This is a genomic window from Methanosarcina sp. 2.H.T.1A.6 (genome assembly GCF_000979455.1).
Classification (GTDB): Archaea; Halobacteriota; Methanosarcinia; order Methanosarcinales; family Methanosarcinaceae; genus Methanosarcina.
In genome coordinates, this window is record NZ_JJOY01000049.1 from 1 (window position 1) to 57115 (window position 57115).

The 57115-nt window shown below is 44.0% G+C and carries 57 protein-coding genes, 2 tRNA genes and 1 other RNA gene (1 of these 60 cut by a window edge); 38 read left to right on the plus strand and 22 right to left on the minus strand.

Annotation, left to right across the window (positions count from 1 at the left end; all coding sequences use genetic code 11):
• The first annotated feature begins 309 nt into the window (after positions 1–309).
• Positions 310–693, plus strand: coding sequence for a ferritin family protein (locus EO98_RS14825; protein WP_048135681.1), 384 nt, complete (start codon positions 310–312; stop codon positions 691–693).
• A 989-nt stretch (positions 694–1682) separates the two neighbouring features.
• Complete coding sequence (locus EO98_RS14835; protein WP_048141966.1) at positions 1683–2360, plus strand: NAD(P)/FAD-dependent oxidoreductase; 678 nt, start codon at positions 1683–1685, stop codon at positions 2358–2360.
• A 96-nt stretch (positions 2361–2456) separates the two neighbouring features.
• Here the strand turns inward: EO98_RS14835 and EO98_RS18560 are convergent, their stop codons facing one another.
• Entirely contained in the window at positions 2457–2597 is a 141-nt protein-coding gene (locus tag EO98_RS18560) for a hypothetical protein (RefSeq protein WP_156161147.1), read from the minus strand.
• Positions 2598–2933: 336 nt separating this feature from the next.
• On the opposite strand from EO98_RS18560, the gene hdrE reads away from it, so the two are divergent.
• The 6 genes from hdrE to EO98_RS14865 all read left to right on the plus strand — a co-directional run bounded on the left by hdrE (position 2934) and on the right by EO98_RS14865 (position 9005).
• Positions 2934–3716 (plus strand): dihydromethanophenazine:CoB--CoM heterodisulfide reductase subunit HdrE, encoded by a 783-nt coding sequence (gene hdrE, locus EO98_RS14840; RefSeq protein WP_048141969.1) that lies wholly within the window; start codon positions 2934–2936, stop codon positions 3714–3716.
• 2 nt (positions 3717–3718) lie between these two features.
• A complete protein-coding gene (hdrD, locus tag EO98_RS14845) occupies positions 3719–4978 on the plus strand; it encodes a dihydromethanophenazine:CoB--CoM heterodisulfide reductase subunit HdrD (protein WP_048141971.1) in 1260 nt (419 codons plus the stop codon).
• Between the two features lie 98 nt (positions 4979–5076).
• Positions 5077–5712 (plus strand): DUF116 domain-containing protein, encoded by a 636-nt coding sequence (locus EO98_RS14850; RefSeq protein ID WP_048141972.1) that lies wholly within the window; start codon positions 5077–5079, stop codon positions 5710–5712.
• Positions 5705–6340, plus strand: a complete 636-nt coding sequence (locus tag EO98_RS14855) for a DUF116 domain-containing protein (RefSeq protein ID WP_048141974.1) — start codon at positions 5705–5707, stop codon at positions 6338–6340. The genes EO98_RS14850 and EO98_RS14855 overlap by 8 nt, the downstream gene beginning before the upstream one ends.
• A gap of 176 nt (positions 6341–6516) precedes the next feature.
• Positions 6517–7641, plus strand: coding sequence for a geranylgeranyl reductase family protein (locus EO98_RS14860; RefSeq protein WP_048141976.1), 1125 nt, complete (start codon positions 6517–6519; stop codon positions 7639–7641).
• A 194-nt stretch (positions 7642–7835) separates the two neighbouring features.
• Positions 7836–9005: a geranylgeranyl reductase family protein gene (locus tag EO98_RS14865; RefSeq protein WP_048141979.1), complete on the plus strand. Its 1170-nt coding sequence runs from the start codon at positions 7836–7838 to the stop codon at positions 9003–9005.
• A 202-nt stretch (positions 9006–9207) separates the two neighbouring features.
• On the opposite strand, the gene rnpB is transcribed toward EO98_RS14865, so the two are convergent.
• Positions 9208–9568: RNase P RNA component (rnpB, locus tag EO98_RS17580), an RNA gene on the minus strand.
• 392 nt (positions 9569–9960) lie between these two features.
• Between rnpB and EO98_RS14875 the strand changes: the two genes are divergently transcribed.
• From EO98_RS14875 to EO98_RS14890, 4 genes are all read left to right on the plus strand, one after another.
• A complete protein-coding gene (locus EO98_RS14875; protein WP_048141983.1) occupies positions 9961–11100 on the plus strand; it encodes a methanogenesis marker 9 domain-containing protein in 1140 nt (379 codons plus the stop codon).
• On the plus strand, positions 11087–12133 hold the full coding sequence (locus tag EO98_RS14880; protein WP_048141985.1) for a triphosphoribosyl-dephospho-CoA synthase: 1047 nt from the start codon (positions 11087–11089) through the stop codon (positions 12131–12133). Before EO98_RS14875 ends, EO98_RS14880 begins: the two co-directional genes overlap by 14 nt.
• Positions 12130–12759, plus strand: a complete 630-nt coding sequence (locus EO98_RS14885) for a DUF447 domain-containing protein (RefSeq protein ID WP_052734557.1) — start codon at positions 12130–12132, stop codon at positions 12757–12759. Before EO98_RS14880 ends, EO98_RS14885 begins: the two co-directional genes overlap by 4 nt.
• Before the next feature lie 130 nt (positions 12760–12889).
• On the plus strand, positions 12890–13609 hold the full coding sequence (locus EO98_RS14890) for a dihydromethanopterin reductase (acceptor) (RefSeq protein ID WP_048141987.1): 720 nt from the start codon (positions 12890–12892) through the stop codon (positions 13607–13609).
• On the opposite strand, the gene EO98_RS18565 is transcribed toward EO98_RS14890, so the two are convergent.
• The 8 genes from EO98_RS18565 to EO98_RS14925 form a co-directional block, all read right to left on the minus strand.
• Positions 13556–13885: a hypothetical protein gene (locus EO98_RS18565; RefSeq protein WP_156161148.1), complete on the minus strand. Its 330-nt coding sequence runs from the start codon at positions 13883–13885 to the stop codon at positions 13556–13558. The genes EO98_RS14890 and EO98_RS18565 overlap by 54 nt on opposite strands.
• A gap of 256 nt (positions 13886–14141) precedes the next feature.
• The gene (locus EO98_RS14895; protein ID WP_235283742.1) at positions 14142–14834 is read right to left on the minus strand and encodes an ABC transporter ATP-binding protein; all 693 of its coding nucleotides are present in this window, start codon (positions 14832–14834) and stop codon (positions 14142–14144) included.
• Complete coding sequence (locus EO98_RS14900) at positions 14825–15877, minus strand: ABC transporter ATP-binding protein (protein WP_048141996.1); 1053 nt, start codon at positions 15875–15877, stop codon at positions 14825–14827. The genes EO98_RS14895 and EO98_RS14900 overlap by 10 nt, the downstream gene beginning before the upstream one ends.
• Positions 15874–16788: an ABC transporter permease gene (locus tag EO98_RS14905; RefSeq protein ID WP_082098636.1), complete on the minus strand. Its 915-nt coding sequence runs from the start codon at positions 16786–16788 to the stop codon at positions 15874–15876. The genes EO98_RS14900 and EO98_RS14905 overlap by 4 nt, the downstream gene beginning before the upstream one ends.
• A complete protein-coding gene (locus EO98_RS14910) occupies positions 16785–17732 on the minus strand; it encodes an ABC transporter permease (RefSeq protein ID WP_048141999.1) in 948 nt (315 codons plus the stop codon). The genes EO98_RS14905 and EO98_RS14910 overlap by 4 nt, the downstream gene beginning before the upstream one ends.
• A 131-nt stretch (positions 17733–17863) precedes the next feature.
• Complete coding sequence (locus tag EO98_RS14915) at positions 17864–19513, minus strand: ABC transporter substrate-binding protein (RefSeq protein ID WP_082098637.1); 1650 nt, start codon at positions 19511–19513, stop codon at positions 17864–17866.
• Positions 19514–19527: 14 nt separating this feature from the next.
• Entirely contained in the window at positions 19528–21279 is a 1752-nt protein-coding gene (locus tag EO98_RS14920) for an ABC transporter substrate-binding protein (protein ID WP_235283744.1), read from the minus strand.
• A gap of 473 nt (positions 21280–21752) precedes the next feature.
• A complete protein-coding gene (locus EO98_RS14925; RefSeq protein ID WP_200895210.1) occupies positions 21753–22757 on the minus strand; it encodes a PHP domain-containing protein in 1005 nt (334 codons plus the stop codon).
• Between the two features lie 565 nt (positions 22758–23322).
• Here EO98_RS14925 and EO98_RS14935 point away from each other — a divergent pair.
• The 4 genes from EO98_RS14935 (at position 23323) to EO98_RS14950 (ending at position 26792) form a co-directional block, all read left to right on the plus strand.
• Positions 23323–23820 (plus strand): hypothetical protein, encoded by a 498-nt coding sequence (locus EO98_RS14935; protein WP_048142005.1) that lies wholly within the window; start codon positions 23323–23325, stop codon positions 23818–23820.
• Positions 23821–24181: 361 nt separating this feature from the next.
• A complete protein-coding gene (locus tag EO98_RS14940) occupies positions 24182–24559 on the plus strand; it encodes a hypothetical protein (RefSeq protein ID WP_048142007.1) in 378 nt (125 codons plus the stop codon).
• 354 nt (positions 24560–24913) lie between these two features.
• Positions 24914–26029, plus strand: coding sequence for a DUF262 domain-containing protein (locus EO98_RS14945; protein ID WP_052734558.1), 1116 nt, complete (start codon positions 24914–24916; stop codon positions 26027–26029).
• Between the two features lie 4 nt (positions 26030–26033).
• Positions 26034–26792, plus strand: coding sequence for a HEPN domain-containing protein (locus EO98_RS14950; RefSeq protein WP_048142009.1), 759 nt, complete (start codon positions 26034–26036; stop codon positions 26790–26792).
• A 244-nt stretch (positions 26793–27036) separates the two neighbouring features.
• On the opposite strand, the gene EO98_RS14955 is transcribed toward EO98_RS14950, so the two are convergent.
• Positions 27037–27297: a type II toxin-antitoxin system RelE/ParE family toxin gene (locus tag EO98_RS14955; protein WP_048142011.1), complete on the minus strand. Its 261-nt coding sequence runs from the start codon at positions 27295–27297 to the stop codon at positions 27037–27039.
• A 2-nt stretch (positions 27298–27299) separates the two neighbouring features.
• Positions 27300–27539 carry a DUF2683 family protein gene (locus EO98_RS14960; protein ID WP_235283745.1) on the minus strand — a complete coding sequence of 80 codons (240 nt, stop codon included), beginning with the start codon at positions 27537–27539 and terminating at the stop codon, positions 27300–27302.
• Positions 27540–27887: 348 nt separating this feature from the next.
• Between EO98_RS14960 and EO98_RS14965 the strand changes: the two genes are divergently transcribed.
• Both EO98_RS14965 and EO98_RS14970 read left to right on the plus strand, forming a co-directional pair.
• Positions 27888–29228 carry a DNA double-strand break repair nuclease NurA gene (locus EO98_RS14965; protein ID WP_048142484.1) on the plus strand — a complete coding sequence of 447 codons (1341 nt, stop codon included), beginning with the start codon at positions 27888–27890 and terminating at the stop codon, positions 29226–29228.
• Positions 29218–31263, plus strand: a complete 2046-nt coding sequence (locus EO98_RS14970) for an ATP-binding protein (protein WP_235283746.1) — start codon at positions 29218–29220, stop codon at positions 31261–31263. Before EO98_RS14965 ends, EO98_RS14970 begins: the two co-directional genes overlap by 11 nt.
• A 179-nt stretch (positions 31264–31442) precedes the next feature.
• On the opposite strand, the gene EO98_RS14975 is transcribed toward EO98_RS14970, so the two are convergent.
• The 5 genes from EO98_RS14975 to EO98_RS14995 form a co-directional block, all read right to left on the minus strand.
• A complete protein-coding gene (locus EO98_RS14975) occupies positions 31443–31871 on the minus strand; it encodes a hypothetical protein (RefSeq protein ID WP_048134713.1) in 429 nt (142 codons plus the stop codon).
• A 398-nt stretch (positions 31872–32269) separates the two neighbouring features.
• A tRNA-Pro gene (locus EO98_RS14980) sits at positions 32270–32344 on the minus strand.
• A 152-nt stretch (positions 32345–32496) separates the two neighbouring features.
• The gene (locus EO98_RS14985) at positions 32497–33048 is read right to left on the minus strand and encodes a UbiX family flavin prenyltransferase (protein WP_048134714.1); all 552 of its coding nucleotides are present in this window, start codon (positions 33046–33048) and stop codon (positions 32497–32499) included.
• Positions 33048–33428, minus strand: a complete 381-nt coding sequence (locus EO98_RS14990) for a hypothetical protein (protein WP_048142021.1) — start codon at positions 33426–33428, stop codon at positions 33048–33050. Before EO98_RS14990 ends, EO98_RS14985 begins: the two co-directional genes overlap by 1 nt.
• 18 nt (positions 33429–33446) lie before the next feature.
• Positions 33447–34652: an HD domain-containing protein gene (locus EO98_RS14995; protein ID WP_048142022.1), complete on the minus strand. Its 1206-nt coding sequence runs from the start codon at positions 34650–34652 to the stop codon at positions 33447–33449.
• A 130-nt stretch (positions 34653–34782) separates the two neighbouring features.
• Between EO98_RS14995 and cofD the strand changes: the two genes are divergently transcribed.
• From cofD to EO98_RS15040, 9 genes are all read left to right on the plus strand, one after another.
• Entirely contained in the window at positions 34783–35706 is a 924-nt protein-coding gene (gene cofD / locus EO98_RS15000) for a 2-phospho-L-lactate transferase (protein WP_048142486.1), read from the plus strand.
• 334 nt (positions 35707–36040) lie between these two features.
• Positions 36041–37198: an FmdE family protein gene (locus EO98_RS15005; protein WP_235283750.1), complete on the plus strand. Its 1158-nt coding sequence runs from the start codon at positions 36041–36043 to the stop codon at positions 37196–37198.
• A 494-nt stretch (positions 37199–37692) separates the two neighbouring features.
• Complete coding sequence (gene hpt / locus EO98_RS15010) at positions 37693–38262, plus strand: hypoxanthine/guanine phosphoribosyltransferase (protein WP_048142023.1); 570 nt, start codon at positions 37693–37695, stop codon at positions 38260–38262.
• Positions 38243–39250 (plus strand): diphthamide biosynthesis enzyme Dph2, encoded by a 1008-nt coding sequence (dph2, locus tag EO98_RS15015; protein ID WP_048142024.1) that lies wholly within the window; start codon positions 38243–38245, stop codon positions 39248–39250. The genes hpt and dph2 overlap by 20 nt, the downstream gene beginning before the upstream one ends.
• A gap of 61 nt (positions 39251–39311) precedes the next feature.
• Entirely contained in the window at positions 39312–39905 is a 594-nt protein-coding gene (locus tag EO98_RS15020; protein ID WP_048134719.1) for an METTL5 family protein, read from the plus strand.
• 439 nt (positions 39906–40344) lie between these two features.
• Positions 40345–41331 (plus strand): exosome complex RNA-binding protein Csl4, encoded by a 987-nt coding sequence (locus EO98_RS15025; RefSeq protein WP_048142025.1) that lies wholly within the window; start codon positions 40345–40347, stop codon positions 41329–41331.
• 116 nt (positions 41332–41447) lie between these two features.
• The gene (locus tag EO98_RS15030) at positions 41448–41726 is read left to right on the plus strand and encodes a DNA-directed RNA polymerase subunit L (RefSeq protein WP_048134721.1); all 279 of its coding nucleotides are present in this window, start codon (positions 41448–41450) and stop codon (positions 41724–41726) included.
• Positions 41727–42111: 385 nt separating this feature from the next.
• Positions 42112–43272 (plus strand): O-phospho-L-seryl-tRNA:Cys-tRNA synthase, encoded by a 1161-nt coding sequence (gene pscS, locus EO98_RS15035; RefSeq protein ID WP_048142026.1) that lies wholly within the window; start codon positions 42112–42114, stop codon positions 43270–43272.
• Positions 43273–43460: 188 nt separating this feature from the next.
• Entirely contained in the window at positions 43461–43604 is a 144-nt protein-coding gene (locus EO98_RS15040) for a hypothetical protein (RefSeq protein WP_162197359.1), read from the plus strand.
• A 70-nt stretch (positions 43605–43674) separates the two neighbouring features.
• Here the strand turns inward: EO98_RS15040 and lysA are convergent, their stop codons facing one another.
• Both lysA and EO98_RS17990 read right to left on the minus strand, forming a co-directional pair.
• Positions 43675–44937 (minus strand): diaminopimelate decarboxylase, encoded by a 1263-nt coding sequence (gene lysA / locus EO98_RS15045; protein WP_048142029.1) that lies wholly within the window; start codon positions 44935–44937, stop codon positions 43675–43677.
• A gap of 194 nt (positions 44938–45131) precedes the next feature.
• The gene (locus tag EO98_RS17990) at positions 45132–45359 is read right to left on the minus strand and encodes a hypothetical protein (RefSeq protein WP_082098638.1); all 228 of its coding nucleotides are present in this window, start codon (positions 45357–45359) and stop codon (positions 45132–45134) included.
• A gap of 34 nt (positions 45360–45393) precedes the next feature.
• Between EO98_RS17990 and EO98_RS15055 the strand changes: the two genes are divergently transcribed.
• Positions 45394–45465 (plus strand) — tRNA-Gly (locus tag EO98_RS15055).
• Between the two features lie 145 nt (positions 45466–45610).
• Here EO98_RS15055 and EO98_RS15060 read toward each other — a convergent pair.
• A complete protein-coding gene (locus EO98_RS15060) occupies positions 45611–46018 on the minus strand; it encodes a PaaI family thioesterase (protein ID WP_048142034.1) in 408 nt (135 codons plus the stop codon).
• Positions 46019–46302: 284 nt separating this feature from the next.
• On the opposite strand from EO98_RS15060, the gene EO98_RS15065 reads away from it, so the two are divergent.
• The 6 genes from EO98_RS15065 (at position 46303) to cysS (ending at position 53180) form a co-directional block, all read left to right on the plus strand.
• On the plus strand, positions 46303–47079 hold the full coding sequence (locus EO98_RS15065) for an isoprenylcysteine carboxylmethyltransferase family protein (protein WP_052734560.1): 777 nt from the start codon (positions 46303–46305) through the stop codon (positions 47077–47079).
• A gap of 230 nt (positions 47080–47309) precedes the next feature.
• On the plus strand, positions 47310–47678 hold the full coding sequence (locus EO98_RS15070) for a rhodanese-like domain-containing protein (protein WP_235283751.1): 369 nt from the start codon (positions 47310–47312) through the stop codon (positions 47676–47678).
• 88 nt (positions 47679–47766) lie between these two features.
• A complete protein-coding gene (locus EO98_RS17565) occupies positions 47767–48426 on the plus strand; it encodes an isoprenylcysteine carboxylmethyltransferase family protein (RefSeq protein WP_052734561.1) in 660 nt (219 codons plus the stop codon).
• Positions 48427–48893: 467 nt separating this feature from the next.
• Positions 48894–50912, plus strand: a complete 2019-nt coding sequence (locus tag EO98_RS15080; RefSeq protein WP_048142038.1) for a cation:proton antiporter — start codon at positions 48894–48896, stop codon at positions 50910–50912.
• Between the two features lie 81 nt (positions 50913–50993).
• Complete coding sequence (locus tag EO98_RS15085; RefSeq protein ID WP_048142040.1) at positions 50994–51587, plus strand: Maf family nucleotide pyrophosphatase; 594 nt, start codon at positions 50994–50996, stop codon at positions 51585–51587.
• Between the two features lie 171 nt (positions 51588–51758).
• Positions 51759–53180 (plus strand): cysteine--tRNA ligase, encoded by a 1422-nt coding sequence (gene cysS, locus EO98_RS15090; RefSeq protein WP_048142042.1) that lies wholly within the window; start codon positions 51759–51761, stop codon positions 53178–53180.
• 102 nt (positions 53181–53282) lie between these two features.
• Here the strand turns inward: cysS and EO98_RS15095 are convergent, their stop codons facing one another.
• Entirely contained in the window at positions 53283–54134 is an 852-nt protein-coding gene (locus tag EO98_RS15095) for a winged helix-turn-helix domain-containing protein (protein WP_048142494.1), read from the minus strand.
• 188 nt (positions 54135–54322) lie between these two features.
• Here EO98_RS15095 and EO98_RS19445 point away from each other — a divergent pair, with 188 nt between their 5' ends.
• The 3 genes from EO98_RS19445 to EO98_RS15105 all read left to right on the plus strand — a co-directional run bounded on the left by EO98_RS19445 (position 54323) and on the right by EO98_RS15105 (position 56383).
• Positions 54323–54448: a hypothetical protein gene (locus EO98_RS19445; RefSeq protein WP_255350285.1), complete on the plus strand. Its 126-nt coding sequence runs from the start codon at positions 54323–54325 to the stop codon at positions 54446–54448.
• A gap of 424 nt (positions 54449–54872) precedes the next feature.
• Positions 54873–55328 (plus strand): CU044_2847 family protein, encoded by a 456-nt coding sequence (locus EO98_RS15100; RefSeq protein WP_200895211.1) that lies wholly within the window; start codon positions 54873–54875, stop codon positions 55326–55328.
• A 137-nt stretch (positions 55329–55465) separates the two neighbouring features.
• Complete coding sequence (locus tag EO98_RS15105) at positions 55466–56383, plus strand: S16 family serine protease (protein WP_048142044.1); 918 nt, start codon at positions 55466–55468, stop codon at positions 56381–56383.
• Between the two features lie 183 nt (positions 56384–56566).
• On the opposite strand, the gene EO98_RS15110 is transcribed toward EO98_RS15105, so the two are convergent.
• Positions 56567–56851, minus strand: a complete 285-nt coding sequence (locus tag EO98_RS15110) for a hypothetical protein (protein WP_048134731.1) — start codon at positions 56849–56851, stop codon at positions 56567–56569.
• A 174-nt stretch (positions 56852–57025) separates the two neighbouring features.
• Between EO98_RS15110 and EO98_RS15115 the strand changes: the two genes are divergently transcribed.
• On the plus strand, positions 57026–57115 hold the 5' portion of the coding sequence (locus EO98_RS15115) for a hypothetical protein (protein ID WP_048142045.1). It continues 312 nt past the right edge of the window; 90 of the gene's 402 nt are visible here — the first part of the coding sequence; its start codon is at positions 57026–57028; its stop codon lies off the right edge, out of view.

A 57115-nucleotide genomic window follows, 5' to 3' on the forward strand; every position in this document is an offset into this window, starting at 1 on the left:
ATTATTATCATTATTATTATTATTATTATTATCTGTTTTTTATTTGTATTATTTACCTGTTGCAATCTTTTTTATCTTTAAGAATATGCAGAACTCTTATTTATTTCCCTTAATATTAGTGTTAAACTTTGCAGGATTTAAACTTTACAGGATTTAAACTTTGCAGGATTTAACATAGAAGGGTCGAATGCAGGGGTTAAATACAGCCAGAGATTTATATTTACCTGAACAGAAAGAAACTTTAGTTCAAAATCCGATCATGCGTTTTATTTATAAGTAAGATTATTTTAAATAAAACATGGTGATTTTATGACTCTTGAAAAAATTCTGAAAGATACCTTTAGAGGAGAGACCACTGAAGTTGGATGGTACCTGGCAATGTCTAAGATTGCTGAACAGGAAGGGCTTGCAGATGTTGCAGTCTACCTCCGCCAGATAGCAATGGACGAAGCCTGGCATGCCACAGAAGTGGCTGAAATTATGGGGCTTGTAAAAAGCACGACAATTGAAAACCTTGAAATGATGCTTGAAGGGGAAAGTAAAGCCGAGGTCGAAAAAGCTGAAGCTGCAGAACTTGCCAGAAAGGAAGGCAATACCAGAGCTGCTCTTTTCTTTGAGAGGGCGTCCCTTGACGAAGCCAGGCATAAAGCAGGTCTCAAGGGCTTTCTGGAAAGGATTAAAAAGCAGCAGTAAAAACTGCAAACGGATCTCCTGATCCGTTCTTTTCCAGCAGAGTTGCGATTCGGGATCACAGGAAATCGGAGATTTTCTGGGAGTTGCTATGTAATCGCAACAGTCCGCCGTCCTTTTCGCTTTGCTCAAGAGGACTTATTTATGGGTGAGAGTAGCAATCTTCACTCAACTGGATTCATTACGCTTTCTCTAACCCATACAACCATATTCGCTATACATAGCCGTTTTTATCCCGCTCTACGCAGGAGAACGGCCGCCATACAAAAAAGAGACGAAAGAAAAATAAAAGCTAGTGTCGTGGCAACTAAATTATGGGGCGTTAATATGTGGATAATTCCTCATACGTAGTCCTTTGTCTTAATTTTGATGACTCATAACTAAATTTCCTGGACACTAGAAAGTGACAGCTGCTGTAACGCTTGTGAGTAAGAACGATAACCAAACAGGCAAAAGAGGAAGAAATTTAGGGCTTTATTTCTCTTTCATTTATTCTGCTTTTTTTTCAGGGCCGCCAGACAAGCTGGCGGTGGCGCTTATATTTATCTATGAATTTAAATGAGGTTCCTGAGGTCAATACCAACCGATTAATCCGGAACCACCCACGCATTTGGTCCCAAAATTGAATTCACTCCCTGAAACAGGTAGTTGTGGGCACATACAATTTATATTGTCTCGAGCAATATATTATCTGGTCTGGTGCTCTTTTTTACGAGTCCAGAAGTTTAATTCCTCTAATCCGGAAGGGTACCGGATTATCGAGGTTCTGTGGTTATGGAAGGGGTCTAATTTCTTGGGGTTAAACAGGTTTTCACATCCGTTTCTTTACGGATCTCTGTAAGGGTCTCTGTACTGGTCAAAGGTATTTTTCGGGAACTTCAGCCTGTTTATCAACTCAGTTTTTGCTCTGATGTCTGGACATCGGTCTCAAGCAAACTGATTATTAGATCCTGAAACAAACCTGAATCTATTAAATTAGGAGAGTGTAAAATATGGTAAGCAAGGAATATGTTAAGGGAGACCTTCCTGAGAAAGCTGCAATCTTGCAAAGAGATGGGGAAACTTATGCAATTGCTCCACACATTCCCGGAGGGATCGTATATCCCGAAACTCTCAGAAAGATAGCAGACATCGCAGACAAATATGGGGCTGCAGCTCTGAAAATTACTTCAGCCCAGAGAATTGCGATTGTAGGGCTCAAGGAGGAAGACCTGGATGCAGCATGGGCTGAACTGGGTATGAAACCCGGAGCTGCCATCGGGCTCTGTGTCAGGAGCGTCAAAATCTGCCCTGGAACTACATTTTGCAAGAGAGGCAAACAGGATGCCGTCGGGCTTGGCTTGAAACTTGATGAAAAATACCACGGCATGCAGCTTCCTTCTAAATTCAAAATGGCTGTTTCCGGCTGTCAGAATTCCTGTTCCGAACCGAGCATAAAAGACATAGGAATCATGGGCACGGCAAAAGGCTATACTCTTAGCGTCGGGGGGAGCGCAGGGCCTCGTCCAAGGCTCGGGAGTGTGATGGCAAAGGACCTTTCCGAAGAACAGGTTCTGGATCTTGTTGACAGGATAATTAACTTCTATAAAGGATATGGAAAGGCAAGAAGGATCGGAGAAGTACTGGATGAAATAGGGATTGAGAAATTCAAAGAAGGGGTAGGGCTGTAAGCAGATCTCTAATTATTAGTTTGTCTCAAGAAGACTAATTATTAGTTCATCTCAGGAAGAATGCTGGGTATTTTTTCTTCAGAGTAAAAGGTTTTTTTAAGCATCTTGCAGGAGTTTTAATCCAGATGTCCCTCTTTCCCCAGCTTTTTCCACCCTATAGTTTTTGGCTTTTTCGGAGTCCGTTTTATCTTTTTCAGCGATTTCTTCATATCTCTGAAATCTTATTTTCATTTTCATCAAGGAAGAATTTCAATAAGAATGTTTTATAATTTTTATGTTATAATTTTACCCAAATTTTCCAGTTTCCCTTTTTCTTTCCCTGTTAGACTGCTTTAATGCGGCCCTATTTTCGCGCCTCTTGCGAGCTTTTCGATGTATTGTATGTTAAAGATAACGTTTAAATATAATAGATACAAAGACTAACAGACTATTCAAACCTTATACAGACAGTTGCTACGGTTCTTGCTCTGTCTTTACTGTTATTGATATTCTATAACATCAATGATAATTTTGAAGCAGTATCAGTTTTCAGTTTTTACCCATATATAGGAGGAATAAACTATTAGCAGTGAGATGGCATACTTCTCTGGGCTCTCGGATGCACTCAGACTTACGTTTGTCCAGATAATGATATTCAGCACAATAGCCATTGTGATTTTCTTATACGGTATGATCCTTAACTTCCAGAAATGGGGTGCAGGCGTCACAGGCTATGCCCTTGAACCTCAGCCCGGAAGCAAGGGAAGTGCGATCAGATTTTTAAAGACCTGGTGGGGACAGGTAGTAGAAGAGTCTCACCACGGACACGGAAAACCGATTCTTGAGGTTCTCATCCTCGACATTATGTTCCAGAGGAGAATTCTCAAAAGAAGCCCGGTGCGCTGGTTCATGCACTTTATGATTGTTGCAGGCTGGATGGCCCTTTTCGCTCTGTCAGGGCTCATGTTTGCAGTGGAAATGATCGAAAAATTCGGAATCGAGCTTCCATTCACCCCCGCCGAGTTCAGAGATTTCCTCGCACTCCCGAACTATATTTTCGGGTATGTCCTGCTTATCGGAGTCATGATTGCAGTAGTCAGGAGAATCTTTGTCTCGGATGCAAGGAAAGCTTCCATAATGTATGACTGGGTCCTTCTCGGAGGAGTCTTCTTAGTCACGATTTCCGGTTTTGTTGCCGATGGTATAAGGACCGGATTTATCTGGAGCTTTGGGCTTGATCCCTCAACTGCACCCCCTGCAGCTCTCTTCCACTCCATAATTTCCCTGCTCTTCTGTATCGCATACATCCCGTACAGCAAGTACATACACGTAATCGCCACCCCGCTTGCAATCCTTGCAAACAAGGGAGGAGAATAAAAATGTCAAAAAAAACTCCATCTATTGACACCAAGAACCTTACAGCAGTCCAGCTCATGGAGCTCGACTCCTGCACCCGCTGCGGTGAATGTGTAAAATGGTGTCCAACTTACGCTGCTTCCGGCGAGAAGCCCGGGTTAGCTCCCAGGGACAAGATCCTGCGCTGGAGACAGTTCATGAACAAGTCCTACGGGCTTAAAGCAAAGCTGTTCGGCCCTACGGAAATCCCCCAGTCCGAACTTGAAGAATTCAAAGACGATGTACACGGCTGTACCACCTGTGGTATCTGTGCAACTGTTTGTGAATCAGGTATCAACACTGTGGAACTCTGGGAATCCATGAGGACAAACCTCGTCAAGAAAGGCATCGGTCCCTTCGGAAAGCAGGGCATGTTCCCTAAACTTATCGGGCAGTACCACAACCCTTACCTCCTTGACCAGAAAGACAGGCTTGCCTGGGTCCCCGAAGACGTTAAGATTGCAGACAAGGCAAACATCGTCTACTTCACCGGCTGTACTGCAGGATACAAGCAGCTCGCTCTGGCTTTTGCCACCTCCCGTGTGCTGAATAAGCTGGGCATCGAGTTCGCCATGCTCGGGGAAGAAGAATGGTGCTGCGGCTCCGCCCTTATCAGGACCGGACAGGTCCATGTCAATGACGTGGCCAGGGAAACTGCAAGGCACAATGTAGAAGCCATTAAGGCAAAGGGTGCCACAAAGGTCCTCTATGCATGTGCAGGCTGCTTCCGTGCCTCCAAGGTCGACTGGCCGAGGCTTCTCGGAGAAGAACTGCCTTTTGAGGTAGTCCACATCACAGAGTTCCTTGCAGATTTGATCAAGAAGGACAAAGTTAAATGGGAAAAATCCATTGACAAGACCATTACATACCACGACCCCTGCCACCTTGGCCGCCACGTAGGTGTCTACGATGCTCCCAGGTTTGTGCTTGAACACATCCCGGGTGTTAAGTTTGTAGAAATGGACAGGGTCAAGGAATTCCAGCGCTGCTGTGGAGCTGGCGGTGGTGTGAAGGCAGGTCTCCCCGATCTTGCCCTCGGTGTTGCCGAATCCCGCGTTAAGGATGCCCTTGAAACCAACGCAGACATCCTCTCAAGCTCATGCCCCTTCTGTAAGAGGAACCTCATGGACGGCCGTGACTCCCTCAAAGCCGACATCGAGGTTGAGGACGTAATTGTACTGGTTGCACAGGCCCTCGGTCTCAGTGTAGAAGAACCCAAAAAGGAAGCGCCCAAAAAGGCTTGAAGGCTGGTTTTTTCCAGCTTTCTTTATTTCTCTTTTTTGATCCAGTGTCTTATTTTTTATAGTAAAACTTAAATACCGATACCTACTTCCCCTTGAATATGTATATTCCTTACGAATTTCTCGGAAAAGTATTCGTGTACCTGATGCTCCTTGCTTTTGTAGGTACCGAGCTTGCCCTTCTCATAGGGGTCTACTCGTTCAAAAAACACAGGATCATTTTTCCGAGTTTCGTACTGTTCACACTCTACCTTTTCTATTCTCCTGCAAAATGGATCTGCAGAGTTTTCCGGATAAGGGATACCCTTGTTGACGATATTCTCATTGATGTCCGGAACGCTGTTATGCACGATGATTTCCTGCACACCAAAGGTAAGAAAATTTTGCTTCTTCCGCAGTGCCTGCGTCACCCTAACTGTAAGGCCCGCTGCGACCCGGTTTACGGGTATGAGTGTAAGCGCTGTGGGCTCTGTGACATTTCAAAACTCTACGAAGCTGCTGAAAAGTATGGTTTCAGGGTTTTTGTAGTCCCTGGGGGCAGCTTTGTAAAAAAGATCTTCAAGAAATATAAGCCGGAAGCCTGTCTAGGGGTTGCCTGCTATAATGAACTTGCTGAGAACATGCAGGCTGTTTCGTTTGTCCCCACTCAGGGAGTCCTTCTCCTCAAGGACGGGTGCTTCAATACGGAAGCAAACGTTGAGGAAATAATTCATAAAATGGAGATGTGCGATGTATAACTACATTGGAAAGGCACTGTTTTTTGTCACCATCCTATCCCTTGTCCTTTCAGCCGTAGCCCTGGCTGTCAGCCGCAAGAGCCTCACACAAAATGTCTTGCTGGCAGGGTTTTTTGCAAATGTGCTCGACTTCTTTTATTTGCCTCTGAGACATATTTTTCTCAAGTTTTCCGATACCCGTGTTCTGGACAAATGGATGTCATCTCTGAAAATCAGAGCCCATGCTTCTGCCTTTGCAAAAACAAAAAAAAGGATTATTCTTGCTCCCCACTGCATGCGAGCTCTTGACTGCCCTGCCCATTCTACACAGACAGGTATTCAGTGTAAGTCCTGTGGGAAATGCGTTTTTACTCAGTTAAAGAAAGATGCTGAAAAATACGGGTATAAGGTTTTCATCCTGACTGGCTCTTCATATGTGAAGAACATACTCAAAATGGAAGCCTCCGATGGTATTCTTCTAATTGCCTGCGATTATGAAATCAATAAAGTTATGCGTGCCCTCAAAGGCAAAAAAGTGATAACCTACGGAATTACTATGGAAAACGATGGCTGTTTCGGGACTGAAGTGAATTACCAGAAGGTGCTTAAAGTTTTTGATGATTTTAAAAGTCAATCTAACAGGTTATAAGATACGTCAATGTTTTCTCCGACGGTTCTCTTTTTTTTATACTTATTTCCTATTTTTTCTTCTTTTTTCCCGACTCAATCGCAATTTTGAATTAATATCAACACTTTAAATTAGCTCCTTATTTAATATAAGTGAAGTTCAGATAATTTCTGGATACTTTTGAAGGTGCTACTTTCATGTATGACGTAATCATCGTAGGTGGTGGCCCTTCCGGAGCCTCGGCCGGAAGAAGGGCGGGAAAACTTGGTCTCAAGACACTGCTGCTTGAAAAAGAGGAATTTCCCAGGTACAAACCCTGTGGAGGAGGGCTTTCGAAACATGCTATTTCGTTCCTTGATTTCGAGCTCTCTGAGGATGTTATTGAGTGGGAAGTCACAGGGGCAAGAGTCTCTTTCAAGGGGCAGACAGTTGAAGCACACAAAGACCACTCCCTTTGCACTATGGTCTCCAGGGATGTTTTTGATAACCTCCTGCTTGATAAAGCAAAGGAGAGCGGAGCTGAAGTCCACACCGGGGAAAAGGTCTTCCAATTTATGGAAAATCCTGAGTTTGTGGAGATCACGACAGAAAAAGGAACCTATCAGGCAAGGTTTGCCATTATCGCTGAAGGGGCGCATGGGCTTCTCAAGACCTGTGTAAGACCTGTCGATAGTAATGAAGAGTGTGGAATCTGTGTGGTTACCGAAGTTCCAGCCAGCGAAGAGGAAATCGAAAAAAGGAGCGGTAAAACCGTTGATATGTGTTTCGGAGTGGCTGGCGGTGGATACGGCTGGATTTTCCCTCACAGGACTTATTATTCAGTTGGAGTCGGAGGACTCATTAAGGACCTTCCTCACCCTAAGGAAACTATGCTTGAGTTCCTGAAAGATAATGGTTTTACCGGCGATTACAAATTAAAAGGGCACAAAATCCCACTGGGCGGGGTTAAGAGAAAGATCACTGGCTCAAGGGTCCTTTTGAGCGGGGATGCCGCAGGATTTGTAGATGCCTTTTCAGGCGAGGGGCTTGCTTATGCCATAAGTTCAGGGCAGTTTGCTGCTGAAGCGATTGCCGGAATTTGCCGGTGTGATGGGAATCTCAAAGATTTGAGCAGATACGAGTCCCTCTGCCAGGCAGAGTTTGGAACTCATCTTAAGTATTCACTTATGTTTTCCAGGATAATGCATCGTTTCCCTACCCAATCATTTAAAATCTTTTCATCAAGTGAAAAAATGGTTGATAAATATCTTGAAGTTGTGGATTTTAGTATTACTTATAAGGAGTATCTTCGCTGGTCCGTTTTGAATTTTAAACTCAGGTAATCAATAATAGGGGATTTTCAAAAATAAGCCGGGATTTTCCAGGGCACTCAAGCTTTTATTGGAGATCCCCTTCTGATTCTCTTTTTCCTCTATCTTTTTATTGTTCCAGCATCAATCTACTTATGGGGTAAACCATTCATTTGAGGCTGTCTGTTCAAGGCATGCCTCTTCTCCATAAGCAGGGGGTCTTGAGCATGTATGATCTGATTATAGTGGGTGGAGGGCCTTCGGGAGCTTCTGCCGGAAGAGCAGCTGGAAAAGCAGGAATTTCAACCCTCCTGCTTGAGAAAGAATATTTTCCGAGGTATAAGCCCTGCGGAGGGGCTCTATCCCCTTATGCTTTATCCTGCCTGGATTTCAAACTCCCCGAGTCCGTAGTCGAGAGGGATATTTCAAAGATAAGGATTCATTTCAGGGAGCACTGTACTGAAAGGCAAACCCGTTCAAGGTTAGCTTTGCTGGTCTCCAGAAAGGTCTTTGACAATTTCCTGCTTGATAAAGCCAGGGAGACTGGAATTGAGGTCCACTTCGGGGAAAAGGTGCTGGACTGCGAGGAAAGAGAAGAATACGTTGAGGTTAAGACTTTGCAGAACACTTACCTTGCCAAGTTTGTCCTTATTGCGGAAGGCTCCGGAGGCATGCTTAAGTATAAAGTAAGGCCGCAGAGAGACCGGAGAACGGAATATGGGCTTGCCCTTGTTTCGGAAGTTCCTGAAGATGACGAGGTGATAAGGAATCGGTTTCCCGGTGTAATAGACATTCATTTCGGGACTGCACCTGGGGGATACGGCTGGATTTTCCCTCATGCAGGGTACTATTCCGTGGGAGTCACGGGCACAGCTGAATATCTGAAGCATCCGAAGAAGGTAATGCAGGATTTTTTGCGGGCAAACGGTTTTTCAGGAGAATTGCAGGTCAGTTCCCATATTATCCCGGTAGGAGGGATAAAACGAAAAACCATAAGTTCAAGGGTCCTTCTGAGCGGGGATGCCGCAGGTTTCGTGGACGCCTTCATAGGGGAAGGTATTGCATATGCCATCCGGTCAGGGCAGCTTGCAGCGGAGAACGTAGCTGATCTTGTGCTTTATGACCGGAAATTGAGCGCCCTTAAAGAGTATGAATCCAGGTGCAGGCAGGAGTTTGGAAACTTCCTTGGCAGTTCCCTTAAACTGGAAAAGGTTATGCATCGTTTTCCCGAGACCTCTTTCAAACTTGTTCTCAGCAGGAAGGAAATATTGGATAAATATCTGGATGAAGTTGTATTCAGTAGAAGCCACAAAGACTATGTCAGGTGGTTATTGCTCAATTTCAGTCTGGCTGAGCCCTCCTCCAAAATTAAGTCCACAACTGAACGAAATCGGTAAGGGTTTCTATAAAGCAAGAGCTAACAAATAAGAGTAGGGATTAATGGAAAAAAAGTGGGGTGTAATAGCTAAGGGCAATGAAAGAACAGCTTCGGGGTCCTAAGAGCAGGTAAAAGAAACTGATCGAAAGTGCGAAACCAAAAGAAAACAAAGAACTTCTGAGCAAAGATTGAAAATAAACCTGAAGATAATCATTGTATGCGAGTGAGGCGTGTAAGCTCCCTTCTGTTCATGCAAAAATTCCTGCCACCTCATCAGTGGAAGAAATGATCCCTGAGGACTCTTGCATCGACGGCATTCGGCTAAGCGTTACCAAAACCAATCGGGCGATTCCGAACTGCTCGTTATTCCCGATTTCCAACTTGCACCCACGAGGATTCGCCGTTTCATCCACTCTCCCTGTGACCTCAGCTTATGGCATCATCGCATTTGCAGGGGATGGTTATCGTTTCTGTGCCAGGGCCCGGGCTCTCGCCCGACATCCTTTACAGATGTTCGTGTGTCCGGAACGGTGGGGAGACTTTCCTCAGACCAGAAGGTCCGGCAGCCGCCCAGCCTCTCTCGCATATTGATGATTAACTTGCCCTATATATTTTTCGATGGTATATATATTTATGGGATGATATTTCTGCAAAAGGAGACTGATTAAAGAGGACTCCTGAGTAAAATTGTCTTCAGCGACCTCTGGCTGATTTTTCTGGCTGATTTTAATTCTTTCCCGGTTCTGGATGAACGGGTGCATTCTTTCCGTGTACTCCATATATCGTTTGCGTGTTAGGGATATGCCCAAATATTAATATATATGTATTGTAATCGAGAAAATGAAATGGATTTTCCATTTCCTAAATCTCTTAAAAAATATTCAATTCAGATTAAAAAGATTCGTTAGCTTAATATGTGACTATAACTATCATTTTTGTGTTCAGTTTACAGTCTTATTTTTTAGAGGTAAAACATGAGTGATTGTCTATTTGATTTGCATATTGGATATGTCCGTTTTAGAAATCCCATTGCACTGGCGCCAATGGCAGGAATTGTCGACAGCGCTTTTGCCAACCAGTATGCAGGTGATGCCGGGCTGGTAGTGCTTGGAGCCTTCAATCTTGATGAAGGATCTATTGCAGTTGCATCAGAGCTCGTAGCCAGAGGTAGAAAAGAGTTCATCTCCGATGAACCTCTGGAGCTTATAAAAAAGGAAATCCGGGCAGTAAACTCGGGCAGTGCTGTTGCAGTAAACGTCAGAAGCACCACCCTTGAGCCTTTAATTGAAGCTGCTAAAATTGTAAAGGAAGAAGGGGCAATCCTTGAGTTAAACGCCCACTGCAAGCAGCCTGAAATGCTTGAGGCAGGCATCGGAGAAGCCCTTTTGCATGACCTCCCAAGGCTTTCTGCCTGGATAAAGGCAATAAAGGAAACCGGAGTCGTGCTTTCCGTAAAGGTACGGGCAAATGTGGTGAATGATGTAAAACTTGCCAGGCTTATTGATAAGGCTGGGGCTGATATCATCCATGTAGATTCCATGCTCGAAAAGTTTGGAGCCGACCTTGATGCGATCACAAGTTACAGGGACGCTACAAGGCTCTTCCTTATAGGCAACAACTCGGTTACTGACTTTGCCACGGCAAAGGACATGTTTTCCCGAGGTGCTGACATGGTCTCTGTTGCGAGAGGCGCCATGGAAAACCCTGGATTGATAAAGGAACTTGTAGAGAGTGTCAGTTCGTATCAGCAGTCAATAGGCTGGTATAATGCTCCCAAGCACGTTTGCAGTGAAGGGGACTTCAGGGCTCTGGCTTTCTGCTGCCTTCCGGTAAAACCCTGCCCTGTGCATGCGAAATTCCGAAAGCTGGGATACACTGCCGAAGAGTTCGCCCGGACAAAAATGGAATTTGCCAGAGGCACAATGCTCGAGTACGGGGAGGATACCTGTTTCGGCAGCCTTGTCTGGTGCTGTAAAATTACAAAGCCCTGCTGGATCAGGAACGGTGTACTGAATACACTTAACCTCTCTGATGCGGAGTACATGAAACTTAAGGAGCAGCTGGCAAAACACGTCCTTGATCATGCCAGGATTCCGGTAAATGAATCCCAATAACACTGCTTTCTCCTGTCATATCCCTGAATTGGTGGAGGATTCCCGAACCTCAAGCCTGATTGCACGCCGTGCACAGCTTGCTATGTTGCTTGAGGTCTCAGCCTCTCCAAAACCAGGGAACGTTGATAGGGAACATAATTATCCTGATACGTGTTTTGAGCATTTTGTAGCTTCTTCAGTTGCCGTCTATCCTGTCTTTGAGCTTGCTGCAAGGAGTAAAGACAGTATAGGGGCACTTCTCAGGAGTGCGGTTTGCGAAAGCTCTGCTTGGCAGCAGGGAGGAAATACACATTTTGGCGCTTTTTTACTCCTGATTCCGCTGGCAATGGCTGCAGGTAAAATCTCCAGAGAACCTCCCCACTCCGGGGAAGCAGGTTTCCGGCTTGAAGCCGGGGAATTTGAGAGTCTTGCTGCCCGCGCCCATAATTTTGTCCGTGCAACGAACTGCGAAGACGCTGTTGAGTTCTACAGGGCTTTCGGGCATGCAGGAGTCAGGGTAAATAGTGTGGAAGAATTCGATCTTGAAGACTCTGAATCAACTGCCGATCTCAGGAAACAGAACATTACCCTTTACGATCTTATGGAAATTGCCAGAGGGTATGACCTGATCGCAAATGAGTGGACCTCAGGTTTCGGGCGCTGCCTTGAGGGAGCAAAAAGTATTCTTGAGTTCATGCAGGCACGAAACTGTGGGGCAGAAGCCTTTATCGGAGGCTCAGTTTCCAGCTGTTCGGGCACAGGAATCAACGAGGCTGTAGTGTATACTTTCCTGAAACTGCTTTCCAGGCACAGGGATACCTTCATCCAGACCAAGTTCGATATTGAAACTGCAGATTATGTTTCTTCCAGAGCAGGTGAGATCCTTTCAAGCTGGGAAACTTCAGGGAAAACCGCCAGGGACTTTGCATCCATCCTTCCTGCAGTACAGGAGTTTGACTCCGAGCTTCTGAAAAAAAGGATCAATCCGGGCTCTACGGCAGATATTATTATTGCAGGGCTTTTTATTGCCCTTCTTGGAGGACTACGTTTTTGAAAAAATATGATGAATCCGGAGATATCTGTAAACCAGATCTCGACCTCTCTGAATACGGGATTCTGGAAGGTATCTCTGAGACAATCGTAAGTACGGGGCTTGATAATCCCAATGCGGCTCCTATCGGAATTATCAGGAAAAACCAGAAGACTTTTGTCCGCATTTTCAAAGGCAGCCATACAGGGGAAAACCTGGTCCGGGAAGGGGTTCTCGTAGCAAACGTGGTATATGACCCTCTGCTCCTCGTACGTTCCACCTTCTTCGACATTGAATCTTCCGAATTTGATTTTGTGGACATTGGCGGGAAAATGTTTCCTGTCCTGAAATCGGCCATTTCCTGGGTAGCTTTCAGGTGCACCAACCTCAAAGATACGGAACAGACTGTGATATCCGACCTCGTCCCGCTCGGGGCGGGCTTTTTTGAGGCGAACAGGAGAGCGATCCCGACCCCTAACCGCGGCTTCAATGCCGTGCTTGAGGCTACAGTTCATGCAACCCGCTATCAGCTTTCGGGGGATGAAAAATACCTTGAATGGATCCGACACTATGAGACCCTTGCTTCCAAATGCGGGGGAGATAATGAAAAGAAAGCTATGAAACTGCTTTATGAAGTTCTGGGGATTTGAATTTCTCTCTAACTCCAGATTCTTCTCTGATTCTTTTCTGATTCTTTTCTGATTCTTTCTGTTCGTTCCCCATTCTAAGTCACGCTTTCTTTAGAAAATTATATTATCCTCTATGGCATGACTTCTGTTCATGAATTTTCAGAGAATCGCATGGGGAATTACCGGAGCCGGACATTTCCTGGACCGCAGCTACCAGGTATTTAAGGAACTCAAACTCAGAGACTACGAGCTTTCCGTAAACACGTATATTTCCAGGGCAGCTGAAGAGGTGCTCCGGATGTATGGGCTTGAGCAGAAGCTTGTGAAAATCTCGGGAGGAGACTATCTTGAAGAGATTTTTCGGGAAAGCGAGCAGGGGTCAAGTTCTCCCAAAGTCGGGCGCTTTCTCCTTGACAGGTACGATGCCCTCTTCGTTACGCCTGCAACCTCAAATACAGTCTCGAAAATCGCCTATGGAATTGCCGATTCCCTTGTAACCAATGCCGTTGCCCAGGCTGTTAAGGGAAGGGTCCCGGTCTATATCGTGCCAGTGGATATTGAAGGCTCTATCGTATCGGAAATGCCCTACAACATTGACAGGAAACAGTGCCGTCACTGCGAGGACTGTCCCCCGAGGGAAAACTGCCCCCACGAAGCAATAACTGAGAAAAACGGTGTCACAGACCAGATAGAACTCCTGAAATGCAAAGGCTGCGGGATCTGCAAGGAATTGTGCTCTTATAATGCCATCAAGGGCGGGCCTGTTGAAGTCCTGGTCAGGGATGTGGACATGCGCAATGTTGAGATTGTAAAAGAGCTACAGGGAATCACTGTACTTGAAAGCCCGGAAGCCATTCTGGATCTTTTCTAAGTTTTTCATTTTTCCGGCCAAAAAATGTCCCGACAATGAAATATTTGAAAAAAATAAAAAAGGAAATGGATTATCTGGATAATCCATTTTTCCGTGGAAATTGTGGAGATTTCCTTTGGCAAAAGATTTTAAAATCAACTTAAATTGTTTTGTTATTGGGTTGTATTCCTTGCCTATATATAAATATTTTGTTAACGCTGTTATTTTGGAGGGTCTGCCGCCCTTCTTTTTTTCTTTATATTCAGTGGTTGCCCGGGGTTCCATTTCCGGCTCCAATATTCTTTATGTTTGTCAATTTCTCTTGCCAAGTTTTCTCCCTTTCTATTTCCAATCTTACTTCTTGGTGTAAATTCAAACCGGCCTTTACTTTTCCTTATTCACTTTTTTTGTTCTTCGTCAGTCTCTATGGATAAGATGGTTTTCAATTCAAGACCACGTTGGTTTTTGTGAGGACATCCATACAAAACAACGAAGAGCTCTTTTTTTATTCACTTTTCCTTATAATCTGCCTGTTTCTGGATCGGTCCCTGTATCACACTTCAATCAAGCCCAGCTGCCCTTTTTCAAGCTCTCCGCAGCTATCGGACATAAAACGGATCACAGCCTCATCATGGGAGATAAGGAGGTAACCTATTCCCTGCTCGGCTTGCACTTTTTTCAGCAGGTGGAGGACCTGGGCCTGGACCGAGACATCAAGAGCAGAGGTCGGTTCGTCAAGGATAATGTATTCCGGATCGAGCAGGAGAATCCGGCCCAGGGCAAGACGCTGGAGCTGGCCGCCTGAGAGCTGGGAAGGGTAGCGGAAAAGCACTTCTTCCGGGAGGCCTGTGGTCTTTAACATTTCTTTTGTACATCGGATACGCTCGGTTCCGGAGATCTCGAGCAGTTTCAGGACTTCGAAAATCGAATGCTCGATTCGCTTCCTGGGGTTAAAGGCATCTGTCGGGTCCTGGAACATCATCTGGACCCTTCGGCGGAAAGTTGAGTATTCGGCTTTTTTCATCTTGGAAAGTGGATTCCCATTAAAAAGGACTGCACCATCTGTGGGCCTCTCAAGTCCTGCAATTATTCTTCCGAGTGTGCTTTTCCCTTCTCCTGAGGGGCCCATCAGCCCGAAGGTTTTCCCTGGTTCAAGTTCAAAAGATACGTCCCGGAAAATGCATTTTCCCCTTCCCAGCAGGCCGGACCCGTACGCCCTGGAGAGGTTTTCGGCTTTCAGAGACACAAAAAACACCTCACAGCCCTTCCATTGCTTTCCTTGAGGTCGGGACGCTCCTGCATGCATCTTTTTTCTTTAACAGGACATCTCGGATGGAACCTGCAGCCTTCAGGCGGGCTGCTGAGGGGTGGGGATGAACCGGGTATGGGCACAAACCCCCTTTCAGGTAAGCTATTCAGGAGCCCCCTGGTGTAGGGATGGAGCGGTCTTTCAAAAAGATTCGAGGGGTCGGAAATCTCAACGATTTCTCCGGCATACATTACGGCAACCCTATCGGCAAGCCGCCGCACGAAGCCGAGGTCGTGGCTTATGAGAAGCAGGGAGGTTTCACTTTTTTCTTTCAGTCCTTCAAGTTCGTTTTCCAGTTCAGCTACGCGGTTCCTGTCGAGCCCCTTACTGGGTTCGTCTGCTATAAGGAGGACCGGGTCAAGCATTGTTGAAGCCGCAATCAAAAAGCGCTGGTTCATCCCTCCGGAACACCAGGAGGGGTAGTATCCCATGTATTCATGGGGATTTGAAAAACCCACTCGCTTAAGGGCTCCTGCAACTTTTGAGAAGTTGTTCTTCCTCATCTTCAACTCCTTCTCATTTTTCTCCTCCTTTTCTTCCCACCCCTTTTCCTTTCTCTCCTCTTCTTTCTTCCATTCCTTCCCTTTTCTCTTTTCCTGTCCATGAATTCGGAGGGGTTCTGCAAGCTGGTGCCCTATGGAATATACAGGATTTAAAGCAAGAGAAGGGTTCTGGAAAATTATGGAGATTTCTTTTCCCCTGAGCTTTGTCATTTCTTTTTCGCTCAGTTCGAGGAGGTTTTTGCCTCCGAATTCTATTGTCCCTTTAACTCTGGATTCCAGGGGAAGCAGACGCATAATCGCATGTGCAACAACGGATTTCCCACAGCCCGTTTCCCCTACGAGGGCCAGGGTTTCTTTTTCCCTTATAGAAAATGAAACGCCGAAAACAGCGGTCACGTTTTCTTTTTCTTTCCCTTTTTCGTTTTCATTTTCCTGAAAAGAAACGTTCAGGTCTTTTACTTCCAGAAGGGTTTTCATTCCGTATCCACTCCTCTTTTTTCGTTTTCTTTCCCTCCTTCGAACCCGAACCCTATCAGTGCAATGGACATTACACAGAGCGTGATGCAGATCCCCGGGGGCAGGTACCACCACCACATGTCCCTGATAAAACCGCCCCGGGAAAAGGCAAAGGAAAGCATGATCCCCCAGCTTTTCATGCTTATGTCCCCGAGTCCCAGGAAGGAGAGCGAGGCTTCGGAAATCATTGCCGAAGCCGTTGCCAGCATGAACTTGGGCAGCAGGATGTGGATGAGGTTCGGGAAGATGTCTGAGGCCATGATGTGAAAAGAGGAAAATCCCATGCATCGGGCACTTTTGACATAACCTGCTTCCCTTATCTGCAGGGTTTTTGAGCGTACAACCCTTGCAATGGACTCCCAGGAAAGAAGCCCCAGGACAAGTATAAGGGTCAAGATGCTCGGGTGCAGGAAAGCGCCTATGATTATGATCAGGGGGATCTTCGGGATTGTCAGGACAACGTCGGTAAAGCCCATAAGCAGCTCGTCCGGCGTCCCCCTGAAGTAACCTGAACAAAGCCCTATCATGAGGCCTATTAAGGTTGAGATGGAAGCCGAGGCAAAGCCCACCATCATCGAGATTCTGGCCCCGTAAATCAGCTCCGAGAGTATGTCATTTCCTATGTCGTTTGTCCCAAGGAGGTGGGCAGTCGAGGGGGATTCATAAGAAATGAAACGCTCAGTCGGGGAGTAAGGGGCAAAAAGGGAGGGAAACAGGGCAAGGATAAGGAAAAAGGCGAAGAGAAAAAGTCCTCCCCGGTTGAATTTATTTAAGGTTCTTTCATATTTCCGAATATCGAGGTTTAAATGATGGGCTATAATATCTTTCCACTGCCGGACACTTTCCTGTATGTACACTTCCTTTTGCATCATGTCGGCCTCCTGACTCTTGGGTCAGCAACTGCATACAGCAGGTCTGCGAGCATGTTCGCAAGCAAAACCGCAAGGGCTATTACCAGAAAAGATCCCTGGAGGACTGGGTAATCTTTTCCTATTATTGCATCATAAATAAGGGTCCCCATGCCGTTTAAGGAAAACACGATCTCTGTAAAAAGGGCTCCGCTGAAGAGAAATCCAAAATCAAGGGCCAGCAGGGTAATGATGGGAAGGGAGGCATTCTTTATGACGTGCCTGAAAAGAATGGATATATTGTAAAGGCCCTTTGCCCGGGCATAGAGGGCGTAAAGCTGTCCTTTTTCCTGTATGACACTCCCCCTCATTATCAGGAAGTTTCTGGAGGCGGAAAAGAGGGCCATTACAGTTACCGGTAAAAACATGTGGTACATGACACTTCCAGGAGTAGGGACGTCATAAAATCCCTTGAATGGAAAAAGCCCCAGTTCAAAGGCAAAGATATCCAGGCAAAGCAGGGCAAGGAAATAGGGAGGTGTGCAGGAGAGCGCAATAAACCCGCAGCATACGAGGCGGTTTACCTTTGTTTCAGGTTTCCAGCCCGCGTATGCCCCGAGCAGGGTCCCCAGAACTGCTCCCATAAGTACGGAAACCCCTACAAAAAGGAGGGTCCAGCCAATCCTCTCCCTCAAAACCTCAGCCACGGGGCTGTGAAGATGATATGAGTAACCCAGGTCAAACCGGAGGAGGTCTCCGATGTAAGCTGTAAACTGCTCGTAAAGCGGCCTGTTCAGCCCCATCTCGGCCCTCAGTTCTTCCATTACGGCCTCCGAAACGTAGACGTCTTCCCCTATGAGATTCTTTACGGGATCCCCTGGCATAAGCCTCGGGAACGCAAAGTTGAGGGTAACTATGAGGAAAAAGGAAGCCGCATACCTGAGCGTTTTTTTAACCATTTCACTCATTGTATCACCTTGCCGTTTTCATATCGGGTTGTCGTTTTCAACCGCCTGAGCAGGATTCCCCCCTCAGAAGCTCCGGTTTACCGGATCGAACAGGAGGGGTAGCTGACAGTATTGTCATCCGGAAGCTGCCTTCACACCTCATGTAAATCGAGGAAGGTGTCAAGGGTGTAGATCCCATCCAGGTTGTTGTAGTGCCAGCCTTCGAACCTTTTGTTATAGGGCGTGACAACCTTTTTCCAGTAAACCGGAATTACCGGCAGTTCCTCCGCATAATAGTCCTGCAGGGAGTACGAACAGGAACGCAGGGTTTCGGAATCCGTCGTATTCAGGATCTGATCGCAAAGTCCGGTAAATGCAGGGTCTTCGATGTAACCGTAGCGTCTGGAATCAAAGTACCCGGTACCAAGTCCCGAATGCATCAGCATACCCCAGGGCGTGGTCCTCGAAAAGACAAGCTCGTACCTGGAAGTGTCCTTTCGGTCCATGTAGGTGTTCTGGTCAACGTTTTCAATTTCAATGTCTATCCCCACGGCCCGGAAGTACTCCTGCAAAAGTTCTGCATCCCTTTCGTAGCCCGGCAAGATCATGAGTTCCAGGAGGATATCTTTTCCATTTTTGTTTTCTACAATCCCGTTCCCATTGCGGTCTTCATATCCTGCTTTTTTCAGGATTTCCCTGGCTTTTTCCGGGTCATAAGTGCATTTCTCCGTGGGTTTGTAGTATTCCATGCCCGGGGGGACCAGCCCCCTGTTGGGAACACTTCCGTAGCCCAGAGTATCGAGTTGCATGAGTTCTTCGTAATTGATAGCATAGGCCAGGGCTTCCCTGAACTGCAGGTCTGAGCGGGGGGCTTCATTTAAGGTAATTCCAAGATAACACATCCCTGCACTGTCCTTTTCGACAAAATTGAAGTCCCCTGTTTTTTCCAGACGCTCTATGTTTGCATACGGGTAGGAGGAGGCGTATTTGTAGTAGGTGTCTGCTTCTCCCTTCTCAAGGGCCAGGCAGGCAGCATCTTCACTTGCGTACCAGTCCACCTCGACCTTATCAAAGGCACATTTTTTGCCTTTCCAGTAAGGGTTTTTCCGGAAGATGAGGCGGGCGGTGTTCAGGTCTACGGATTCTATGTAATAGGGCCCGCAGCCCACATATGGGCCTTTGCTTGAGTATTCCATGGGGTTCTCAATTGATTCCCATACATGGGCGGGCAGGATGTTGTATGTCGTAAATTCCAGGTCGATGCGGGTGTAAGGCTTGTTAAATTTGAAGGTCACGGAATTGTCGGTATCCGAAACGGAGGAACTTTCCAGGGTTTCGTTGATCCAGCGGCCGGAAGGGTTTTTTTCTCCATAGTAGAGCATGCTGAACTGTACGTCTTCGGGGGTCACTTTTACCCCATCACTCCAGTAAAGGTCGTCCCGGATATAGAATGTCCATTCCCTGTGGTCTTCCGAAACTTCATAATGGTCTGCCAGCCTGCCAACAATCTTGCCGTCTTCGGACATCTGCATAAGTGGGAAATTGGAAAGATGTGCAAAGATGCCCAGGTAGTAGTCTCCTATCAGGGATTCGGATTTTATGACGTTAGGGGTCGCGATCTTCAGGACTTTTTCAGGTCCCTCCGAAGAGTTCGCATCCGTTTCTGCATCCGCTTCCGCAGCCGGAGTTTCAATCCCCGAAGCCCCCTCACTTTCTGAAGGCAGCATTAACAGGTAAATCCCTCCTAAAAATATTAAAGAGAGGGCTGCAATACAGAACACCCTGCTTGTTGTCCATCTCATACGCTGCTCTCTCCTTAAGCAGGGGTTTTCGTCACATTCAGGAAGTTGTCAAGGTTATAGATCCCATAGAGGGGGTCTGCATACCAGCCTTCGAACTGCCTGTTGAAGGGGGTAACCACGTTATCCCAGTAGAGGGGAATTGCAGGCAGGTTCCCTGCATAGTAGTCCTGAAGCTCATACGCGTAGCCCTGAAGCTCTTCAGGGTCCGTGGTTGCGAGGATGTCATCGCAGAGCTGCAAGAACTCGGGGTTGTCCACGTTGTGCATGACTCCCTGCCCGGTTCTTCTTGAATCAAAATAGCCGCTTCCCCAGTTTGCGTGCATCAGCATGCCCCAGGGGGTTGAGCGGGTTACTGTCAGGTCATATTCATAGTTGTCCTTCAGGGTGAACCAGGTATCTGCGTCCACAGTCCTCAGGTCTGCAGCAAGGCCCACCTGTTCCAGGTATTCCTTAAGAAGCTCGCCTATACGGGCATAGTCCGGCCTTATCAGGATTTCAAGTTTGATGTCTTTGCCATCTTTGCCTTCAAGGATACCGTTTCCGTTGCTGTCCGAATATCCTGCTTTTTTCAGGATTTCCCTGGTTTTTTCAGGGTTGTACTCAAGTTTTTCAGTTTCTTTGAAGGCCTCCATGGAAGGTGGCACAAAGCCGCGGTTCGGGACATCCCCATAGCCGAGGGTCTCGAGCTTGATGATTTCTTCGTAATTTATGGCATAGGAAAGCGCTTCCCTGAATTCAAGGTCCGAGAGGGGGGCTTTCTTCAGGTTCGGGGCAAGGAAGACAAGCCCGATATTTGTCTTTTCCATGAAGTCGAAATTCCCGGTCTTTTCAAGCTGTTCTATGTTGGGGTAGGGGTATGAACCTGCGTACTTGTAATAAGTATCAACATCCCCGTTTTCAAGGGCCAGGGTGGCTACGTCCATATTGGAGTAAAAGTGGACCTCCACGTTTCCGAATGCCGGAGCCTTCCCTTTCCAGTATGGGTTTTTCTCAAAAACGAGTTTTCCGGCATTAAGGTCTATCTGTTTGAGGTAATAGGGCCCACAGCCCACGTATGGGCCTTCGTTTAAGTATTCCATGGGGTTTTCGATTGATTTCCATACATGGGCGGGCAGGATGTTGTATGTCGCAAACTCCAGGTCAATGCGGGTGTAAGGCTTGTTAAATTTGAAGGTCACGGAATTGTCGGTATCCGAAACAGCCGAACTTTCCAGAGTATCGTTTATCCAGCTTGCCCAGGGTGTCTTTTTCCCGTAGTAGCGGATTGAAAACTCAACGTCTTCGGGGGTAACCGGCTTTCCGTCGCTCCAGTATAGTTCGTCTTTCAGGTAGAAGGTCCAGCATGTATTATTTTCCGAAACCTCATAGCTTTCAGCAAGCTGGCCTGTAAGGTGCCCCTCAGAGTCCATTTTCATGAGGGGTGGGTTTGAGAGATGGGCAAAAACTCCAAGACTTGAATCCCCGATAAATGATGCGGATTTTATTACACTTGGGGTTGCGATTTTCAGGGGCACTCCTTCGGTATCTGCTGACGGCTCCACGCCGGAGGCCGAGGCTTCTAAACTGGTTCCTGAGCTGATTCCTGCGTCCTGCGGGTTTTCTTCTCCTCCAAACAGGCCTTTAATATATGTAATGACCCGGTCAAAAATCCCGTCGTTCGAGGACGTAAGATTTTCTCCAGAATCCTCAGTTTCTGCCGCTACTGCGGGATACATATTTGCACAAAAAATAAAGATGAGTATGGCAAAGGCCAGCCACCGTTTCAATCCTCTGTTTAATCCTGATCCCGTAATATTTTTCCCCTGTTTCATCCTGCTACCTACTCCTGTTTTAAGTTTTTTCTCCCGGATTACAGAAATAGCACCAAAGGTTCCGATTCTTTTGCTAAACTAATTGTCATCTTGCTCTCCTCTGCATCAATAGAGGGCACGGGCAGTGCTATGCGTGAATTATGAGTAAGAAATCTAATGGTAACCTTAATGTGCTCTATTTTTTAATTTTATTTGTGTCTCTTATTAAGATTAAATCTCTGGATAATTAAAAATCATACTAATTTATTATTTCTTATGTTATATTACCTAAACAATTTCGTAATATAAACCTTTTGATTTTTTAACATTCTTTTGAAAAACAGATCCAAGCACAGCATTTTTTTTAAGTGTTGGACTTCAATCAAACTGGAAAATTTCAATCAAACTGAATATTTCAATCAAACTGGAAAAATAGAAAAAATGCGTTTTTACTTTTGACTTTCAATCTCAATCTTTTTTTCAATTTCTTTTGCAAAGACTTTTTTCGAGTGAATATAGAGTGAAGCCGGAAGCCCTGTATTTGAGATCAAGTAGAGCAGGCCCATGGTTGTCCTGTTCAACCTGGGAGAGCAATTTAAAAGTGCACTCCTCGAGATCCTTACCATTGTATCCAGGGACTTTATTCCTGTAAGGTAACTTTTTATATCCCGGGTCTTCTGACTTTTTTCAAATATCAGGTCTATCCATGTATTCATTTCTTCTATCAGAATTTCCCTTGTAAGGTCTTCAGGAACAATGTAACTTTTTCCTCTTTCTATATTTTTGAAATACTCCCTGAAACTCTCTCCTTTTGCAAGAGTATATACCTTCCCCAGTCCCCCCGAGTGTGTATCCGTTGTTGCAGCGATACCTTTGCCAAATCTTTCCGCAAGGGCGATAGTAAGCTCATTTTTCTGCTTTAGCTCATGCATATTATATTCAAGTACAGGAAAGAGTTTTGCCAGTTCAGGGACGGCAGAGGGCTCAGGTTCCTCGTGAAGCTCAAACCAGAAGGGGTGATTGTAGATAAAAGGTAGTTTATGGCGCTTGAGATATCCTATAAAACTCTTCAGGTCATGTTCTATTTTTGCAATCTCGGTAAGTTCTAGAAAGTCCTCCCGGTAAAGTTCGAAAACGTTCACGTGCAGGGTGTGCCCTGCAAACTTCGGATCATATATGGTCATTTCAACGCCAGAGACCAGTTTTTCCCTGTCCCGTCCGAGAATTTCGTATGCTTCGATTGTATTATGATCCGTAAATGTGACAAAATCCATGCCCATCCCGAGGGCTTTTTCATAGAGACTCTCGGGACTCAAATCTTTTGCCGGGAGCACGTCAAAAGAACAGGTTGTATGCACATGCAGGTCTGCCCGTTTCCAGCCTTCCTCCATAAGCTCAGCTGCCCGTTCCGGTGTTATCAGCTTTTCCTGATAATTCTTCGGCCTTCTCCCCATAGGCGTAGAATCCCTTAATTATTATTTTGTCCCAATTAATTTTAATTAAGTTTTATATTTCTCCTACTATAGTAGTATCCTTTTTTTAGATTAAGTTTTTCTGAGAAACTTATATCAGAATCTGGAAGTTTTTAGACTCATGGAAAAACTCTTTTGGGACTTTTCCGGCTTTAACACTTTGTACACTTTTTTACCTATTCAAAATCACCACATTTATACAAATATACTTTAATACACCGACATTTTCACAAAAACAACAGTAGTAATAGTGGTATAACTATGGGTCTATTCAGAAAGCTAAGGAAGATTCTAAGCGTAATTTTTGAAAACGAGTCCGAGCAAAAAGGAGACGATTTCGAAAAATATGTAGTAGACCTCTTCGATGGAAAACATTGTCTATCGTACAGTGGACCACGGAGATGGCAAGAAAACACATCCGATTTGTGGATAACACCGGCAGATGTATCTGTTCGTCTAAATAAATCACTTACTCATCAACACTATCAAAAAAGCTTTAAATTAGTAATCTAATATTTATTTATACTTATTATTTTGGGGCTATATCATGGGATTTTTTGGTAAGATTGCAAAAGTCGTTGAGATTTTGACGGAAGACGAGTCTGTAGAAAAAGGGAACGACTTTGAAAAGTATGTAGCGGATCTTTTTGATAATAGGTACTTTTCGATAGTTCAATGGAGTACAGACATTACTCGAAAGCATGATAAATTTGTAGAGTCAGATGCGGGGCCTGATCTTACCATTCGCTATGTCCCAAACAACGAAATCTTTTATGTGGAGTGCAAGTTCAGGTCAGATTTATATGAAGGAAAACTTCACTGGTCCAATCTCCCGCAGTTAAAACGTTACCAGGGCTTTGCCAGAGAAAACAGACATCCTTTCTTCATTGCTATCGGATTTGGTGGAGATCCGTCTGATCCGGAAAGAATGTTCTGCATTCCCCTTGAAGAAGCAAGGTATCCGGCGCTTTATCCGAGTGTATTTGAAAAGTTCGAACGAGATCCTGAAAAGAACTTTTTCTGGAAAAATGGAGTCTTGAAATAACTTACATAGAGCTTACGCGGTTGAGTGATAAAATCAATTGTATTCAGTCTTATCATAACTGTTGAGACCATAATTATTGAGCCTTGTTGTAGAATTTTTTCGTTTCTTGTTTAAGTTCAACTGCGTGAGCCCTATAAGTTTTCCTTAAATTATAATACCGGGAAATTCAATATTAATAAGCGGCTCTTTTTGGGAGGAAGCACGAAAGTTAATCCCTCAATCCTTCACTGAAGAATCTTTAATGGTTGCCTTATTGAAAAGAGCACTTTTTTGGTGACTAATATTTACAGAATCGTTTTGATTTAACTTTATATATCAATTCTTATGGCAATATATTTGATTATTTGAGGGGGGAAATGCGTTGTCCGAATTAACTGAACAGGATGTGTTGTCTAGATTAACTAAGTTAGAACAGAAGATGAAAAGTCTGGATAATAACGCAAATGCTCTGATTGATGAATTCGAGAGTCTGCAAACTGTAGCTAGAGAATTAAAGATGGCGGACTCTGTCGATAAATTCAATGAATATCTCGAAGAGATCGGAAATATCAAGGAAGATTTAAGCTGCAAAATATCTGATAAGATTGAAAATGAACAGATGAAAGAGCTGTTGGATACAATGATAAAAACCATCCCGGCTGATGTCGAAAACTTGAAAAATGAATCTAGTTATGTTCGCGGTAAATTAGTAGAGATAAGAGATGAAATTAACAAAAGTAAACCGTGTAAAGCGGATTAAATTAAACTGAATAGTGTGTTACTGTCGCAAAATCATTTTCCGAAGAGCTGACACTGGAAGTTGCTGCGTCTGCGCCCGCCTTTATGCTCATTCAATTCCCATACTTTCCTGTATGAAGCCCATCTGATATCAATTTATTGAAGAAGTTTTAAACTCGGTTTTCCACGTATTTCATCTTAATATTCGCTGGAACATGTCTGGAAAAATAAGTAATAACCAGACTGAAACCCTTCTATATATTTGATTTATACTTTTTTTAGTTTGGGTGTGTAAATCTTATAATAGTTTTAATAAATTGATTAAAAACATAAAACGTATATTGAATGTACAGCTCATATAAATTGAGAGATTGAAATGGATGAAGATGAGGAAATTGAAAGTATAAATGATGAGGATACCAAAATCCTGAAAAAATATCAGGACGACCAAAAAAGACTCGTAAGTCAAAAAATGGATCTCTATATACCAAGTTTAAAAGATATGATTAATAATGGCGTGATCGACCTTGATCCCACATTTCAAAGGCGAGATCGTTGGAGTATAGCACAACAATCCAGACTTATTGAATCGCTAATAATGGCTGTTCCAATCCCCCCTGTATTTCTTGCAGAGGAAGAATATAACAGTTACTCAGTTATGGATGGAAAGCAGAGGTTAACAGCTATTTACATGTATTTGACTGATCAATTTGCATTAACCGGGCTGGAGTTTTGGCAGGAACTGAACAAGAAAAAATTTAGTGAATTAAATAAAACGGTTCGAAGCGGAATTGATCGACGATACATTTCAGCTGTGGTTTTACTTAATGAATCTGATTTAGAGATTAAATTCGACGTTTTTGAAAGAATTAATACCGGTGGGCAGAATCTTACTTCTCAGGAGGTAAGAAATTGCATGTATAGAGGTCGATTTAATGACCTTCTAATTGAGTTATCCGAGAATGAAAATTTTAAAAAATGTTTGGGGTTGCCGGATGATCTCAACAAGCTTAAGAAAATTAAAATATATCAACGGATGGATGATATTCAGTTAGTTTTGAGATTCTTTTTGTTCCAAAATTATGAAATAAATATTACTGGTAATTTAAAAACATCTATGAATGATTATATGAAAGAGAGAAAAACGGATTCTGTAGAACATAAAGAACTTGCCGTTTATAGAACTTTATTTACTGAAACCATCGATAAAGTGTACAAAGTATACGGAAACATAGCTTTTAGAAAATGGGATCTTTCCAAAAATGATTGGGGGACAATTTCGGCTCCGCTATACGATGCTGTAATGTATAATTTTTCAAAAGTGAGTCCGGACTCAATAATTGGTAACGAAGAGCGCATAACTAATGGAACAAAATTACTGTTTGAAGATAATGAATTTGTTGAGTCAATCAGAAAGGGGACAAACGGCTTAGAGGCAAATAAGATAAGAATCCAAAAATTTATGGAAATGCTCAAGTCCTCAATGGAGTGATATAATGAGTCATTCCAACTTAGATATTTCTGAAGTTAAGTTCGAACGAGTACGCTTTTCCTATATTCATTTTTTAAGTCAAATTAAAGAAGTAAGTGATCTCCTAACGTACGCGGGTAAAATAAATACTGGAAATTTCAGAGTCGTTTGGTCAATCACTTCGAGAAGTGCCATTATGATAAGTAGTGGATTCCTAGAGAGATATCTTAGAGATTCCTTTATGGAGTTTATCGAACAAATTAATTGTCTAAATATTGATAAAAAATATCTTAAACGAAATATATTGATAACAAACAAAAATAAAACAATCGAGCTTTTAGATTTAATTAACCGAGATCGGTTTATTGCAGATTATGAAAAAATAATTACAACTTATTCTACTCTTTTTGATAACAACTTATGTAAACCAATTTTAGTAAAAGAGACATTCTCACTCAAAGATTCTAATCCTGGAGAAAAAACTATTCGAGAAATGTTTAATCGCATTGGTATTAAGGATGTATTCAAGCACGAATATTTCAAGGAATTGAACTATGTAGATGGAGTTGATGGAAAAATTAAGGGATTCACGACTTTAAGAAACTCATTCGCTCATGGTGCTCTTGGCATAACTATTCCTTCTCTCAGTGATACACAACAGGAAATTGAGTTTTTGAAAACCTTCGTTTACATTTTAAATAAAATTCTTGAGGATGAAATTCTTAACATGGAAAAGCAATTTCATAGAGATTATTTCAAAACTTTTCCTCACGTGTATAATTAATATCTGCAGATCCAAATACTTACAAGACACACGCACGTTCCAACTTTCTTGTTTTTTCAATCTCTCAATAGTATGCTTTTCTTAACTCAGTTATTCTATACACTACAGGAATGCAGTACATGTGCCCAATTACCGCAGCATCAAATTTAAAAAAGAGGATGAGACTCTGATTTCTTTTAATTGAAATATTGGATAACTTATCGAGAACGAACTTTTAATTTTTGTTGCGAGTTTTACACTTTGATTAATAAGCATCTTTGTGATGGGCTAATTTCACCAATGTCACAGTTTGCGCTTTTTCGTCAACAGAAAAACATAGTACAAAATTAGAATCAATGTGTACTCGCTTATATTTATTTAGAGGATAATTGAGATTTTTGTAATGCTGAGGATTGATACAAATTTCATCAGCTTTCTTGAAAATTGCCTCAAACAGTACATGATTTTTCTTGTTTAACTTTCTCAGCTCTTTTGAAAGTTTTACTCTGATCAACAATTTGTACAAGCTTACTCATCCTCATCAGGCAAGCTTTTGATGTATGCTTTTAATTCATCGGCACTTTCGAATGGTCCAATTACTTCATCATTCTCCGAATCAAGCATTTCCTTTATGAACTCAGGACTGTATCGAGGCTCAAGTATTTTCTCTTCATATTGAGCTACAACTAAGTCGAGAGCGGCACTCTTATCCTTTAAATTATATTTGGCTTTAACAATATTCAGAACTTGATTCGTTCTGTCTGACATTTTAACTCTAGCTTGTATCATATGCATTCCGTATACACACTATGTGCACACGTCGCTTATAAAATTATCTTATCAATGAGATTATGTCAACTGTAACATATTCCATGCAGTAAGTTGTTCCTTTATCATAATACTAACTATAGAATACCCAAAAATAAGTCTTTTGATATTGTTTTTTTCTACTTTTCTTCCTTAAATAATACCTTTACGTAAGGAAAAATGAAAGAACCTGGGGACACTTCCCAGAAGAATTTTTTCTATTTCCAGCACCTGTTTTTCCTGGAAAGCAGTCGCTTTTTCTCTTTTCCACTCAACAAATATATATTACTCTTAAAGTATCTTTTATTCATGACCCTTGAGCCCGTGCATATGCATAAGATCTCGGAGCTTGCAGAGAGGATTGACCGTTCATTTGAGTTTGAGGAAACTAGGACGGCTGTAGATATTTATTCTCTGCTTGAGGAGTTGAAGATTGACGGGAAGGTCATCCTGAAGGCCGTGGGCAGGCTCTTTCGGGGGATGGTCAGGACCGAACTGATGGCACAGGGCGAGGACCCATATCCGGTTACTTATGCCTGTGACAGCGGGAGCACGAACCCGAAGACTTATGACAGCGGGCTTTTTGTTGACTTTTGTCACTGCGGGCTGGCTGCAACACCTACTAATCTTGATCTACAGAGGTGCAGGACAATTGTTTGTGCTGCTTATTCTTCTTCGCAGAGGATAGCAATGCAGGCGACATCAGGCTGGGAAACTTTTGATGAAGGGCTTGGGAGGGCAAAACTGGTCACAATTGCACCTGACGAGCTGAAAAGAAAGGCTCCTGACATGGTGCATAGTTTTGCCATGTACCTGGCAGAATCCGAGCACATGCTTTTTATGAAGGACATGCTGGAGCCGGAGAGCTTTTTCATAATTGACGGGCCTATTTATCCGAAACAGCTCATGTACTGGATGGTGCTGGACGACGAGGAAGTGCAAGTCCGGCAGAACAATGACGCCCGAAAAATCCTCCAGAATTACATTGATATTATGGATCATTTTCTGGAAAAGCAGAAACCTGTGATAGGATTTGTAAAAAATCCGACTGACAAGCAGATCATGGATGGTGTCCGGAAGAAGAGAGAAGCTTTTGACCTGCCCTGGATGCTTGACGCTCAGTTTTTCCGAAACCTCCTCTCCCCTCAGAAAGTTGATAGTCCATCCGGGCAGGGGCATGATGGAAGGAATTCCAAAAATAACGGGAAAAACGGTAAGTTTAACGGTTCCAGAAATACTTACATTACTTACACCAACTGGTTTTTACAACCCAACAGGTTTTACGAGAAGCTGCTTAACGGGACTTCCCCTCTTGCAGCCGGGGACACGCTCCAGCAAAAGCTCAGGCATAAGTTTTCGCCTGAGGATTATGCCCTCTGTTTTTTCATGCTTTACGTGCCTTCCACAGATGTGGTTTTTAAGGTTGAAGCTCCTTATGGGCTTATCAAGGATGACTCCCTGCGCATGCAAATTACCAAAAAAGTGCTCTTTGACCTTTCTCTGCATGGGTTTCCCCTAACCCTCACAAAGGCAGACCACCTCGCAAAAATCAGGAAAGTGGAGAGGGGAGAGATCGATAAATTCTTTGAAAATATGAGTCCTGATATCACTTATAATGACACTCGGTGGGGTAATATCAATGAAATATGAAGATTCCGATATTCTGGCTTTTATTTCTAACAAGTCAAAACCGACTTCTGCTCCTGAAAAGGACACCGGATCAGAAGAAAATGCAGGATCAAAGGAAAGTCCCGAGAATGAGGCGAAAGGCCAGGAAAATAAATGCTTGGAAAAGGATCTGCTTACGGAAGCCTCCGGTCCGGACTCTCTACTAGCTTTTGAAGAATTCCCTGTTCCTTCAGCTGAGGCTCCCATGGAAGATGACCCGCAGAACTCTTTTTTCCCGGACGGCTCTTCCGTTTCCCGGCCTTCCGAAAAAGACGAACTCCCATTTGAACAATTTGATGACTATGATATCGGAACCTCCGGAGTTACTCCATCTCAGGATGAAGCTTTCGGGATCGTCACAACCGGCATAGAACCTCTGGAAATAACCCCCTCCGGAGCTACAATTACAGGATACATTGCTTCTGCCCGCAGGAGTGAGATCCGGCTCGGGACATATGTTGTTGTGCCGTATGAGGGTGGAGAAAAACTCTTTGCAAGGGTAGGAAAACTTCAGTACAGGCAGGAGTTTGCCGTAGATGATGCAACTGAAATCCACTCGAGGCGCATGCTGAATGCCCGGGCAAGCCCTATGAATGAGGCAGACTACAAGTTCCTTGCCTGCCTTGACCCCCTTTGCATCCTGTACCGGAAAAAAGCAGAGAGTGCACTCACGCGCAGGATGGCAGACAGAATTCCCCGTCCGAACACTCCCATACTGCCTGTAACGGACAGGCTTGAAGTCCAGACGGGCCTGAACATTCCGGAAGAAGGTGTTTTCCTCGGGCACCTCAGCGTTGGAGGAGAACTTGTAAAGACCCACTCAGAGCCCGAAACAGTTGCTTATTACCTGAGAAACGACTATTTGCTGGGCGACCCCCTTATTTTCAGGCATATGCTGATCTGCGGGAGTACGGGAACAGGAAAGACTTTCCTCTCGAAAAACATCCTGCGCCAGTTCATGACTGAAGACAACAGGTATCGGCTGCGGAATTCTCCCGATAAAGCCCAGAAAAACCCCTGCCTGGTAATCATGGACCCTCAGGATGAATATTCTCAGCTTTTTGAGGACAACGAAACCCTTACCGAAGAGGACAAATTCAGGTTTGAGTCCGAAAATGTTACTTATGGCAGGATTCAGTCCACAAAGGCTTTTGTAGCAAAGGTCGAAGGGCAGAAATATCCCGGTGATAAGTCAAGGGCAGAACAGGTCGAGTTTACAATTCCTTTTTCTCTTGTGGAATACAACTCCTGGCTGATTGCAGCAGCCGGGATGTCCGAACTTCAGCATATCGGGCTTGAAGTGCTCCTTGGGGACTTTTTCAAATCAAGCGTTCCCCATACCTACCTGAACTTCATTAGCCATATTGAAAATGAAGGTACTCGTTCCGACTATGTTGACAGTGGAAAACTGCATGAGTCCTCTTATGATGGGATCGTGCGGAGAGTAAAAAGCCGCTTTTTCTCAAAGGTTTTTGACCAGGATGCAACTCCAATCACCGAAATCCTGGACAAAATCTTCAAGCCAGGGCAGGTTTCGGTTTTCCCAACCGAGTACATAAGTTCTCCCAGAATCAGGGACCTCATAGTGCTCACAATCATGAGCCTGATTGTTGACAATAAACTCAGCACCTCGGGTGTAGAGGCGATCAAAGAAACTCCAATAATCCTGGCACTTGATGAGGCTCACCGCTATCTTTCCAGTGCAAACGGTGAACATTCCCGCCTTATCATCTCCCGTTTCGCAGATGCAGCCCGCCAGGGAAGAAAAGAAGCTTTGGGGCTTTTTTTGATCACTCAGGACCCTCAGGATATTGATGACACCGTCTTCAAGCAGGTCAACACAAAGCTGATCCTTAACCTCAATAATGATGCTGCAATCTCAGCCTTAAAAGTCCCTAAAGAATACGAACGCAGGATTCCCTATCTCAAAAAAGGGCAGATGATAATCCACAGTCCTGACAACAGTGATATTGTGGAAATCCTCGGGCTTTCAAACTGCGTTGTGAGACACCGCTAAGAGAATACAGTCCACAAAAAAGGAAATGCCAAAATGTTTAAGACCTGATCCTGAAAGGGGATGTCAGTACATGCCCTTACTGGGTAGGCATGTACTTTTTCCTCTCTGCCGGGCAATTTTTATTCCCGGCATTTTCTTTCAGGTTTTGTTTTTTCAGGTTTTATCTTCTTTTTGCCGTTTCAGAGTTTTTCGAAAAGCAGCATATTGTCCAGAACAGCCTGGATATTCCAGTATACATAAGTTCTATAGGCTTCGGAGTCGACGATGTCGTAAATTGCCATGCCTCCGACATTCCAGGAAACTCTTTTGATAAGTTCGCTCTCTTGCAGTTTGTCTACGAACGCTTTGAGTTTGCTGAAGTCATCGATACTTTCTCTCCAGTCCGCAGCCCTCAGTCCGCTGTCTCTGTCTGCGTTTGCCATTTCCATCTTCTGCAGGGCAAATGCATATATCTCGAGCAGGTCGATGTTTGCAGGCGAGACGTTCCTGACAATCGGGGCCCCTTCTCGCATACTTTCTTTCAGCCTTTCCGTAAATGCAAAGAGGTCGTCGGATGTCAGGGTTTTTTCGGCTATCTTTCCTTTTAATGTTTCAAGAGTCTGTTTCATGATATTTTACCCCTACATAATATGGCTCACATAGTCTTATTTTTAAGGGTGAGTTCCAGGGAGTAGTTCATTCACACCTAAAATAAGTAATAAGTTTTCTATATTAAAATGATTCTAAATCAGTTAGTTCTATGAGTTATTCACTCACACACCTAAAACAGGATTATCTGTTTTCTGTATTAAAATTACCCGTCATTTATAAAGATACAACTTAAATATTAATATTTGTCTATTGTAATTCTCAAAAAGAATATCTTTTACGCTGTAAACTGAAGTAATTTAACTATTAAACAGACATTTCCTTTCCAGGATTTTATCTAAAAGATTAAACATTTTATCTAAAAAATCCAGGATTTTATCTAAAAGATTAAACATTTTATAAAAAAGATAAAAAATGATGGGATAGCGCGGATTTGAACCGCGGTCCAAGCGTCCCAAACGCTCGAGGATGGACCAAGCTACCCTACTATCCCAAGGGTACTTCCTCTCAAAGGTTATTATCCTTTATATAGCTTTCGTTAGAACATGCATCTGTACTCTGACTTTACGACTCAAAACTTCCAGTCCCACTTTCATTAATTCTTATTATTGTGTTGGGATCCCCCTTATCCTCAGCCTTTTTCCGTCACTCCCAACGCTGATAGATGTCGTTTTCCACTCCTAAAAGGTCAAGCGCCCTGCCAGCCATGATGTCTATAAGGTCATCCAGGGTTTTCGGTCTGGAATAGAAGCCCGGGCATGCCGGGAGAATACTTGCCCCTGCTTTTTTAGCCTTCAGCATGTTTTCGAGGTGTATGAGATTCAGAGGGGTTTCGCGAGTCATCAGGATAAGTTTCTTCTCTTCTTTCAGGCAGACGTCTGCAGCCCTTGTGAGGAGGGTGTCAGATATCCCGTTTGCAACTGCCCCGAGCGTTTTCATACTGCAGGGAGCAATAACCATGCCTGCCGTTTTATGGGAACCGCTTGCTATAGGCGCTGAAAAGTCTTTCTGGGAATAATTCCAGGTTGCAAGTTTTTCCACTTCAATGGGCAAATAATCAGTCTCGATCTCGATTATCTGTTTTGCAGCTTCGGTCAGTACAAGATGGGTCTTAATCCCTTTTTCCGCCAGCACTTCAAGAAGGCGGATCCCATACTGTACCCCTGAAGCCCCGCTAATTCCTACAGTTATTTCCATTATTCGCTTCTCCTTGCTGTCATGTCACTTTTTTCACAGGAGGCGATGAAGCTTCTAACCATCTCCTCTGCGGCTGAGACTATTTCCCCTATCTCTTCCTGGCTGATATTATCCACATGAATTCCGGCAACAAATACCGATGTCTTTCCTGTTGCCCTGCTTACCCGCCTTGCGCTGTCCAGGGCAAGCTGCTCTTCCCTGTGTCCGGGCAGTGTGATCACAGAAGAGCTGGCTCTCCTGCTTTTTTCATCAAATAGCCCGACCGCAACTGCACCTGCATGCTCCTCTCCGCCAGTAAGGGTCAGCAGGTAATCTTCCCCTAGCTTTTTTGCTTCGAGTATGATTTCTACACTGCCGACTTTCCTTGTGATTTTAAACAAAAGTTTTACTCCGGTATTTTAAGTTTTTTCCAGATCACTCAGCTTAAATTGTTTTGTGGTTTTTTTTACGTTAAAGTATTCCTTTGCAGCTTTTCCCACGGCTTCACAGTGCTCTTTCGGGCTGTAGACTCCCATTCTCCAGTTATCCATATGGGCTTCCTGCAGGATTGATACGAAATGTGAAGCTTCATTAAGCGGGATCATCCTGTGATCTGCTTTTATCATTGCTTTCATTTCCAGCATTTCAGGAGTCTTTGGAATATCCACAATCACGAATTGTGGGTCTACTCCTGCAAGTTCTGCAATCTCCTTTTCAGTTCTCTCAATTTTATCACGGTGCTTGAGCACACCTTTTCCTGCATCTTCAAGCCCTGTATAAAGCGCCCGCTTATAGAGTTTGCGCGCATCCAGCCGCCTTGCAAGTTCTCCTGCATATCCGCTTGCGTTTCGCATGGCCGCTATCAGGTCGGTGTCATCCATCTGCCTGAGCCTGGCCGGGTCAAGTTCCCTATTTTTTATCATGTACTCCACGGTTTTTGAGCACATCGCTTCCGAGATTCTGGTCACGTGATGATAGTAAACCGAGGTATTCATCCAGAAACGGGAAACCAGAAGAGATTCGGCAGCTTTCAATCCTCCGTAGTCGACAACAAGCCTGTCTTCGTAAAAGTGCATCTGGTTGATCAGGCGGTTGTAGTCCACGACCCCGAAAGCAACGCCTGTGTAATGAGCGTCCCTGACAAGGTAGTCCATCCTGTCCACATCGATCTCACTGCTGAGGATCTGCCCTAAAGAGGTCTCGCCTTTGACGTGTTTTGCAAGGTCTCCGGGGGAAATCCCGTGCTTTTTCAGCACTTCTTTTATTTCCCCTTTCCCTACAATTTCCTTTACATCATCATGCCTGTGCCGGGTATACTTGTCGATAACATTCTCGGTTACGTGGGAAAAAGGCCCATGCCCTACATCGTGCAAAAGGGAGGCAGCTCTTATCTCCTTTTTTTTATCCTCTTCAATAGAGTCGAGGTTTTTCATCAGCATGGAGGCAAGGTGCATGGTCCCGAGGGAGTGTTCAAAACGGGTATGGTTTGCTCCCGGATATACAAGATTTGAAAAGCCAAGCTGCTTGATCCTTCTGAGGCGCTGCATCTGTGGGGTAGCCAGAAGTTCCTGGACGATTTCATCCATTTCGATGTAACCGTGTACGGGATCAAGGACAACTTTCATTATTCTTTAGACAGATGTCATTATATATTGCTGTATCTATTACTTTGATGCTATTACTTTGATACTGCATAAGTTGCAGAAGCACCTGCCTACCCGAAGGCTGAAAAAAAATCAGGGAAAAGGTATTATCATGATCATATTGTCAGGAGGCACCGGAACTCCCAAACTCCTTGACGGGCTCAAGGAAATCCTCCCGCCGGAGGAACTGACCGTTGTTGTAAACACTGCCGAAGACTTGTGGGTTTCTGGGAACCTGATCTCTCCAGACCTCGATACAGTTCTCTATCTCTTCTCAGACCAGATCGACCGGAAGAAATGGTGGGGTATAGAAAACGATACCTTCCGGACTTATGAGCGCATGCAGGAACTCGGGGTCGAAGAAAGTATGAGGCTCGGGGATCGGGATCGTGCAACCCATATTATCCGCTCAAACCTCATCCGGGGTGGGGCATCTCTTACGGAAGCTACAGTAAAGCTTGCATCCCTTTTAGGGATCGATGCAAGCATTCTACCTATGTCAGATGATCCGGTTTCTACCTGTATCGAGACCCTGAATGGGGTTATGCATTTTCAGGATTTCTGGGTTGGAAAACACGGAGAGCCCGATGTGCTTGGAGTTGACATAAGAGGCGTTTCCGAAGCTTCAGTTGCTCAAAAGGTCATGGAAGCCCTTGAGAAGGATGACAGAGTCCTCATAGGCCCGAGCAACCCCATAACCAGCATAGGTCCTATTATTTCCCTGCCGGGGATGAGAGAACTGCTGAAAAAGAAAAAGGTGGTCGCAGTAAGCCCTATAATAGGCAATGCTCCTGTCAGCGGGCCTGCCGGGAAGCTGATGCAGGCCTGCGGGCTTGAAGTCTCTTCCATGGGAGTTGCGGAGTACTATCAGGAATTCCTTGACGTCTTTGTTTTCGATGAAAGGGATCGGGCAGACGAATTCGCGTTCGAGAGACTTGGCTGCCGTGCCTGTCGTGCTGATACCCTGATGACCTCAACAGAGAAAAGCAGGGAACTGGCAGAGTTCGTAGTCGGACTTTTTGACACCGTATTCTGATTTTTCAATTTTCCATTTTAACTTTTTTTCTTTCTTTTCTTTCCCGTAAATTTCCTTTTTAACTTTTTCTCTTTCTTTTCTTTCCTGTAAATTTCCTTTTTAATTTTTTTCTCTCTTTTCTCTTTCCCGCAAATTCCTTTTCTTTCTCTTTTTCCTACTTATATGGTCTTCAACGTTAACAAAATTCGAAAGTTTTATGTATTCTTTTTTCTTCTTTTGTAACACTAAAAAACATAAAATTGAAATTTTATCTTAATTTTTAAGTTTAATTTTTTGGCAAATGCCATTGTTTTCCCGATTAAATAAATTATTAACGGGTAGTAGAGGAAAAAGCATGATTGGAAGAAGTGTAATTGCTAACAGGAAAATCAAAACAAAAATCATAGATTTTGTTTTACTTACAATACTTGTTTTCTCCCTTGGTTCTATTCAAGGGATGGCAGCTGAAGCCGATAACCAGGAGTTGATGACTCGGGTTTTTGCCGCAGCCGAAGAAAGCCTCGGAGACATCGGACCTGAAGACACCCTTATAATCACGGACATCGGTTCTCCTGCGGAGTCTTATGTTTTTCTGGATGATTTCTATTCGGAGTTTTATGGAAGGGAGTTACTGTACACAAAGAACTTGCTTATAGTCCAGAACGCCAGGAATGCCCCTCTCTGGTTTGCTTTCTTTGACAAATCCAGCGGAGACTGCACTTTTATCGAGGTTTCATATGGAGCTGAGAATGAGATCAGTTACCAGGTAACTGAAAATATAGACTTTGATACACTTTCAGAAAACCCGGAGTCCATAGCCGCCTGGAATGAAAAAGTAAGCTCAAAGGTGTTTGACGGGCGTGAATTTGCCATTCTTACAATCTCCAATGGCTGGGCCACCGGAAGTTTAGATTATGAACTGATGCAGTGCCTGGAATTGCACAACCACTTCTGTCCCGGGGTTTCAAGCGGCTATGTACTTGCAAACTGGATGGAAGAGAATTATCCGCTTGAAGATGGGGTAAGTTACACGGTTTTCTCCTGCCCCAACTGGTGTAAAGAAGATGTTTTTGTAAAGCGCTGGGATGCATCTCCCGGAAAAGGAGGGGTCTGGGTATCTGCGCTGACAGATGAAGAAATAGAAGCCATTGGTGGATCTCCTGCCGGAATCTTCGTGGTTACGGATAAAAACGCCGGAACTATGCAGGCAGTGGTACTCGGGTTTGACTTTGATGTCGTGCGTGCGGAGTGTGGGGCAAAAGAAGAAGATCCTGCCTGGATTTCGAAATACTTGATGGACCGTTGTCTTATGGACAGGAAAAACTGGGATAAGGAAGGACTTGTTACGGAAATCGCAGTCATTGACATTGATGAGGATACCCTGATCGAAATGAAACAGGCGGGTGCCAATCCCTATGTTGTCCTTGGGCTGCTCAACCCGGCAGGAAATGTCAATCCCTCAAGAAACGGGTTTCCTGGAATCGGCAGATGGATGAATAAATCTAAAGCCTGAATGAAAGCCTGATATTTTATAGTTGAGAGCTTTTGACGGGTTTTTTTAACCCTTTTTCTTTTTGCTTTTTTTTGCTTTTTTTTCTTTGGTATGAAGGTACGTAATTTGAAAGGTACTTTCTTTTCTTTGTGCTTGTTATTTGAAGAATTTCATGTTTGTTTTTACTTTTTCCGTCTTCGTTTTTCCACAGTCAAACTATTCTTTTTTATAGCTCTCTTATTTTTTCCAGAACTCTTTACCTTTATTATCCTTAAATTTATTAACACTGACATAGCTATTTATTATAAATTTCCATGCGTCCCGGATGTAAATGGAACTGGAAAACCAAAGTTATATCAAGTACTTCAATGTTTCCTGAAATTGATTTATCTTTCCCGGTAGCGTGTTTGTATATCCGTATCCGCTTCAGGGGGCAGTATCCTCGAGGGAGCAGAATATTATTTCAGGGTTTTTTACTTCCCGGAATATTGAGACAGCCAAAAAAGGTTAAAACCATGCTTGAAAGACTGAAATATTCACTAATTAACTCCCCTGTGATAAAGCGAGGGGAATATAACTATTTTATCCATCCTATTTCTGATGGTGTACCTTCCATCGATCCCCATATGGTAGAAGAGATTTCCGATTACATCGCAGAGATAGCAGATATGAACGTTGACACTATCCTGACTGTGGAAGCTATGGGCATCCCGGTTGCAAATGCCCTTTCCCTTAAAACCGGAATCTCTCTTACCATCGTCCGGAAGCGCCCTTACTTCCTTGAAGGAGAAGTGGAACTCTCCCAGAGCACAGGCTATTCGAAAGGTGTCCTCTATATAAATGGGCTCAAAAAGGGAGACCGAATAATTATCGTTGACGACGTTATCAGTACGGGTGGAACGCTTCTTGCACTTGTAAAGGCGTTGCAAAATATGGGCGTCGAAGTAAAAGATGTAATTTCCGTTATAGGGCGCGGAGACGGCTATCTTAAGCTAAAGGAACTCGGATTTAAACCCAAGGTTCTCGTCACAATTGATGTTAGTGAGAAAGGCGTGGAGATAAAGGATGTCTTTGGGGATCAGTGAAGCATTCGATTTAAGGCCTGATTATATAATCAGCGTGATAAAGGATACGAAAGCAAAGTTTGTGGGCTTTCAGTTTCCTGAAGGGCTGAAACGCAAAGGTCCGAAACTTGCAAAAGCCGTTGAGGAAGCTACCGGAGCCGAGGTTCTCATCTCAGGAGATCCCTGTTTTGGGGCATGTGATCTTGATCGGACTCTCCTTGATCATGTTGATATTCTTTTCCACTTCGGGCATGCGGAACTGGAAGATGTCAAGCTTTCGGATAAAGTGTACTTTATCGAAACCCGCTCATCAATTGATGTCCGGCCTGTTGTTGAGAAGGCTGTCCGGGAACTTAAAGGAGAGAGAATAGGTCTGATCACCACTGTCCAGCATGTCCATAAGCTTCCGGATGCATGCAGTGTGCTTGAGAAACTGGGAAAAACCTGTGTTATCGGACGCGGTGACTCCAGGATTGCCTATGCAGGGCAGGTGCTCGGCTGCAATTTTTCGGCAGCGAGGGATGAAGACTGTGATGAGTACCTTTATATCGGAAGCGGGGATTTCCATCCCCTCGGGGTATCCCTTTCCACAAAAAAACGTGTCCTTGCAGCTGACCCATTTTCCGGTGAAGTCCGCGAGGTTAACCCTTCAAAGGTTCTCCGCCAGCGGAGTGCGGTAATTGCAAAGTCTCTGGATGCGCAGGTTTTCGGGATCATTGTCTCAAGCAAAAATGGGCAGAAGAGGATAGAACTTGCTTCTTCTCTCAAAGAACTTGCAAGGAAACATGGAAAAGAAGCACACCTGATCCTTATCGATCTCGTAACTCCTGATCAGCTGCTTCAGTTCAAGGTAGACGCTTTCGTAAACACCGCCTGTCCCAGGCTTGCTGTGGATGAAGTGGGACGTTTTCCTTCCCCAATGCTAACGCCACAGGAGTTTGAGATCGTGCTTGGAGAACGTGAATGGGAAAAGCTTGTACTGGACGAAATTACCGAGGAACCTGTATAACCTTTTACCAAATGCCTGCATAACCTCTTACCAGATATAATACAAAGAAAAATCAAAAGATATGAAACAGAGAAAACTTGAAATGCTGCTTGAAGAAGTCGAAGGGTTTTCTGATCCCGAACTTGATCTTGAACAATACCAGACTCCTTCTCCCCTTGCTGCGGAAATACTCCATTTTGCTTATATGCAGGGAGACCTTGAAGAATCAGTTCAGGACCTGGGCTGCGGTACCGGTATTCTTGCAATAGGGGCAAAACTTCTGGGAGCCAGGGAAGTCGTGGGGTATGATACGGACCCGAAGGCGCTTGAGGTTGCAAAAAAAAATGCCGAAAAGCTTGGAGTGGAGGTGGAGTTCGTTTGCTCCGATATTACGGAAGTCTCAGGGCATGTAAAAACCACACTTATGAACCCTCCATTCGGGGCAAGAGTTAAAGGCAGGGACAGACCCTTTCTTTCGTCAGCATTAAGAACAAGTGAGGTAATATATTCCATCCACAACCGCGGAAGCCTTGCTTTTATCCAAAAGTTCATTAAGCCTGCGGTCATTACACACTCTTACGTTGCGAAATTCCCTCTAAAAAGGACTTTCGATTTCCATCAAAAAGAAAGAGAAATTATTGAGGTAGAGATTTACAGGGTTGCTGTTCATGAATAAAGCCTGTGTTCAGGAGCCATTTAAGGCCTCATGTTTTACAGCTTTGCATCTTCAGATTTCATTTTAAAAGGCGGAATTAATAACTCTATTGTATAGAGTATTGTATAGAGAACAGGTCATGGTGTTAAGAATAAATCCGTAATACATAGAACAAATCCATGGCGTAGACAGATACTTTGGGACAGATAATCTGAAATAAATAAGCTGGGGTACTTTACAATAATCTAATTTGTATGTATTGAAATGTATGCCATGCTGCAAGGGAAGAATTAACTGGAAGATATTAAGAAAGGAAATTACTCCTATTCCTCCCGAAGATGAGTTCTCTATGAGTTCAATTGCCGCCAAAAACTCTATAATGAAAACTCTCTAAAGATTACTGAAAAACCATTAAAACGACTTATCTATCCACTAATAGCGATAATTCGAATGAGGGATCATGATTAGAATCCGAAAAAATAAAACTACTAGGAAAAAATTAACAGGTCCTGGTGAAGGAAAGACGATTGCTGAAAAATCGGTCCCTGCAACTGCAGAAAGCAGGGACCAGTCAAGGGACCAGTCAAGGAGCCCTCAAAGGGAGCAGTCCCGGGACAAGTTTAAAAGCCAGCCCCGAACCCAGTCCAGGGATCAGTTCAAGGGTCCGGCAAGGGACCAGTTTAGAGGTCAACCCAGGGGCCAATCCAGAGGTCAGCCCAGGGATCAGTTCAAGGGTCAGTCTAGAGACCAGCCCACAGATCAGTTCAAAGGCGACCCTAACAAAAAGAGAAGGTTCCCATATCCTAAGAAAACTCCCCGAGATAGGAAGGAAATGTCAGGATCCAGGCCTCCTGTCGAAGAAGTCGTGAGATCTGAAGAAGACCTTGAAAAAGGAGGTTTTGTTCTTCCGGGAGAACTTGTCGGAACTACAGAGGAATTCAAACCAGGCGAAGGAACAGCAGTAATTGCTGGAGATATTTATTCTACTGCTACAGGCAATGTACTCATTGACCGAAAAGCCAGAGTGGTCCTGGTTAAGCCAAATACTCTTACTCCAAATCTCCTTAAAGTAGGAAACATAATTTACGGCAGGATCACTGACGTCCGCGAGTCCGGGGCAATGGTGGAAGTTGCAGCAATTGAAGGAAAAGAAAACAGGGAAATTGTCAGCTCAAGGCCCGGAGATATCCACGTTTCAAATGTAAGGGATGCCTATGTCAAGAGACTGTTAGATGAGTTCAGACCGTCTGATCTTATAAGAGCCAAAGTCATTGAAGTTGACAGAATGCGCCTTACCACAGCCGAAGATTCCCTTGGAGTTGTAAAAGCTTACTGCTCAAACTGCAGAGGGGAACTTGTGCTGGAAGGGAAAAAGCTTAAATGCCCTGTCTGCAATATGACTGAAACCCGTAAGATTTCAACCGAGTACGGGAAAGGAATAAGGTAAATTTCTCTTTCCCTATCTTACTTTATGCAGGTTTCGACATTTTATGATAAATTATGTATTTTATGGCAGGCTGTTTATAGCAGGCTATATTATTCACCATTTACAGGTGGTCACCAATGGAACTGAACATCATTAACAAAACAAATAACGAGCTCGAAGTCGAGTTCAGAGGCGAAACTCATACCCTTCTCAATCTTCTCAAGGACCTCCTGATTAAAGATGAAAGGGTTGAAGCAGCTTTTTACGATATGAAACACGTGAGCATCAGTGATCCTATCCTTTACATCAAAACCGATGGTACGGACCCGATTCTGATCTTAAAGGAAACGGCAGCAATAATTGTTGCTCAGTGCGATGAGTTTATTGAGGTCTTTGGCAAGGCAGTAAATGCCTGAAGCCTATGACTGCAGGACGTCTTAATAGACGTTTTGCTCATTTTTCTTTATCAGGAGCCTTTTCCTGCTCTGTACTTTCAGGTAAAGGCTTCTGGATAGTATTTCCCTTTTCATTTTATGCTTTTATATAAATGAAATTCGTCTATCCCTTCTATGGTAGTCTTCTTCTATGGTAGTCTTCTTCTATGTTATTTTACTGTCCTTTTTATAGCTATTTCTGGAATACTTTTTTATGAATTCTCGGCATATCACTGGTACGTAGAGTTCTAAGCAGGTTAATTTACATAAGAAATGCTAAATCAATCCACAGTAAATGGTTTTAGTCCAGGCAAGAATTTAATTATTCACATCATAAATTTACAGTTATCACTGAGGTATACATAATATGACACTTGACGACTCATATTTACAGAAGTTTGGTTTCATAAAGCGAGAAACCCTTGGCAGCATAAATATTGACCCTCTTCAGACTGGCGGGCTTTTGACCGAGGCTGCCAGGCAGACTCTTGTTGAATGGGGAGACGGTTACTCTGTCTGCGACTTCTGTGGAGGGGTTCTGGACCAGATTAAAAAGCCTCCTATCCATGATTTCGTACACCAGGCTCTTCCCGAGTTCCTGGGTTGTGATGAGGCAAGGGTCACAAATGGGGCAAGAGAGTCCAAGTTTGCAGTTATGCACTCCATGGGAAAGCCCGGGGACTGGATCGTGCTTGACGGGCTTGCCCACTACTCCTCTTACGTTGCAGCCGAAAGAGCCGGCTTGAATATCAAAGCCGTACCACACGCAGGCAGCCCCGAATACCGCATGGACCCGGAAGGTTACGGCACTGCAATTGAAGAAGTCATCAAAGAAAGTGGAAAACCTCCAGCTCTTGCCCTTGTTACGTATCCTGACGGGAGCTACGGAAACATCCCGGATGCCGGAAAGATAGCGTCCGTCTGCCACGAATACGATGTTCCCCTTCTTCTGAACGGGGCTTACTGTGTTGGAAGGATGCCTGTTTCCGCAAAAGAAATCGGCGCCGACTTTATTGTGGGCAGCGGGCACAAGTCGATGGCAGCGTCCGGGCCTGTCGGAGTGCTCGGGGTAAGTGAAGAGTATGCTCCGATAGTGTTCAGGAAGTCCGAGTACAATAAGGCAAAAGAAGTTGAACTTCTCGGGTGTACTGCTCGTGGGGCTACGGTCATGACCCTGATGGCTTCTTTCCCTGAAGTGGTAAAGCGCGTCCGGAACTGGGACCAGGAAGTCGAAAATGCCCGCTGGTTCTCTGCAAAGCTTCAGGACCTGGGCTTTATCCAGCGCGGACAAACCCCCCACAATCACGACCTTATGTTCTTCGAAGCACCGGGTTTCTATGAGATCTCCCAGAAAGTCAAGAATGGGCGGTACTTCCTATACAAGGAATTGAAGAGCCGCAACATCCACGGCATCAAGTCCGGGCTGACAAAGTATTTCAAGCTCAGCACCTTCGGGGTCGGAAAGGAAAAGCTCGGTGTTGTTGCGGAAGCCTTCGAGGATATCCTGAAAAAGTACGAGACTATTTAAAATCCGCGAAATCAGATCGTTTTTGATGCCCGGGAGTAATCTGACAGTCTGCTGACAGTCTGTTCCTTACCCCGAGCATCATGATTACTTTTTTGAATCTACCTTTTGAAACCGGGATTAGACTCTCATTCCGAATGATGGATTTCTCTGAAAATGTCTTATTCCGAATGATGGATTTCTCTGAAAAGATGCTTGAACACGAAAAGGTGCAGAAAGAGTTTCTCGGTCCTCAGTGCATGATCAAGTACCTTGAACCTGGGGCAGGTCAGGGCTTGATATGGCAAAGGGTTTCCGAATCAACAGACGGATCTCGAAAAGCGAAGGTAAAATGAGAATGTGTAAAGGAAGGTAAAAAAAGATAGAAAGTTTCAGGCGTCTGCCTGTTTTTAAGCTTTTAAGTTTTCACCTGAAATCTTTCAGTTCCTCAAAATCAAGGGTTGCAAAATAGTCCTCGATGGTCTCAGCCCTGCGGATCTGCACAACGCTTCCGTCTTCTCTCAGCAGGAGTTCGGCAGAGCGGAGTTTTCCGTTGTAGTTGAATCCCATGGCGTGCCCGTGGGCTCCGGTGTCGTGGATTGCCAGGACGTCACCTATTTCGATTTCAGGAAGCATCCTGTCGATTGCAAACTTGTCGTTGTTTTCGCAGAGGGAGCCGGTTACGTCGTATTTGTGGGCAGGAGCTGCCTTTTCTTTTCCGAGGACGGTTATGTGGTGGTATGCCCCATAAATTCCAGGGCGCATGAGGTTTGCCATGCAGGAGTCCATCCCAACATAGTCCTTGTACGTGCTTTTGAGGTGCCTGACCTGAGAGACAAGATAGCCGTAGGGGCCTGTGATGACCCTGCCGCATTCCAGGTAGACCTTGAGTGGAGCGAGCCCGTTAGCTGTGATGGTGGCGTCGTAGGCTTCTTTCACGCCTTTTGCTATGGTTTCCAGGGAGACTGGCTCCTGCTCGGGCCTGTAGGGGATGCCTATTCCTCCGCCGAGATTTACGAATTCGAACCGGATTCCAAGTTCCTTTGAGATCTCAACTATGAGTTCGAAGAGAATCCTTGCGGTTTCCGCGAAATAATCGGGATTAAGTTCGTTCGATGCAACCATTGTGTGCATTCCGAAGCGCTTTACGCCTTTATCCCTGAGGATCCTGTACCCTTCAAACATCTGTTCCTTTGTAAAACCGTACTTTGCCTCTTCCGGCTTTCCGATGATTTCGTTTCCTTCTTTCAGGGAGCCGGGGTTGTACCTGAAGCAGACTATTTCCGGAAGTCCCGCATACTTTTCCAGGTAGGGGATGTGGCTGATGTCGTCAAGGTTGATGTAGCCTCCCAGTTCCTTTGCTTTTACAAACTCATCAGCCGGCGTATCATTAGAACTGAACATAATATCGTCGCCGGTCATCCCTGCTTTTTCCGCAAGGATCAGCTCGGGAAGGGAACTGCAGTCCGCCCCGAAACCCTCTTCTTTGAGGACCTTAAGGATGAAGGGGTTAGGGAGAGCTTTTACAGCAAAAAACTCTTTGAAGCCGGGAACGTCTTTAAAGGCGGATTTCATTCTTCTGGCGTTTTCCCGAATGGCTTTCTCATCGTAAATATGAAAAGGGGTGGGATATTTTTCCATTATTTTCAGGATATCTTCTTTGTTGAAGGGGAGGTCCTTTGAAACCATTATTGTAACCTTTTGCCTGATTTTTGTTTAAATCGATTTTAATACCAATTTGAACTTTTATTCCTTTATTAGTTTTTCCACTATCTCGGGTACTGCATAAAAAAGTATTGATCTATGGAAATAGAACGTTGTTTTAAAATACGTTAACTTTCCGTTATTTAATGCCAGTCTCGTATAACTCGGCTATTTCCGGATTATCCCTCATCTCGTCCTCTTTGAGTTCCCAAAAAACTCATCAATCCTATGATTCTCTTATGGGGCGCGAGCTTTTCAACCTCCTCAATAAGTTCTGCAAGCTCTTTAAACCGCGTCATTGCCCCCTCAAGTTTCAGAAACAGATATTCACTTTCATCGAGGGGTAAACCAGTATTTTCCGACATCTCGTCCCTTTTACCGAAAACTTTAATATCTAAAAGATGCATGAGATGAGTACACAGCAGTTCCTTAAGACAGTTTGCGACCGTGGTTTAGTGGCTATGACCTGAGCTTCCCAAGCTTAGAACCCGGGTTCGAATCCCGGCGGTCGCATCCCAAGCTTTTTTAAAACTTCAATCTGCAAAAAAATGATTATTTTAATTTTAAGCGTTGTTTACTTTTGGTTTTAAGTGTTTTTTACGTTTAATTTAATCTTTGTTTACGGCAGAATTTTTAATTTTCTTTTAATTTTTGGGATTCAAACATCTGAAAAATCAAGTGAAAACTTTTTTCTATAGGCCATTCCCTGAAATATTGCCACGAGGTCTCCTTCGTCATCAGTGATATTTACAGTATATGTGGCAATTTTAGGGTTTATTGAAGTTTCCTTTGCTTCGGCTGTGAGAGTTCCTTTTGTTGCAGCTTTTACAAAAGAGATATTTGCATTGAGTCCAACTGCAGCAGTCCCATATGCATTTGAGGCTGCTGCAAAAGCAAGATCTGCAAGGGTAAACAATGCTCCTCCCTGAACTATATTTAAACCATTAAGATGTTTTTCTTCAATTACCATCCTGGCTTTTGCATATCCCGGGTTAACTTCCAGCAGTTCTATTCCTGCATGTGCAGCGAATTTATCTTTTTTAAAAAGCCGTTTGAGATCTTCCATGTAATTACTCCGATAATTGTCAGTGAACTACCCATCATTGAAATGACGGGTATTCTGCCTTCGTTTTTCGTAAAGGCATGGTTCATTTAACATGTTCACAGTTAAAGTTATTCCTCCAGAACTGCGCCAGCCGGATCTCACTTCTCTCTAATTTCATTTCTCTTTTATTTCCCTTCTGCCATGCCCTGAACTTAGTCATCAAAATCCTTTTGAGCATCAAAAATCATTCCTTCTTAGCGGGTAAACGGGGGACAAAAACCAGTGCCCTCTGGAAAAATTTTCAGTTGAAACTTCTGAAGCGGCAGGGGTTTCTGGCTGAAAGCACAAGGAGTCAGATGGGGATTTTCATGGTTGAAATGGTGGAAAAGGACACCGAATTCTGGAAAGCATTTTCTCGGAGGGTTGTACAGGTCCTTACAGGCTTATTCCTGATGGCAGCAGTCTTCTTTCTCTCTGCCGGTCGGGCCGACCTTCCCAGGGCATGGCTCTTCTTCGGACTGTATTCAGTTTCGTTGCTCTCCAATATGGTTATTTTTCTCAAGTTTAACCCGGAGGTCATCAGAGCACGGAGCAAAATAATCCGGGAGGAAATGAAGTGGTGGGACAGGATTTTTGTTGTTCTCTACATCCTGCTTATTATCCTGATGTTTATTGTGTGCGGCCTCGATGTGGGAAAGTTTCAGCTTTCAAGCCCCGGGATGGAGTTTCTGGTTGTCGGCGTGATAATGTTCATCACAGGTTGGCTGTTTGTAGCGTGGGCAATGGTCGAAAACAAGTTTTTTGAGACAACGGTTCGCATCCAGAAGGACAGGGAACATACGGTTGTTTCCACCGGGCCTTACGCCATCGTCCGGCATCCGGGCTATGCCGGGATGATTCTGTTTTACGGCTGTGCACCGTTTATCATCGGCTCTTTTTACGGGCTAATCCCTGCACTGTTACTTGCTTTTGCTTTCGTTTTCCGTACCTACTTTGAAGACCGGATGCTCTATGAGGAGCTTTCGGGATATAAGGAATATACAACGAAAGTAAGGTACCGGCTTGTTCCATTCATCTGGTAAGGCTGCTGCAAAAGCAGGTAAATATCCAAAACAGATTATAATTTTTGCAAGTAAATAGAATTATATTCAAGAAGCAATTTCTATCTAAAGATAGCATTTGATAGAATACGTACCCAACTACTCTTCCAGATGTTAAACGCAGTAATGGAGGAATCTGCCTGAATAAAAAAAGTTTAATGTATTTTTGTGCTCTTTTTTTCCTGTTTTTGGTAATCTTACTAATTTTTACAATGCAAGAGGAAGACGGTCCTTCCGGGTTTGAAACTGTGAACGTGGACGAAGCAAGGGAATTGATTGAAATGGGCGATATTTTCGTGCTTGACGTCCGCACTCCTGCCGAGTTCAACGAATCGCATATCGAAGGGGCAACCCTGATTCCTGTTACGAATTCCGGCGGATCGAATTTGAGCCCTGATCAGCTGCTTGAAGCCCGGATAAGCGAAGTTCCGAAAGGCAAAAAAATACTGGTTTACTGCAGGAGTGGGCGCAGAAGTGCTGATGCAAGCCAGATACTGGTTGATGCCAGCTACACTGGTGTTTATAACATGGGAGGCGGAATCAATGAATGGATAGCAGCAGGGTATCCTGTCGTAAGTTAAGCAGGCCGAAAAACCGGCGGTCAACACGCGCTGAGACGCCATACATCCAGGAAAAATTAAAAAACAATCATTTCGATTAAGCATGTAAATGATAGGGAAAAATAGCAGGAAAAAAGACCGGATAAGCTGGGTTATAAGCATCTTTATGCTTTTACTGACGGCTGCAGCCTGGATTAGAATGGACAAAAGTTGGGGCTCTTTAAACCATCTGCCGGTCTATCTTTACGTAGGAGTCCTTGTATTCTATCTGCGGGCAGAAAAATTCGCATACAAAGGCTCGGACCTTTCAGGAACACAGTCAAATAAATGGACTCGCCACCTGCTTTTATTCTTCTGGTGGCTGCTGTTAATTGTCCCGGCTCTCGAATACAGCCTTTTTCCGCGGTACAACTTTGCCGTTATAATTACAGGAGCAGTGCTGACAGTAATTGGGACGGTTCTCCGGGCCTGGGGTATATGGACACTTGGTAAATACTTCTCTGTCCATATAGAGATCCAGGACAACCATGAGCTTATCGAAAACGGTCCCTATAAATTCATCAGGCATCCGGCTTATGCAGGAAACATAATACAGGCTGCAGGAATTCCTCTTATCCTCAATGCTTACTATTCCCTCAGCATATCGGCAGTACTGATTTTCCTGTTCTTATACAGGTTGAAGCTCGAAGAAGAAGTCTTAATACGGGAAGTTAAAGGGTACAGAGATTATGTAAAAAGAACGGACAGGCTGGTCCCGAAGGTGTGGTAAACCCAAAAAGTATGGTGGACTAAAATATCGTAGATTCAAATTATGATAAGCTTAAACACAGTCAAGCAATCAGTCAAGCAACAATTGATATTTCTTGACTGATGAATGAACCGGGCCTATTCACAAACTTCTATACTCTTTTGTGCCCAAACATTTTTTATTTATTAATCTGCATCTCTTTTTTTAAACCAGGTTGCTACATTTTTTCTCTTCTAATTTCACCTGCTAATGAGGACAATCACAAATATTTATATACCCAATATCCTATCGTAAACACTATATCTCTTGATAAATATTTGTTTATCTACAGTATAAATTATTTGCTGAATAGGTGAGCATAAGTGTTTCATAATGAGTTAAGTGTTTCATCTATACTCCGAGCTATTATGTCCCTTAAAGATTCAAGAAACTTCACTTTCAGAAATTTTAATCTATCTTTGTTCTGATTTCCAGAGGCGCAAAACGAAATGGAATTCTCTGTACTGGCACATGTTGATGTCATTCTTGGCTTTGCCATCTTCATCCTTACCATATTTTCCAAATTTGAAGTCCCTCCGGTGATGGGCTTTCTTGTAACCGGAATGCTGATCGGGCCTTATGGGCTTGGAATTCTTAACGGTGGGCAGAATGTAGACCTGAATTCCGAGCTCGGGGTTGTCTTTTTGCTTTTTACGATAGGAGTTGACCTCTCCTTAAAAGAACTCTGGAAAATGAAAACTGCCGTAATGGTCGGAGGCTCTCTCCAGATTCTCTTAACGACAGCGATAGTTTTTATTGTATGCTCATATCTCGGTTTTAGTCCTGCTACCTCTACTTTTCTCGGTTTCTTAATTTCACTTAGCAGTACTGCGATCGTACTCAAAGTTTTTCAGGACCGAAATGAAGTCTATACTCCCCAGGGAAAAACATCGCTTGCAATTCTGATCTTTCAGGACCTGGCTATCGTACCTCTGATCCTGATCACTCCTATACTTGCAGGAAGTTCTGTGAGTTTTGATGGAGCCCTTCAGAGTATGTTCTTCAAAGGTTCCCTCATTATCCTGGTTTTTATCCTGAGCGCCAAATTTCTGGTTCCCTGGATATTTTACCATGTAGGCAGGACAGGTAGCAAACAACTCTTTCTTGTGAGTGTTGTTTTCATCTGCTTATCCGCAGCAGTCTTTACTTCCAGCATCGGGCTGTCTCTAGCTCTCGGAGCCTTTTTAGCCGGAATCGTTATATCCGGGTCCCAGTACAGCCAGCAGGCAATGGGTAATATCTTACCTTTGAAAGACATGTTCATGAGTTTTTTTTTCGTGTCCATAGGTATGCTTCTTGATATCAGTTATCTTCTTGATCATCTCCCTCTTCTCATCCTTGCAGCAGCGGCCCTTATTCTTATAAAAGCAGTGGCAGGGGTCGCTATAACCTTCCTCCTGGGATACCCGCTCCGTACAACTATACTTACAGGACTCGCACTTTCACAGGTAGGAGAATTCTCCTTTGTCCTTTCGAGGCTGGGGCTGGAATACTCTCTTCTGACAGAGGAGACTTACCAGGCATTTCTGGCAGTTTCAATCGTTACTATGGGAGTTACACCCTTTTTGATTAATGCTTCTTACAAACCTGCTGACTTTCTTATCAAGAAGGTATCTGGCACTGATTTCGGTATGAAGCTGGTAAAAGGGTTGTACTCCGAATCCTTTGAAGAGAAAGAAAATGTCGAGCCTGACATGAAAGACCACCTTATAGTCGTAGGATTTGGTTTTTCCGGGAAGACAATCTCAAATGCAGCAAAAACCGCAGACATCCCATATATTATTGTAGAATCAAACCCCGAAATTGTTAAGCAGGAAACGATGAAAGGGGAAAGAATACAATATGGAGATGCAGTATTTGGGGCTGTACTGGAACATGCGGGAATAAAGAATGCAAGAGTCCTTGTAATTGGTATCTCCGACGCAGATGCTACAAGGAAAATAGTAGAGAAAGCAAAGGAGCTGAACCCTAACATCTGCGTCATTGCAAAGGTACACGACCTGCAGGAAATGAAGCGGCTCAATGCACTGGGCGCAGATGAAATAATCCCGGAAGAATACGAAACTTCAGTAGAGATCTTTGTCCGCCTGCTTGAAAAATATCTTGTCCCCAGGGAAGCCATCGAAAAAATGGTAGATGATGTGAGGGCTAACGGTTACAGGAGATTGCGAAAACTTGTTGTTGACACAGGCGTTGACAGCGGGTTCAGCATAAAGGACGGGCTTCCGGGAATCGATATTCAGGTTCTCAAAGTGGGAAGGGGCTCTGATTTCGACGGAAAAACCCTTGCAGACCTGGAGTTCAGGAAAAAGCATGGAGTAACTGTACTTTCGGTTCGCAGACGCTCAAATATGATCTCTACTCCAGCCGGTGACTTCCTTCTTCAGGAAAACGATGCCTGTATCCTCCTGGGAAAACCTGAGGAACTGTATAATGTAAGAAAGTTTTTTGAAAGTGTCCGGGGATAACCGGCACTTCTCCTCTTATTTTTTTTAATTTTTCCCATTCCATCCATACAAATATATCCTATCCGTCCAGATTTTTTCCCCATGCGCAGGATAATTCTCGCGTCTGCATCCCCAAGGCGAAAAGAACTGCTTAAGCAGCTGATCGGAGACAATTTTATTGTTTTCCCGAGTTCTTATGAAGAACCTCCTCAGCCGGGTATGAACCCTGAAGAGCTTCTTCTGAAGCATTCCGTTGAAAAAGCCAGGGACGTGGCAAAACACTTCGATTCCGGGATTGTAATTTCTGCTGATACGTCGGTGCTCTATAATGGAGAAATCCTGGGAAAACCGCACCTGCCGGAAAAAGCTAAGGAAATGCTGGAAAAGTTAAGTGGAAAGAAGATTCAGGTTATAACCGGACTCACGGTCCTGGACCTTGACATCGCGCAGGAAATCAGTGAATCCGAGTCAACAAACGTCTGGATGGCTAACATAAGTAAAGAACAGATTTCAGCTTACGTAAGGACGGGAGAACCTCTGGATAAAGCAGGGGCTTTTGCAGCTCAGGGAAAAGGGGCGGTGCTGGTGGAAAAAGTTGAGGGGGATTTCTTTAATGTGGTTGGACTTCCTCTTTTTCGGCTGGGTAAAATTCTGGAAAGGCTTGGGGTATCGGTGTTTGAAGAAGGCTTTTCCTGACTCTCCTTTCTCTTTAGGGAATTTCAGGCTCTTTTATCAGGAGTTTTGCCAGAAGCTGCAAAAGTAATAAAGCAATTGGAAGTAATAGTAGAAAATAGGGCTAATAGCAGATAGGGCTAATAGCAGATAGGGCTAATTTTTCCCATAATTAAATAACCAGAGGCGTGCCGAATGCTGCAAGTCTACAATACCTTGACAAGAGAAAAAGAGATATTCAAACCTGTAAAGGAAGGTGAAGTTTCGATTTATGCCTGCGGGCCTACGGTCTACAATATGCCCCATATAGGTAACTATCGGACCTTTCTGATGACGGACAATATTGTGAGGACTCTCGAATACCTCGGGTACAGGGTAAAACTCGTAATGAACATTACGGACATTGATGACAAAACTATCAGGGACTCAAAAGCAGCCGGGATGTCCCTCAAGGACTTTACGGATAAATACACGGCAGAATTCTTCAAAGGCCTTGATCTGTTGAACATAAAGCAGGCGTCATTGTACCCGCGGGCAACAGAAAACGTTGAAGGCATGATCGAACTTGCACGGGAACTGATCGATAAGGGGCTGGCTTACGAAAAAGGCGGTTCGATCTATTACAGGATTTCAGGGTTTCCGGATTATGGCAAGCTTTCAAAGATTGATTTTGATAACATCATAATTGGCGCGTCTGTGGACGTGGACGAGTATGATAAAGACAACCCACGGGATTTTGCTCTCCTTAAAGCCTCTGCGCCTGAGGAAATCGAAAGGGGGATCTATTTTGAAAGCCCCTGGGGGAAAATTCGTCCTGGCTGGCATATCGAATGCTCGGCAATGGCAATGAACAGTTTTGGTCCGACCCTGGACATCCATACCGGAGGTGTGGACCTGATCTTCCCGCACCATGAAAACGAGATCGCCCAGTCAGAGGGTGCAACCGGAAAGCCCTTCGTACGCAACTGGATTCATGGAGAGCACCTTATAGTTGAAGGGGAGAAGATGAGCAAATCCAAAGGAAACGTTTTCACCCTTCCCGAGATCGTTGAGAAGTACGGGGGAGAGGTTGTACGTTTCATGTTCCTTTCAGTGCACTACCGGAAAAAACTGGACTATTCCGAAGCCTTTGCCGAAAACGCAAAAAACAATTATCTGCGGCTTAAAGAGACTCTCGATAACCTCGAATTTGCCCTGAAGGGTACAGACGATGAAGCGTACCCCGGAGACCTTGAAACCCTTGAAACTCTTCCGGAACTTGAGAATCAGTTCAGGCAGGCCCTTGAGGACGATTTCAATACCCCTAAAGCCCTGACCGTTTTCAGGGAACTTTCGCGCGCAGCTAACGTATATCTTGAATCCTGTAAAAACAGGGAAGTTCTGAAAAAAGTTTACTCCCTTTACAGACAGTTTTCGGATGTTCTGGGCCTTTTTGCACAAACAGGAAAAGAGGAAATCCCGGAAGAAGTTGTTAGGCTTGTGGAGGAACGCGAGGCTGCCCGAAAAAAGAAAGACTGGAAAGCTTCCGATGCCCTCCGGGAGAAAATAAAGGCACTTGGCTATGTCGTACAGGACACAAAAGAAGGGCCGAACGTAAAGAAAACCGAAGAAATTTGAAAACAGAAGAGTTGAAATCAGGAATCACAGACACCCCTGACTACTCAGTTTTTTGCTTAAATCTTAGCTTTTTCCTTCCCTGATCGGCGCCGGGTAAAAGAGTTAAATCCGAATTTCTTCTTTTTCCCCGGGTGTTTTTCTGGCAGGGAGCTGCAGTGGGGAGTATTGAAGTGAGGAATATAATTCGTTTAAGACCTGCAGAATTTTGAACCCTTTTTCCGTAATCATATAATCCCCTCTTTCGTGCTGCTGCAGGATCAGTCCGCTGTCCATAAGCTTCTGTAGATGGAAGAGCAGGTTTCCGCCTCTAAGGCCTGTAATTTCGGAAAAGGCTGAGAAACTTTTCATCTCAAAAGCCACAGCCTTCAGGATTTCCAGGCGCTGGGGATTGGATACCGGTTCAAGGATCTCTCTCACAAGTGCGCCGGGTTCAAGGGCTGAAATATCAGGCTTCTGTTCCTGATTTCCAGCATAAATCCTCATCGAGCGCATAAGGTTGACCTGTTTTGTGAAAAGGCCGGATACTTCGGAAAAACACTGGTCACATTTGCTGTAAGGGGCTCCACATCTCATTTCTTCGAGTTTTTCCCTATTATTTGAAAGGAGTATCTCATCTACTCTGCCCTGTTTTATAAGCCCTGCATTCCTCTGAAGAAGGGCTGTAAAGGAAGACCTGCAGTTTTCTTTTTCAGGGCATTTCTTTACCATATTTCTTTCAAGTCCGGTATCGATATCTTCAATAAGGTGGCTGAGAACCGCATTTGAGTATTCCTGCCTCGAACATTCCATAGCAGTTTCAAAGCGCAGCCTGTTCGAATATTCCATTACTTTCTTGATATCGCTATGCATATCGCAAAGCTTTTCTCTGATAGCTTTTATTTCCGCCATTTCCGCTACTTCCGGGGTTGCCGGGCTTTCAGAAAAGTTTTCTTTTTTCTTACCGTTGTCTTTCATATTTTTTACATCTTCCGGCTTCACTTATAAAGTTTCTGTTACGACCCTGAAGGTCATTTGAATATACTAATTCTCTCAGGGTACTGGAGTGCATTTAGTATATTTTGATGCCGATTAAGTATAAATCAATGACTGGCTGATTACTAATGGCATAAATGCCAGGGACTTGAAGGGGAGGTGAAAATAGTATGGTAAAGTGCGGAATTTGTGGAGGGGAAGCTCCGAAACAGCCCTGTATAACTGAAGAAGGGAACTGCGACCTTTGCGGTAAAAAGGTTGCTCTTGCGGAAGAACAGGAAAAGAAGAAAATGTGAGATATGAATGGTATGAATACCATTTAACTAACTACACACCATCCGAAAAAGATGTCTACAGCACTAATTGCCCTTCTAAAAAGGGTAATTAATGCACTCTCTTTTTTGAAAACTGGAAATCTATACTGCAAAAATCTATACTGCAAAGTTTCTCTGTTATTTTATTGTTCTCTCTTCAACCTTCTATTTTAGCTGTTTTCCCCTTACTTTTCTGTTTTTAGTTGTTTTCTCCAAATTTTCTATTTTTATTGCTTCTCCTCAATTTCAGACAGAGAGATTAACTGCAAAAGCCAGCAACATCTAAAATATATCATCAATTATTTATCCAATTATATACTATTTTATCTATCTTATTTCGCTCTTTCTGGGCCGTATTCTTTTTTCTGTCATACGTCCCTTTAACGCCTCCGGGGGATGACAATGCATGAATTTTAAAGGCATGTTTGATAAAGACGCAAGCAACAATAAAGATGATAATGAAAAGTCCGGCAAGGAAGCTGTAAAAGTCGGGCCGATTTTAGCCGAACTTGGGCATGCCCCAGGCACGATAAAAATGACGCTCGTATCTCCGAAAGCCGTGGAAGAGAAGTCCATAGATTCAATTGCCAGTGCGATGCTTATTATCAAGGAGCTTTCGAGAAAGGTTGGAGACACTGTAGAGGAAATACCTGTTGAACGCAGGCCTTCTCAGGTACAGCTGGCTTTTAGCCTTCGCCTGACTACAGATGGAAGGGCAGTCATTACCAAGTCCGAAAAGGAAACAAATCTGAAAGTAACACTGATGTGGAAGCACGACGGGAAAGACGGGGACGAAATTATAGAGCAAGGCAAGGAACAATATATAGAGGAAAGTGATGTAAAACGAGGGCTATACTCCTGAAAGACCAGCTGTCCGAGCCAAAAACCGATTATAGGTAACCTTCCTGATAAGTTTCTGTTCAGCAAATGTATCTGCTCAAAAATACGGGTTTCTTTAAGGAAGAAATAAGTACGAGCCGGAGCAAAATAATTCATTATATGAAATCCAGGCTTCTTGCCCTTATCCTTGTCCTTTCGCTTGTTGCGAATGCTTACTTTGTTTTTTTATATCAAGCTCCGGTTGAGGGGGAACAGGTCCGGGAAATGCAGGCACGTATAAATTCCCTTGAAAATGAGAATCAAAGACTTGAAACAAAAATAACTCAGAATAACCAGTCTCTCCAGTCCTATGCTTCCCAGGTGGACTTCTACCGGGAGAGGGTCTTTGAACTCGAAAATACCCTTCAAACATGCCCTGTAGGTCTGGAAGGTTTTGCCACTTTGCAGGCGCCTGCCGTCTTCCAGAAAGTTGAACTGGAAAGGTCAGGTCCTTTTATCCGGGAGGCGGTTTCTGAAGAGGGTACCCTTCTCAATATCTCGGTTGAAACCAGGCCTGGGAAAGGCCGGGTGCTTGTCCAGACCACTCCTCTTATGGGCGTGATTTTTCAGGACGCTGCAAATACTGCAGTTTTCGTGGCCCAGAAGGAGACCGGAGTTTCTCTCTCAGGCAGCGATGTTATTTTCAGCATTACTTCTGATCAGGAAATCCCGGGTGTTGACGGGTCGAGTGCAGGGGCTCTAATGGCCCTTCTTACAATTTCCGCTATCAACGGCACTGAACTTAATGATAGCATCACCCTTACCGGCACCATTGACGATGAAGGCAATATCGGCGCTATAGGCGGAGTTTTCGAAAAAGCTACGGCAGCAGAAGCCGGGGGAAAAACTCTCTTCCTTCTTCCAGATGAAAACAGTGAGCTTGTCACTTACAAATTAGTAAAAAGGGAAATCAGCGGCTTTGAAGTCATTGAAAGAGTCCCGGAAGTTGTGGACGCCGAGGAATATATCGAGGATAATGTCGGAATAGATATCGAGTACGTGGATACGATTGAGGACGTGCTGAAGTATGAGAAATAAAATCGATGATATAAGATCAAATGAAATGTAAAATCGATGAGAAATAAAATCGAGGCCTTCTTACATTTTTTATTTCTAACAAAGTTAGGGAAAGGGATTTTTCCTCTCCCTTGTTTTTCCTCTCCCTTGTTTTTCCTCTCCCTTTCATTTTGCCTTAACGGTTTTTATGGGATATTTTACAAATCAGACCGGAAAATCTTCTATTTTCTCTAAGAAATATATTTCCGGTTTGCCAATAACCCCTGCCTTTTGCATTGTTTTTTTCAGGTCTTCGGATTCGTAGAATCCTGTTGCGTTTTCTTTTTTATCCCATTCTAAAAGGATACAAAGGTCGTTTGTTTCGTCCGAACTGCAGAAAAGCTGCCCTCCTTTGCATCCTGCTTTCCCTCTTGTAGTTCCGTGTTCGTCAAAAATAGATTTCCATCTGGAATAGTCCTCTACTTTATGCTTTATAACAACATATACCATAGCAGTTCCCCTCTTTTATAATATGGGCTTTTTTATAAAAAAAGCTTGCTTGAACTCTTCCCCGGAAACCCGAATAATTAATGAGCCGAGTCCTGCAATATTTTATATTCTTTAATAGTCATAATTTTATATCTTAACTTCCATCTCCTATTTTTAATTCCAAAGGTGACCAATATGTTTGAAAAATTTATTCCAAAACAGAGGAAAATGTCCACCCGGGTCGGGGGGCTGCTTACCCTTATGGGGGAGGCAATGTTTCTGTTT

What these genes read in the sequence shown, in the direction of transcription:
- EO98_RS15030 (WP_048134721.1), top strand. Translation starts at nt 41,448, where the DNA reads ATGGAACTGAACATCATTAACAAAACAAATAACGAGCTCGAAGTCGAG.
- EO98_RS17565 (WP_052734561.1), top strand. Translation starts at nt 47,767, where the DNA reads ATGATAGGGAAAAATAGCAGGAAAAAAGACCGGATAAGCTGGGTTATA.
- EO98_RS15025 (WP_048142025.1), top strand. Translation starts at nt 40,345, where the DNA reads ATGATTAGAATCCGAAAAAATAAAACTACTAGGAAAAAATTAACAGGT.
- cofD (WP_048142486.1), top strand. Translation starts at nt 34,783, where the DNA reads ATGATCATATTGTCAGGAGGCACCGGAACTCCCAAACTCCTTGACGGG.
- EO98_RS15110 (WP_048134731.1), bottom strand. Translation starts at nt 56,851, where the DNA reads ATGGTATATGTTGTTATAAAGCATAAAGTAGAGGACTATTCCAGATGG.
- cysS (WP_048142042.1), top strand. Translation starts at nt 51,759, where the DNA reads ATGCTGCAAGTCTACAATACCTTGACAAGAGAAAAAGAGATATTCAAA.
- EO98_RS15060 (WP_048142034.1), bottom strand. Translation starts at nt 46,018, where the DNA reads ATGGAAGATCTCAAACGGCTTTTTAAAAAAGATAAATTCGCTGCACAT.
- EO98_RS14900 (WP_048141996.1), bottom strand. Translation starts at nt 15,877, where the DNA reads ATGAAAACCCTTCTGGAAGTAAAAGACCTGAACGTTTCTTTTCAGGAA.
- EO98_RS14865 (WP_048141979.1), top strand. Translation starts at nt 7,836, where the DNA reads ATGTATGATCTGATTATAGTGGGTGGAGGGCCTTCGGGAGCTTCTGCC.
- EO98_RS14970 (WP_235283746.1), top strand. Translation starts at nt 29,218, where the DNA reads ATGAAATATGAAGATTCCGATATTCTGGCTTTTATTTCTAACAAGTCA.
- EO98_RS14915 (WP_082098637.1), bottom strand. Translation starts at nt 19,513, where the DNA reads ATGAGATGGACAACAAGCAGGGTGTTCTGTATTGCAGCCCTCTCTTTA.
- EO98_RS18560 (WP_156161147.1), bottom strand. Translation starts at nt 2,597, where the DNA reads ATGAAAATGAAAATAAGATTTCAGAGATATGAAGAAATCGCTGAAAAA.
- EO98_RS15095 (WP_048142494.1), bottom strand. Translation starts at nt 54,134, where the DNA reads ATGAAAGACAACGGTAAGAAAAAAGAAAACTTTTCTGAAAGCCCGGCA.
- EO98_RS14850 (WP_048141972.1), top strand. Translation starts at nt 5,077, where the DNA reads ATGTATATTCCTTACGAATTTCTCGGAAAAGTATTCGTGTACCTGATG.
- EO98_RS14935 (WP_048142005.1), top strand. Translation starts at nt 23,323, where the DNA reads ATGGGATTTTTTGGTAAGATTGCAAAAGTCGTTGAGATTTTGACGGAA.
- hpt (WP_048142023.1), top strand. Translation starts at nt 37,693, where the DNA reads ATGCTTGAAAGACTGAAATATTCACTAATTAACTCCCCTGTGATAAAG.
- EO98_RS15005 (WP_235283750.1), top strand. Translation starts at nt 36,041, where the DNA reads ATGATTGGAAGAAGTGTAATTGCTAACAGGAAAATCAAAACAAAAATC.
- hdrE (WP_048141969.1), top strand. Translation starts at nt 2,934, where the DNA reads ATGGCATACTTCTCTGGGCTCTCGGATGCACTCAGACTTACGTTTGTC.
- pscS (WP_048142026.1), top strand. Translation starts at nt 42,112, where the DNA reads ATGACACTTGACGACTCATATTTACAGAAGTTTGGTTTCATAAAGCGA.
- EO98_RS14960 (WP_235283745.1), bottom strand. Translation starts at nt 27,539, where the DNA reads ATGTCAGACAGAACGAATCAAGTTCTGAATATTGTTAAAGCCAAATAT.
- EO98_RS17990 (WP_082098638.1), bottom strand. Translation starts at nt 45,359, where the DNA reads ATGCATCTTTTAGATATTAAAGTTTTCGGTAAAAGGGACGAGATGTCG.
- EO98_RS14965 (WP_048142484.1), top strand. Translation starts at nt 27,888, where the DNA reads ATGACCCTTGAGCCCGTGCATATGCATAAGATCTCGGAGCTTGCAGAG.
- lysA (WP_048142029.1), bottom strand. Translation starts at nt 44,937, where the DNA reads ATGGTTTCAAAGGACCTCCCCTTCAACAAAGAAGATATCCTGAAAATA.
- EO98_RS15070 (WP_235283751.1), top strand. Translation starts at nt 47,310, where the DNA reads ATGCAAGAGGAAGACGGTCCTTCCGGGTTTGAAACTGTGAACGTGGAC.
- EO98_RS14875 (WP_048141983.1), top strand. Translation starts at nt 9,961, where the DNA reads ATGAGTGATTGTCTATTTGATTTGCATATTGGATATGTCCGTTTTAGA.
- EO98_RS14995 (WP_048142022.1), bottom strand. Translation starts at nt 34,652, where the DNA reads ATGAAAGTTGTCCTTGATCCCGTACACGGTTACATCGAAATGGATGAA.
- EO98_RS15085 (WP_048142040.1), top strand. Translation starts at nt 50,994, where the DNA reads ATGCGCAGGATAATTCTCGCGTCTGCATCCCCAAGGCGAAAAGAACTG.
- EO98_RS14910 (WP_048141999.1), bottom strand. Translation starts at nt 17,732, where the DNA reads ATGAGTGAAATGGTTAAAAAAACGCTCAGGTATGCGGCTTCCTTTTTC.
- EO98_RS15100 (WP_200895211.1), top strand. Translation starts at nt 54,873, where the DNA reads ATGAATTTTAAAGGCATGTTTGATAAAGACGCAAGCAACAATAAAGAT.
- EO98_RS14890 (WP_048141987.1), top strand. Translation starts at nt 12,890, where the DNA reads ATGAATTTTCAGAGAATCGCATGGGGAATTACCGGAGCCGGACATTTC.
- EO98_RS14905 (WP_082098636.1), bottom strand. Translation starts at nt 16,788, where the DNA reads ATGATGCAAAAGGAAGTGTACATACAGGAAAGTGTCCGGCAGTGGAAA.
- EO98_RS15080 (WP_048142038.1), top strand. Translation starts at nt 48,894, where the DNA reads ATGGAATTCTCTGTACTGGCACATGTTGATGTCATTCTTGGCTTTGCC.
- EO98_RS14860 (WP_048141976.1), top strand. Translation starts at nt 6,517, where the DNA reads ATGTATGACGTAATCATCGTAGGTGGTGGCCCTTCCGGAGCCTCGGCC.
- EO98_RS14855 (WP_048141974.1), top strand. Translation starts at nt 5,705, where the DNA reads ATGTATAACTACATTGGAAAGGCACTGTTTTTTGTCACCATCCTATCC.
- EO98_RS14975 (WP_048134713.1), bottom strand. Translation starts at nt 31,871, where the DNA reads ATGAAACAGACTCTTGAAACATTAAAAGGAAAGATAGCCGAAAAAACC.
- EO98_RS19445 (WP_255350285.1), top strand. Translation starts at nt 54,323, where the DNA reads ATGGTAAAGTGCGGAATTTGTGGAGGGGAAGCTCCGAAACAGCCCTGT.
- EO98_RS14925 (WP_200895210.1), bottom strand. Translation starts at nt 22,757, where the DNA reads ATGGGGAGAAGGCCGAAGAATTATCAGGAAAAGCTGATAACACCGGAA.
- EO98_RS15020 (WP_048134719.1), top strand. Translation starts at nt 39,312, where the DNA reads ATGAAACAGAGAAAACTTGAAATGCTGCTTGAAGAAGTCGAAGGGTTT.
- EO98_RS14835 (WP_048141966.1), top strand. Translation starts at nt 1,683, where the DNA reads ATGGTAAGCAAGGAATATGTTAAGGGAGACCTTCCTGAGAAAGCTGCA.
- EO98_RS15105 (WP_048142044.1), top strand. Translation starts at nt 55,466, where the DNA reads ATGAAATCCAGGCTTCTTGCCCTTATCCTTGTCCTTTCGCTTGTTGCG.
- dph2 (WP_048142024.1), top strand. Translation starts at nt 38,243, where the DNA reads ATGTCTTTGGGGATCAGTGAAGCATTCGATTTAAGGCCTGATTATATA.
- EO98_RS14880 (WP_048141985.1), top strand. Translation starts at nt 11,087, where the DNA reads ATGAATCCCAATAACACTGCTTTCTCCTGTCATATCCCTGAATTGGTG.
- EO98_RS14825 (WP_048135681.1), top strand. Translation starts at nt 310, where the DNA reads ATGACTCTTGAAAAAATTCTGAAAGATACCTTTAGAGGAGAGACCACT.
- EO98_RS15040 (WP_162197359.1), top strand. Translation starts at nt 43,461, where the DNA reads ATGCTTGAACACGAAAAGGTGCAGAAAGAGTTTCTCGGTCCTCAGTGC.
- EO98_RS14985 (WP_048134714.1), bottom strand. Translation starts at nt 33,048, where the DNA reads ATGGAAATAACTGTAGGAATTAGCGGGGCTTCAGGGGTACAGTATGGG.
- EO98_RS14950 (WP_048142009.1), top strand. Translation starts at nt 26,034, where the DNA reads ATGAGTCATTCCAACTTAGATATTTCTGAAGTTAAGTTCGAACGAGTA.
- hdrD (WP_048141971.1), top strand. Translation starts at nt 3,719, where the DNA reads ATGTCAAAAAAAACTCCATCTATTGACACCAAGAACCTTACAGCAGTC.
- EO98_RS14945 (WP_052734558.1), top strand. Translation starts at nt 24,914, where the DNA reads ATGGATGAAGATGAGGAAATTGAAAGTATAAATGATGAGGATACCAAA.